Raw genomic sequence first — 56,592 nt, 5'->3', positions numbered from 1 at the left:
CAAGTACTAGGCGTGATTACCGGCCTCCGTCCATTCGGCGACCCGATTGGTGGGAATCAACGTGCCCCCTCAATCGTCACGTAGGGCAGATGATCGTCCTGTGTCTTGGCCAGAGCCTCGTGCAGCTCGGCAGCCTGGGCGGCCGCCTTCACCCAGCAGGATGTCACCAACCACGACCGCGCCGGCGCGTGTAAACGCCCATGAAAAACCCCGCGCCCACCTGGTCAGCGGTGACGCGGGGGGCCCGCTCCCGGACCCGTACGCCCGGTAGTGGGAGTCTCAGTTCCCGTCGGCGGGGGACGGTGTGGCGGATCCCGTGGGGGATGCCATGGCCGCATCCGTTGCACGGTCAATGGGCTGCTTCGACTCCGTCGCCCGCTCGGAAGACCGAGGCGCCTCCCCGTACTCGCGGGCCACCTCGTCCCACCCCTGGCTCCACTCCCGCATGTAGGAGTAGTCATTGACGCCCACCGGCGTACCCGACACGAACAAGCACGGCTGGCCCTCGGGGGCTGCGGCGCACACCGTGTCCGCGCTGACCTCGGACGGCCGCGCGGCGTCGTCGCCCGTATAGTCCGGAGAGGTGGGCGCACCCGAGGAACGAGCCCCACCCGGCCGTTCGTTGGACCCCGGCGTCGTGGTCACGGGGTGCCGCGGGTCCGCGACGTCGCGCTGGCTGTCCTGCGGGTACCAGTAGTCGGCAGCGGGCATCGAGATCCCGTAAACCCCGCTGGTCGCGGTGACCGAGGTGCGCTGAGGAGCCGTGCCCCGCACGTTCACGAGCGCCCCGCCCTGGTTGGCGTGCGCGTCCAGCCGGTTCTTCACGCTGACCCCGTCCAGGAGCACCTGACCCGTGGTGGCGTGGGCGTCGAACACAGCGGCCTCCACGTCCGTGGCGCTGATGGACCCCAGATCGGTCCTCGCCCGCACGTCCCGGTACGTGCCGTTCACGTGCACCGCTCCCGTGCCGCTCTTGAGGTCGAGCGAGGTGCGCGGGCCGTCCTGAGGAACGGTGATGCTGACGCTTTGCACGCCGGAACCCCATTGAGAGGGCCGGCCGGGCATATCCAGCTGCAGCACGCCGTCGCGAACGGAAGGGATGACGCCGCGCTCGGACAAGGACCATCCGGAGTCGTGCCACTGCACTTGGACACGATCAACGGTCGGGCTCGTGTTCACGCTGACCATGCCCGAGGGGGTGTCGATCCGGATCCGTTCCACGTCCGACGACGCCGTCCACGAACCGTCCCGCTCCTGCGTCATGGCCACCGCGGTGGCGGTTCCGGCCCCGCCGAGCAGCAGGGCGAGGGCACCCACACCGCCCACCACGGCGGTCGCGGTGTTCCAGGCGCGGCGCTCACCGCGCCCCACGGGACGGTCGTTCCGAGGATCAGGCAGGTCCCGGGGGCCGGCTGCGTTGTGAGGATCGGGCGTGGGATGCGAGGGATTCTGATTGCTCATGAGATGTCCTAAAGAGAGTGGTCCGAATAGCCCAGGTACTTGAGAACGGCCAGAACCCTGCGGTTGCCGGTCTCGGAGGTGACGCCCAGCTTGGCGAAGATCGAGCCGATGTGTTTCTCCACGGCCGATTCGGTGAGGTAGAGGTTCGTGGCAATGGATGCGTTGGACAGTCCCTGCGCCATGAGCGCCAGGACCTCACGTTCGCGCGGTGACAGCAGTTCCATGTCCTCCCGGCGCCGCGAGCGCACCAGGATCTGGGTGAGCACCTCCGGGTCCAGCACGGTCCCGCCCGAGCCCACGGTCTGCACGGATTCCAGGAACTGGTCCACGTCCGCCACGCGGTCCTTGAGCAGGTAGCCCAGCCCCTCCCGGCGGGACGCGATGAGCTCGGACGCGTAGCGCTCCTCCACGTACTGGGACAGCACCAGCACGGCCACGCCGGGGTGGCTCGAGCGGATGAGCACCGCGGCGCGGATCCCCTCGTCGGTGAAGGTGGGTGGCAGTCGTACGTCCACAAGCGCGAAGTCCGGCCGGTGTTCCTCCACGGCCCGCACGAGTCCCTCGGCGGTATCCGTCTCGGCCACGATCTCGTGCCCCGCATCCGTGAGCAGGCGGACCAGTCCGGCGCGCAGCAGCACGGCGTCCTCGGCAATCACGATGCGCATCTCAGTTCCCCCGTCCGTGCTGCCCGGCGGACGACGACGCCGCTCCGCCCGTTCCCGCCCCCGCCGCACCGTGCGCGGTCGGACCGGTTCCGGTCGCGGCGTGGACCCCGTCGGCGTGGCCGGGGTGAGGGGTGTATGCGGTGCCGGACGCGCGCGAGGCGCTGTGCGTCGTCGTCGGAGGGACACCCGTGAGGGGCAGCTCCACGATGACCTCGGTGGGCCCACCTGCGGGCGAGTTCACGAAGAACCTGCCCCCGGCCGAGCGGATCCGGTCCTGGATCCCGGAGAGCCCGCCCCCGGGGACCACACGGGCGCCGCCGCGGCCGAAGTCGCGCACACCGGCGACCACGATGTTCGTGCCCGGTGCGGCGCCGTCCTGGATGGACACTGCGACGTCCGCAGAGCGCGCCCCCGAGTACTTGATCGCGTTGCTGAGGCTCTCGGAGACCGCGAAGTAGATGGCCGCCTCCGTGCGCGGCTGCAACCGGGGGACGTTCACGGAGACGTCCACGGGGAAGGGTGCCTGGGCGGCGACGGCGGACAGAGCGGCGTCGAGCCCCCGATCCTCCAGCACGGCGGGGTGGAACCCGCGGGCGAGCCGGCGCAGCTCGGTGATCGCGGCCTTGGTGGTGCCGTGCGCCTCCGCCACGAGCTCCTTGGCCGCGGCGGGATCCGTGTCGATGCGTGAACCGGCCATCGAGAGGTTCATGGCGACCGAGACCAACTGGGGCTGGACGCCGTCGTGCAGATCGCGTTCGATGCGCGAGCGCTCGGTCTCCGCACCGCGTACCGCGGACTCCTTGGCGGCGGTCTCGTACTCGGCGAGGCGCTGCAGCTCGTCCGCTTCACGGCGCAGACGCGCGGCCTCGCTCAGCCGCAACAGCCCCGCGGACAGACCGCGGTGAGCCAAGGTGAGCAGCACCGCGAGCATGATGCTCAGCAGCACGCCTGCGACACCCAGCATCGGGGGCGTCCAGCGCGGGGTGTTCTGCAGCGCGGGCCACAGCACCGAGGATTCGGGGGCGAACCACGGCGCGAAGGTCAGCACGAGGGCCGCGCTACCCACCACGAAGGGCAACAGCATGAGCCAGCCCAGCGCGCACGTGAGCGCCACGTGGAGCATGCCGAGCCACAGGGACCCGTCGCTCGCGTCCAGCCACCACTGGTGCGGGACCCGCACCCAGTCGGTATGCGGGCTGCGGCGGCGCTGGGGGTCCCGGATGTCCAGGCCGAACGACGAAGCCGAACGCCTGCGTTCCAGCCACACCGCCCCCATCATCACGTACACGGTCGCGGCGAGGATCAACACGCCCAGGCCCAGCGCCGGAACGGTTGCGGCTCCCACCGCGAGGAACGTGAGGATCACGACGAGCAGCACGGTGTTGAGCACCGAGTCCACCACGAGGTCCAGGGTCCCGAAGAACAGGGTCTTGAGGGAGAAGGTCCGCCACTCGCGGGGAGCGATGTGCGGCCCTTCCGGTGCCGGGCGTGCCACGGAGGCGGCCCGCGGGGGTTCCGGGTGCCCGGGAGGCGGCAGGGTCCGGGTGGTCTCAGCGTCTGCGGGTGAGGAACCGGCCGAGGGCATCGGCCGGGTGCGTTCGATGTCCGAGGAGATGGGCTCTGTGGCGTCCCACGGTGGCGTGGGATTCGAGGCTGTGGTGCTCATGGCCTCCACGCTACGGACACCCCCGTGGATCCAGCGCCAGAGCTGGCCACCGAGTCGGGGTGGGGTTTTCCGCACCCCCGGGTTGCGGGATGTGGTCTGCGGGGCGCCTGCTACGTGGTGCGGGGTGCGTGCTGCGGGGTGCGGCGTCCGCTCCACGAGCGCGCGTCTCGTGAGGCGCCAGGTGCGTCCCATCCGGGTGCCGCGGCGGCGCGGATGATCCACATGTGCGCGCCCGCCCGGGGTTCCGTGTTCGCGCGCCCTACAGTGTGTGCCATGAACGACGACGTCCGCGCCCTCGGGCGGCCCACTGCTGTTTCCGTCCCCGCGGGGGACTTCGAACGCGACCCCGCCGTGGACGTCGCCCGCGTGGGGTGCGTGATCACCGTGGTGTGCAGTCACATCCTCATGGTCACCCTCACGGCGGATCCCGCCACCGGGGAGATCCGCTCTGTCCTGGTCCCGACTCAGCAGCCCTGGTACTGGTGGGCCACGTGGCTCCTGCAGATCATGCCCCTGTTCTTCGTGGTGGGTGGGACGGCCACGGCGGGGGCGTGGCGGCGTCGTCGGGCCCGGGGAATGGCGCGGGGCGAGTACGTGCGGGAACGCACGCTGCGGCTGATCCAACCCGCGGCGGTGCTGTGGTGTGTGCTCGCCCTCGGTGCGGGGATCGCGGTGGTGGCGGGAGCCGGGATCGAACTCGTGACGTTCGCGCTGTCCGGTGTGGGGATGGCGTTGTGGTTCCTGGCGGCCTACCTCGTCTGCCAGGGATTGGCACCGCTGTTCGTGGACCTGCACGAACGCATGGGGTGGGTGTGGTGCTGGTTCCTGTTCTCGTGCGCGGTGGCCGTGGACCTGCTGCGCCTGACCACCGGCTGGCAGTGGTGGGGGCTGCTCAACATGGTGTTCGTGTGGCCGCTCATCCAGCAGTTCGGCTTCTTCCGGGCGGACGGGTGGTTCGGGGCGCGGCGTCGACCGGTGCTCGTGGCGCTTGCCGCGGGATGCTACGCCGTGTCCGGGGTGTGCGTGGCCTCCGGGTCCTACGCCCCGGACATGCTCACCAACCTCAATCCGCCCACCGTGTGCATGGTGCTGCTGGGCTTCGCTCAGGCGTGTCTGCTGGAGGTGTTCTCCCCGCTGTTGCGGCGGGCCATGCACTCCCGGGTGGTCCGGGCGGTGGTGTATGTGGTGGGTACTCGTGCGTTGACCATCTACCTGTGGCACCTGCCCGTGGTGGTGGCGGTCATGGCGGTGTGGTTCTTCGCCGTGGGCTACGACCCCGTCCCCGGTTCCGCCGCCTGGTGGTGGCTGCGGATCCCCTTGACCGTCCTGTGTTGGGCGGTGGTGCTCGTGGTGGCCACGGTATTGCGGCGGCTCGAGTCCTCATCCACGGCACCGTGGGGCGCCCGCCCCATCCGGTTGTCCAATGCCGCCGTGGTCGTGGCACTCGTGTGTGCCGTGGTGCCGCCGTTGTGGGAGATCGTCACACTGCTCACGGTGCCGTTGACGGTGGCGGGCGCAGTGGGAGCGGTGGCCGCGGTGGTGCTGCTGCGCAGTGGCCGCGTCCCCTCGCGGGCCGAGCGGGCCGAGACAGCGCCCACTTCCCAGGCTCGCTGAGGCCACACGGCTTTAGCGCTGGACACTTTGAGGCACGCTGAGGCCACGCGGCGAATTGTGGGCACGCGGAGGCCACATGGGGTGGGGTGAAGTGGCCTCCACGCGACCAGAAATTACGCCATGGCCTCGGAGTGCCTGAGAGTTACGCCTCGGCACGGGAGCCCCGCCGGAAGAGGCTCACCCCTCCCGCGGGTCCCCCAGGTGGTCGATGACCAGTTCGAACAACCGCGGGACCACCATGGGGTGTACCTGGTGGCCCATCCCGGGGATCCGGACGAAGCGCGCATGGGGGATGACCTCGGCCGTGGCGGGGCCGCCGTCCGGGCGCACGATCTTGTCCTTGTCCCCGTGGATCACCAGCGTGGGGGCGGTGATCCGGGACAGCACCTCCGTGCGGTCCCCGGATGAGCGGATCGCCCCGATCTGACGGCGCATCGCCTCAGCCTCACCTCGCGGATCCAGGCTGCGGTCCCAGTGGGTTGCGGCGAGTTGACGTTCGTACGCCACGTCCACGGGGAACCCCGGACCGGCCAGGTGGTGGGACATGACCAGTCGCCCCCGGATGTACATGTCCCGGGTCTTCGCCCCGGGGAACATGAGCAACGCCGCGGTGGAGGTCGCGGCCGTCCCCACGGACGGATCGCCCGTGGTGGAGCACAGGGAAATGAGTCGCCGCACCAGCTCGGGGTGGTGGCCCGCCAACGACTGGGCGATCATCCCACCGAGTGAGAACCCCATGACATCCGCTTGCTCGACCCCCAGCGTCCGCAGGGTGTCCGCGACGTCCTCGGACATGTCCTCCACGGAGTACTGCCCCTCCGGCAGGGGCCCGCGCAGCAACCGGCGGGCCGAAGGGGGCGTGGAGGTCACCCGGAAGGAACGGCCCACGTCCCGGTTGTCCAGGCGGATCACCCGGTACCCGCGATCCGCGAGGGCATGGACGAAGGACATGGGCCACGTGGCCAGGTCGAACGCGAGCCCGGTGATCAACACGAGCGGCGCCCCGTCGGACGGCCCGTCCAGGCGCACGCAGATGAAATGGTCATCATCCAACTGCACCGTGCGTTCCTCACCGCTCTCACCGGGGCCCGTGAGCAGGGCGGGCAGCTGCTCGGGAACGGGAGCGGCGGCGTCGTCGAACCGCAGGAATCGATCCACGACCGGCTTACGCAACAACTGACGCCGGTCATCGAAGTAGTTCATGGCCATCCGCCACGGCGCCGTGTCCCCCTGGCGGGGCAGCTGGTCGAGGGAGCGTTGGACGTAGCCGGCGTCGAAGTCCAGCAACGGGCGCGTGCGCAGACCCTCGGGTGCGACCGGGCGCACTGACGCCGCGCCCACGGAATCCGTGTGCGCGATCAACCGGGACAGCCAGTCCACCACGAGTCCGATCTTCAGCGTCCACGACCCGTTCGTGTACCCAATCGCGAAGGCCAGGTTGGGCACGTCGCTCAGCATGGCGCCGCGGTAGGCGATCCGCTCGGGGAGGTTCACGGGTCGCCCGTCCACGCTCAAGCGCGCGCCGCCGAACATGAGCAGGTCGAAGCCCGTGGCGCTCACGACGACGTCCGCCGCCACCCGCCGCCCGTCCGTCAGGACGAGGCCGTCCGCGTCGAAACGGTCGATGCCCGCGGTCACGATATGGGCGTTGGGTTCGTGCAACGCTGCGAAGAAATCCCCGTTGGGCGCCACGCACAGCCGTTGGTCCCACGGGTCGTACGGCGGGGTGAAGTGCTCCCGGACGGAGACGTCCGCAGGGAGGCGACGGCGGTTCACGGCCGCGATTCCCGCCCGCACCACGCGCGGCGCGGCCTTGCTCGCCACCCACAGTGCTCTCTGCCCCGCGGCCATGAGCGGGCGCAGCACTCGCGCCGCCCGTGCCCTGCCGAGCACCATGAACAGCACCTTCTCGGCCACGCCGGGGGAGGGTAGGGGCAGGATGTACGACGGCGTCCGCTGCACCATCGTGGTCTCGGCACCCCGCGTGACGAGCTCGGGCAGCAGGGTCACCGCGGTGGCCCCGCTACCGATCACGGCGACCTTCTTGCCCCGGACGTCCAGGTCCTCGGGCCAGAACTGGGGATGCACGAGCTGGCCCCTGAACCCCTCGACCCCCGCGAAGTCCGGGATGTGGGGGCGGTCGTAGCCGTAGTACCCGGTGGCCATGAACACCCACGTGGCGGTGATCGGCTGGGTCTCGCCGGTGCCGATGGGTTCGGGCCGCGCGGCGCCGTCGACCGCGGCGTGGGCGGATCGATCGGAAGTTGCGGGGCGTTCGGCGTTGCCCGGCACGGTGTCATTACGGGGGCAGCGACCGGACGGTGCGGCGTCGTCGGGCTGCGGGCCATCAGCCGAGTGCCCGGGTGCGCCGCCGCCGACGTCGCTCGGAGCCGCCCCCGCGCGGGGTTCGGGTGGCGCGGTGCGCTCGACCGTCACGGTCCAGTGGCTGGCCCCGGAGGACCAATCCGCGGCGGTGACGCGCCGATGGTAGTGGATGAGCTTGTCAACCCCGGAGGCGCGAGCGGTGTCGCGGATGTAGTCCAGGATCGCGGAGCCCTCCGCGATGGGGTTCTGTCGGGTCCATGGGCGGAAGTCGTAGCCGTAGGTGTAGAGGTCCGAGTCGGAGCGGACCCCCGGGTAGCGGAAGAGATCCCACGTGCCACCGGAGTTCCCGCGGGACTCGAGCACCGTGATGCTCTTGCCGGGATGTTCGTAGCGGAGTTTGCAGGCCGCACCGATCCCGCTGAGGCCGGCCCCGATGATCAGGATGTCGGTGTGCTCGGGCAGCGCTGCGCTGGCGTGCTCGCTCATGGATTCATCGTATGGTCCTCGCGGGCACCGCACGCGCTACCCCGGGAAAGTGGCCGGATGGCCATTGTCCGTGGACCATGGGGTTCCTAGGCTGGGGTCCACATCATCGCCCACGCGAAAGAATCGACATGGATGCCGTAGGTGGGATGGTCCGCAGGACAGCGGGAATCACGCTCCTTGCCCTGCTGTTCCTCGCCCTGTTCGTGATGAATTCCTTCGCGTCGGAGCCGGTGTCCACGACGAGTGCGCAACCGGTGACCACGACAACGGCGGAATCGATGGGGATATCCGCATCCGAATACGCCCGGATCGTGCGAGCAGCCAACGCCGCGGGCATCAGCGAGACGCAGGTCGCCGCGGACATCGACTACGCGACCCGGACCACGACACCCCACCGTTTCCCCGGGGTGGTGAGCATGAGCGCCTCGGCCCAGGTCAACGGCTGTTCGAACCCCGTGCCCGGCCATGGCTACCAGAACGCGCTGTTCAACGCCGACTGCAACGCCCACGACGTGTGCTACGTGGCCGAGGGCGACGCTGGCCGCTCCCGCGCGCAATGCGACAGCGAATTCCGCAATGCCATGAATGCCACCTGCACACGCACCTACGTGAGCACGGACATCGAACACAAACGCTGCATCGGCACCGCCAGTTATTACTACTGGATGGTCAGGGCATTCGGCGCACCCTATTTCAAGGGATAGGACCATGAAGAAATTCAAGGGAGAAATCATCCTCGCCGTCAGTGGCGCAGTCTTGATTCTGTGTGCCTGGGTGTCCTACGTGAGCGCTTCCTGGTTCCCGGAGGCCACCCTGTCGGCCCCGGCCATCCCCTTCTTCCTGCTGATCCTGGCCGGCACCGTGTTCGTGTTGTGCGCCGCCAGCGGGATCGGAAAGCTCATCAACAAGGACTGAGGGCGAACCCCGCGCCTTGCGCCGACATGTGATCTGGGTTTCCTTGAGGGAAGCCTACGGCGGGTCCTGCATCGGACTATCTACCGGGCGAGCAACCAAGAAATGCACTGGTGCGACACCAGGGAGCTCCCGGAACAGCTGAGGATCCACACTCCACGTCGTGACCGGTAGCTTGTCACGAGGAGTTCAGTGCCATGATCGAGATCCAATTGACCATCCACGGTCGGCAATGTGGGTTCAACGACGTCAGCCCCCACACCCGACTGCTCGACTTCCTGCGGGAACGCGGACTGACCAGGGCCAAGGAAGGCTGCGCGAAGGGCGAGTGCGGGGCGTGCGCCGCCCGGACGAGATCATCCGCGCGATACGTTCGGGTGCCAGCCCCGCGGTCTGGCCGATGATGAGGGGGCGGCAACGATCGCGCCGTACATGGTGAGCACGTGTTGTGCTCCGAATGCGGTGGTGCAGTGGATGGATTCGGGTCAGTACGCGGTGCGGGAGGTGTTGGCCGCCCATGTGTCGAAGGGTTTGGTGCGGTTGTCGATGCCCACGTGGCGCACGGGCAGCAGTTCGTCCCGCTGGGCCCGGGTGGCGGTGAAGAAGTCGTAGAACACGGCGTCGTCGAAGCCGCCGTCCGCGGCGTCGTGGCGGTCCGCGGCGAAGTACACGGCGTCCAAGCGCGCCCACAGCGAGGACGACAGGCACATGGGGCACGGTTCGCAGCTCGAGTAGAGCACGGCGCCGCTGAGGTCGTACGTGCCCAGGGCGGCGCACGCGGCACGGATCGCGGAGACCTCGGCGTGGGCGGTGGGATCGTTGTCCGCGGTGACGCGGTTGACCGCCGTGAACTCGCGCCCGTCCGCGGTCACGACGACGGCGCCGAACGGGCCGCCGTCCTCGGAGGCGTTGCGCACGGCCACGTCGATCGCGCTGCGGAGGTGGCGTTGCACGGAGGCGTCGGCCGGGGCCGAGGTGGTGTGGTTGGGAGGGGTCATGGTGCTTCCTGTCATGGGTCTTAGATTGCGGTGGTGAGAATCAGGGGGAGTCGCTCTTGTAGACGCGATGGATCTGGCCGGTGTCCGTGAGCTCGCTGCTCTCCACGCGACGGCGCGTCTCCTCCACCAAGTGGTCATCCACGATGGCGGTCTCCTAGCTGTACAGCTAGGAGACCTCATGCCTCGCGACGGCCAGTGGGTGCCCACTCCTGGATCCAACGGATGACTCACCTGATTGCGGCGCGAGCGCTGGATGCGCCTTTGCTTTTACTCCGTTGAAGCAGATTTCTGCCGCCCTGCGTGCATTTGCTCCACTAGAAATGCCCAGGGAGGTGGAAGGGGCAACGTGACGGTCGAGCCGGTGAAGCATGCGCCTCCGTCCGGCCGCACGCCTCACCCGGCCGCGCCCCAGGCGGGCACACTCAGATCTTGAGGTGCACCAAACTCGTCCCCTTGGTCTCCAGCGCCGTGCGCACCGTGTCCGCGAGGGTGTCCATGGTCGCGGGGAGGCCAGTGGCGCCGAAGCCCTCGGCCAAGCGCACCCAGTCCGGCTGCACGAGGTCCACACCGAGCGGCTGGATGGAGCGGTCCACCATGTTCTGCCGGATCTCCCCGTAGCCGCCGTTGTCCACGCAGATCACGGGCAGGTCCAGGCCCAGTTCCACCGCGGTCATCAGTTCCTGGATGGAGAACATCAGGGCGCCGTCCCCCACGAGGCACACCACCGGGCGCTCGGGCGCGGCCAGCTTGGCGCCGATCGCCGCGGGCAGGCCGTAACCCAGCGTCGCGTACGTCCCCATGTAGAGCAGGGAGTGGGGAACGGGTGCGCGGAAGAACGTGGTGGATCCCATGTAGGTCACCTGGGACGAGTCGCCCGCCAGGATCGTGTCGTCCGGGACCACGTCCATGATGGTCTCGTTGAGCGCCGCGAGCTCGGGGGCCCACGTGCGGCCCTCCTCATCCATCGCATCGAAGACCTCGCGCAGGTCTGGTGCCGTCCGCGCGGAGGGCGCGACGTCGCCCGCCGCATCCGAGTCGGCGACGTCGGCCGAGCCGGCGGCGTGGCCGGGCCCCCCGGCGTCGGCCCGCGCCCGCAGACCAGCGAGCAACTGGGGGACCACCGCGGCGGAGTTGCCCGGGACCTCGACGTCCGGGGTGAGGTTGCACAGCATCTGGTCGCGCATGATGTCCACGCGCACCACGGGCCCCTGCGGGGTGATGTCGCCGCCCCACAGCTCGGCCTCGCCCACCTTGGAGCCGATCACGAGCAGGGCGTCCCGCGAGCGCAGGAACTCGTGGGCCGTGCTCAGCCGCAGGTCCGCGCCCAGGGAGAGCCGGTGTTTTTCGGGGATCGCTCCCTTGCCGTTGGTCGTGGTGATCACGGGTGCCTCGAGCAGTTCGGCCAGCTCGAGCAGGTGCTCCCCGGCGGCCAGGGAACCACCGCCGGCCAGGATGACCGGGCGCTCACTCGCGGCGAGCGCCTCGACGGCCGCGGCGACGTCGGCCTCCGGTGCCGGCGCGGGCTCGCCCAGGGGGCGGGGTGCGGTCGCGGACTCGGGGACGTCCGCGGGGGCCTCGAGGATGTCCAGGGGGATCTCGATGTGGATGGGCCGCGGCCGGGAGTGTGCGAAGTCGCGCATGGCGTCGTGGATCATGGTCACGGCCTCGGCGGCGGAGGTCACGCGCCGGGACACGCCCACGATCGCATTGACCGCGGCGGACGGGTTCTTGGTCTCGTGCAGCGAGCCGATGTCCCGGAAGTCGTGTCCCACGGGCCGCCCCGGGGAGAGCAGGATCATGGGCCGGGACTCGGCGTACGCGGTGGCCGCGCCGGACAGTGAGTTGAGCAGGCCGGGTCCGGAGGTCGTGATGACCACGCCGGGCAGCCCGCGCACCTGGGACCAACCGTCCGCGCCGTAGGACGCGCCCTGTTCGTGGCGCGTGGTGATCGGGCGGATCCCCAGCTCGCGCAGCGGCCGGTAGAACTCGAGCGAGTGCGTGCCCGGGATGCCGAAGACCGTGTCGATCCCGTAGCCGCGCAGCGTCTCCAGGACGGCACGGGCCGTGGTGCGCTCGGGGTGCGACGACGCCGCCCCCGCCGGGTTCTCGAACCCCCCGGGGGCGGCGGTGACCGTGTTCTCGTTGCTCATGCCTTGGACTCCTGAGTCCGTCGGTTCCATTCCTGACTGACGTCGGACGGGGTGGGCCTGCTCATGAGTGACACCGCCACGAACACCACTGCGGAGGCGATCAGCCCCATGTAGATGGGTGCGTTGGCGAGCACCCCGAAGACCATCATGCCCGCCACTGTGGCTACAACCCCCACCCCCATGGACCACATGGCGCCGGCCGCGGTGGCGCGCGGCCACAGCAGCCCGCGGCGATCGTGGCCCCGGAGGCGGTGGACATCATGGCCGCGACGCCCGCGGCGAGCACCACACCACCCAGGCCCACGGGGACGTGCTGCTGGGCCATGGCCGCGAAGGCCTCGTCCGGCATCTCGAGGGTGGGAAGAACGGCGGCCGCAGCGGTGCCGATCAGGGCGCCAGCCACGCCGTACAGGGCCACATACCCGGCGGAGATCACCCCGCCCCAGCGGGCGACCCCGGGGGAGCGGGCGGTGAACACGCGCTGCCAGATGTCCTGGCCGATCAGCATGCCGAATCCGTAGATCACGAACTGCGTGATGATCCCCTGCAGACCCATGGCGCCCAGGTCGAAGAAGGAGGAGTCCAGCCGCTCACGGATCCCGGACCACCCACCCCCGGCGGCCAGCGAGAACGGCAGGAGGATCGCGAAGATCCCCACGGTCATGAACACGAACTGCATGAGGTCCGTGAGGGTGATGGACCACATGCCACCGAGCACCGAGTATGCGATCACCACGGCGCCACCCAGGAGGATGGCCCACGGCCGGGAGATCGGGAACAGGACGGAGAAGATCGCCGCGTACGCCGCGGTGGAGGTCACCGCGATCATGATCGTGTACGCGAGCATCACGAAAGAGGACGCCGTGGCCCCGCCCTTGGCGCCGTAGCGCAACTGCAGCATCTGGGAGACGGTGAAGACCTTGAGCGACTGGATGCGCGCGGCGAAGAACAGACTCAGGACCCCCAGGCCCACGGCGATCGCCACCACGAGCCACATCCCGGAGATCCCGTACTGGTACCCGAGACCCACACCGCCCACGGTGGAGGCGCCGCCCAGGACCACGGCGGCCATCGTGGAGGTGTACAACCCCGTTCCCAGCCGGCGCCCGGCCACCCGGTAATCGGTGGCGGTGCGGGCGCGGCGTGCCGCCCACAGCCCGATCACCACCATGGCGATCAGGTACAGCACGATGACCAGGACGTTCACGGGGGTCTCCTCGACAGAACTCGGGGTGTCCGCGCGCGCGATCGGATGCGCTCGTGGGCGGGGTGGTTGGCACTAGGGTTCTATGCACCAGGTCACAAAAAGTATCACCGCGGTGGTGGTTCACGCCGCCGCGGGTGCCGTGTTCGTGGGAACCACGCCCCGAGAACCGCGGTGCACGTCCCCGGGTGATCCCCGGGAGGTAAGGAGTTCAGCTGTGGAACCGGAACGCGTCGTCGAAACCAATGCAGCGGGTGAGCAACGGGTGGGCCCCGTCAACGCGGCCCTGACACCGCGGTGGGCCGGGCCGGCCACGTTCGCGCGGTTGCCCCGCACGGATCAGGTGGAGCACACGGACATCGCCGTGGTGGGCGTGCCGTTCGACTCGGGCGTCTCCTACCGTTCCGGTGCGCGCTTCGGTCCGAATCACGTGCGCGAGTCCTCCCGGTTGCTGCGCCCCTACAACCCCGCGCAGAACCACTCGCCGTTCGCCCACCTGCAGGTCGCGGACGCCGGGGACATCGTGGGCAACCCGTTCGACATCCCCGAGGCCATCGCGTCCATCGAGACCGCCGCCAAGGAGCTCATGGGGGAGTCCACCAAGGTCGTGGCGATCGGCGGGGACCACACGATCGCGTTGCCGCTCATGCGCGCCGCCCACTCACGGCACGGCAAGATCGCGCTGTTGCACTTCGACGCCCACCTGGACACGTGGGACACCTACTTCGGTGCCGAGTACACCCACGGCACCCCGTTCCGCCGGGCGTTCGAGGAAGGCATCATCGACACGGACGCCGTGATGCACGTGGGCACCCGCGGGCCCCTCTACGGCACCCAGGACCTGGACGACGACGCTCGCTTCGGTTTCGAGATCGTCTCCTCCGCGGACGTCATGCGCTCCGGCGTGGACGCCGTGGTCGCGGCTCTGCGCGAGCGCGTGGGGGACCGCCCGCTGTATGTCTCCCTGGACATCGACGTCCTGGACCCCGCCCACGCCCCCGGCACCGGCACGCCCGAGGCCGGTGGCATCACGAGCCGCGAGGTCCTCGAGATCCTGCGCGGTCTGCGCGGTCTGGACGTCGTCGCGTGCGACGTCGTGGAGGTCGCCCCCGCCTACGACCACGCCGAACTGACCGGGATCGCCGCGGCCCACGTGGTCTACGAGCTGATCTCGCTCATCAGCCTGGGCGCCGGCGCGTCCGCGGACGGCCCCGCCTATGGCATTTCGGGTGCCCGTTACGGGGGCCAGCGATGAGCGCGTTCGCGTCCCGCGCGGGGGAGTTCCGGCCCTCCCCGGTGCGCGCGGTGTTCGAGACGGCCATGGACCCCTCGGTGGTGTCCCTGGCCGGGGGCAACCCGGATCTGTCCGTGCTGCCGGGCGGGACCGTGGGGGATCTGGCCGCGCAGCTGATCCGTGAGCGCGCCGGTGAGATCCTGCAGTACGGTTCCGGCGCGGGGACCGCGGGCCTGCGCGAACTGAGCGTGCGGCTCATGGCGCGGGGCGGGTCCACGGTCACGGAGGCGGACGTCCTGCCGACCACCGGGTCCCAAGCCGGGTTGGACCTCGTGACCAAGCTGTTCTGCGATCCCGGGGACGTGATCCTGGCCGAGGGCCCCACCTACGTGGGTGCGCTGGGCGTGTTCGGCGCGTACGAGGTGGACGTGCGTCACGTCCCGGTGGACGAGCACGGCATGGACCCGAGCGCCGTCGCCGACGCGTTGGACGACGCCGCGGCGCAGGGTGAGCGCGTCCCGTTCGTGTACGTGATCCCCAGTTTCCAGAACCCCACGGGCGTGACCATGCCGGTGGAGCGGCGGCGCGAACTGGTGCGGGTGTGCGCCGATCGGGACGTGATGATCATCGAGGACGATCCCTACGCCCTGCTGTCCTTCGACCGCGCGCAGCCCCTGGCCTCGATGCACGGGATGGACCCGGAGCACGTGATCCACCTGGGCAGCTTCTCCAAGATCTTCGCCCCGGGGCTGCGGATCGGCTGGATCGCGGCTCCCCCGGAGGTCAGGGGCCGGTTGCAGATCGCCGCGGAGTCCGTGGTGATCCACCCGTCCAACCTGGCACAGTCCCTCGTCACGGCGTGGGTGGGTTCCGAGCACTGGGAGCCCGCGCTCGACAACGCTGTGACCCTGTACCGCGAGCGCTGGGAAGCCATGGACGCGGCGTTGACCGAGTTCATGCCGTCCTCCGCGCGGTGGACCACGCCCACGGGCGGGTTCTTCACGTGGGTCACGGCGGACGGGTTGGTGGGCAAGGACGTCCTCGCGGAGGCGATCGCCCATGGGGTGGTCCTGGTACCGGGCTCGGCGTGTTACATGGATGGCCGGGACTCGGACGCGGTGCGGCTCGCGTTCTCCGGTGTTGCTCCCGCGCGGATCCGGGAGGGCGTCAAGCGGTTCGCGCAGGTGCTGCGGGACCTCTGACGCCGTCGTGCTCGCACCGCGGTGCTTCCGCCGGAGGCCGAGCGCCGTGGACGCGGACCGGCGACGGGACGTACTCGAGCATCCCGTGGTCGGTGGGCGCGGTCAGGGTCGCGGGGGAGAGATGGGCGTCCTGCGCGGTCCGGAGAGTGCGCGCATCCAACAGGGCCCGCGCGGTGCGTTCGAGGGACACCCGTGCGTGGCCCGCGGTCCCCGTGGCGAGCAGCGCGCAGGCCGCGGCGGCCATGCCGTAGCCCGCGGTGTGGTCCAGGGCCTGGACCGGTAGGGCCCCGGGGCGCCACTTACCGTGCTCGTCCCGCGCACCGTAGTGTTGGGCGATCCCCGTGGCGGCCTGGACGATGCTGTCGAATCCACGCTGCCCGCCCCGAGGGCCGGAAGGCTCCCACGCGCTGAGTTCCACGTGGACCAGGTGGGGGAAGCGGTCGCGGATGCTCGCGGCGGCGAGACCGAGATCGGTCAGGGAGCCGGGCCGGTACCCCGTGAGCAGGACGTCCGCGGCGTCCAGGGCGTCGGCCAGATCCTCCGCCCGCGCGGGATCCGCCAGATCCCACGACACGCAGCGCACCCCCGAATCGGTGTCCAGGTGCTGGCCGAGCAGTTCGGGCAGGGCGGGAGGGTCGATGCGCAGCACGTCCGCGCCCAGGGCTGCCAGGAACTTGGTGGCCGTGGGGCCCGCGATCACCCGGGTCAGGGAGACCACGCGTACGCCCGCCAGGGGAGTGAGCGACGCCGTCCCCCGCGGTGCCGCGAACGGACCCTTCACGGAACTGGACGGACAGCCTGCGGAATCGGACGAACGGATCGACGCGCCGGAACCGTCACGGTCGAACACTCGGACGGGGATGTCCGCCGGGGTGAGCTCGAGCCACGGCCCCGACTCGGACGCCGCATCTGCGCGCCATTCCTGCTCCGTGGCCACGCGAGCGGCAATGCCGCCCTCGGCGACGATCCGGGACTCGGCCTGCTCCCCGGTGAGCTGGGCGAGGGCGGGTGCGAGGGCGTCGTCGTGCGTGATGTCCAGGGCGCGGAACAAACGCTCGCGGTGGTGCGGGTAATTGGCGTGCGTGCGCAGCCAGCCGTCCGACACGGGGAAGAAACCGGAACACGGGGCGAAGCCGGGCAGGGACTGCCCGTCGAGGCGGAGGTGGGAGACCGAGTCGAACGCCGCGATGACCTCCGGCAGCCGCGCCGTGATGACGCTGTCCCGATGGCCCATGGTGCGGGCGAGCTGCTGGGCGCCCGCCACTGCCAGCCCCACCCCCGAAACCGCCAGCCGCTGGACGTCCAACGGTCCGGACCAGTACCGACCACTACCGTGCACCGCGGTCGCCGCGTGCTCACTCGCGCGCGGGAGCAGCCCGTCGAGTGCCGAAAGGATCTCCTGCATGCCGCTGCCTCCCGGGGCCGGAACCGTGGGCCACGATTCAAGCACACGGGCGCGCTCCGCGGGGTTCACGCGGGAGGAGGCCGTACCGCGCATGCTTAGGATTGTGAGTCATGGACTCCTCGCACGCTCCGGCCGCCGACGACCGCCGAGCCCGCATGCTGCGCAGCGCCGCGCGACTGCGTGCGGTGCTGCGCCAAGGGGTGTACTTCCTACGCAGCATGGAGGGGGCGCGGGAGCTCACGAGTCAGCAGATCAGCTTGTTGACCATGCTCAAACCGGGCGGTGCCCGCATGACGAGCATCGCCTCGAACCTCGGGGTGCGCACCCCCACGGCCACGCAGAGCGTGGACCGGCTGAGCAAGGCCGGACTCGTGCAACGCGATCCGGACCCCACCGATGCGCGGGCCGTCCTGGTGTCGCTGACCCCGCAGGGGGAAGAGGTGCTCGCGCGTGAGGATCAGCACCGCAGTGAACGGGTCGCGGATGTGCTGTCCGAATTGAGTGCCGAGGAACTCGACCTCCTGGACGCCGCGCTGCCGGTGTTGGCCAAGCTCGCGCGGGCCCAGGAGTCGAGCGGGGACTGACCCGGGTCAGAGGGTCTCTGTGACGTCGTCCTCGAGGAAGCGGGGGCCGCGCTCGTAGGCGGGGGCCACGGGGTGCCCCAGGTTCACGACCACGATCGAGCGCTTGCCCGTCCCGGCGAAGAACTCCCGGTCCACGGCCTCGGCGTCGAAACCGGTCATGGGCCCGGCGGCCAGACCCGCGGCGCGCGCGGCCACGATGAAGTAGCCCACCTGGATGTGGGAGTTGGCCTTGCCACTGGTCAGGCGGAGATCATCGTTGTCGTCGTACATGCCCTGCAGCTGCGGGGCGGCGGGGAGGAACTCGGGGAAGCGGGTGTGCCAGTTCTCGTCGTAGGCCAGGATTGCGGTCAGCGGGGCCTTGCGGGTCTTCTCCTGGTTGCTGCCGCTCATGTGCTGGACCAGGCGCTCGCGGGCCTCGGGGGTCTCCAGCCACGTGATGCGCAGGGGCTGGGAGTTGAACGCGGTGGGGCCCATCTTGGTGATCTCGTAGATGGCGCGCTTCTCGTCCTCGGTCACGGGCTCGTCCGTGAAGTGGTTCGCGGTGCGGGCGTCGAAAAACAGACGGTCGGCATCCTCCTCGGTAATCGCAAGGGCCAAATGTTCAGCGGTCATGACGGTCATGGCACGTCCTTTCTACGGCGTCGGACACCCGGTTCATCGGGCGTCCGCAATAATTTCTTCAGAAACTATACGTGCTGTGCCGTGGCACCGTAAACCGAATGTCAGCAAGCTCACGTGGGCGGTAACTTGTTCGGGTGACTACAGCTTTCCTGCCCGGTGTCCTCACGGGCCTGGCCCTCATCGTGGCCATCGGGGCCCAGAACGCCTTCGTACTGCGACAGGGCATCCGCCGCCAACACCTGGGCGTCGTGGTGGCGATCTGCATCGCCTCGGACGTGGTGCTGATCGCCCTGGGAACCGCCGGCATCGGGTTCCTGATCGAACGCGCGCCCTGGTTGCTGGACATCTTCCGCTGGGCCGGGGTCCTCTACCTCGTGGGATTCGCCGTGCTCTCGTTCAAGTCGGCGCTGAAACCCCAGACCCTCGAGGCGGCTCAGGAGGGCGGTGGCTCACTGCGCACCGCGGTGCTCACCACCCTGGCCCTCACGTGGCTGAACCCCCACGTGTACCTGGACACCGTGCTCATGCTCGGGAACCTGGCCAATCAGCACGGTGACCACCGTTGGATCTTCGCCGCCGGTGCCATGACCGGTTCCGTGATCTGGTTCTCCGCGCTGGGCTGGGGTGCGCGCGCCCTGTCCCAGGTGCTCAACACCCCGCTGACCTGGCGGATCGTGGATGTGGGTGTGGGGCTGGTCATGCTGTTCATCGCCGTCAAGCTCGCGTTCATGCCAGGGGTCTGAGCCCTCATTGACGCGTGTGCTGGAATGGTGCCATGACGCCCACGTCCTCCTACACCAGCAGCGGAACCGGGCGTAGGTCCCAGGAATTCACCCCGGCCGCGGCACTGTGCGGTTTCCTGGAGCACTCCGGTCGCCGGGCCGCCGAACTGAGTCCCGGCTACGAGCACGTCTGGGAGTGCGTGGCCCGCGTGACCGGCCCCGGGGACGGGCTGCAACAGGGGCTCGTGATGGCCGCGGCGGAGTCCTATCCGGCCCGGCCCACCCGCCCGGTCCTCAACGCGGTGGCGGCCGCCTTCGAGTTGCTCCGCGCGTCCCTCGAGCTCCGCGACGGCGTGCAGACGACACCCGGCGGCGCAACGCCCAGTGACCTCTCGCCCCATGGCGCGACCATGGCGCGCTCGGCCCACACCGATGCCGCCGGGGAGGCCGACGACGCCCTCGCGAGCGACCTCGCCCTGTCCGGCGCCTACCGGATGATCGCGACGTCCCACGCGCCGGAGTCCCGCCTGCTCAAGCTCCTGGACATCCTCGACCACGCTGCGTTCCACGCCGCCGCCGGGGATCGGATGGCCGCCGAACACGCGCGGCGCACCGGGGCGGTTTCTCGCCAGGAGGTCCTCGACGCCCTGCGGATCGGCAGCGCCGTCCCGTGCTTCGAGGCGCCGCTGCGCGCCGGAGCAGTCCTCGGGGGTGCCCCGACCGCGCAGGTCACGGCCCTCGCGCAGGCCGGCCGCGCGCTCGGCGTCGCCCATGCACTCGCGGGGGAGTTGAGCGTGTGCGCGGGCTCGGAGGTCGACGACGCCCCGGCCCGGTTCCTGACCTCCGGGCGCCGCACCGTGCTGGGCTGCCTCGTGGAGTCCGGCCCGCACGGCCCCGCGTGGCGCGCGCTCCGTGAACGCTGCGTGCAGCGAACCGCTTCGTCCGACGACGTCGCCCACGCCCGCGATCTGCTGTCCCGCTCCGGCGCGGACGCGGCCGTGGCACGGATGGTCGAGATCGCCGTCGAGCGGGCGCGGGACGCCATGACCGCCGGGGACCTCCCCGCGCCCCTCACGGAACGACTCACGGGATGGGCGGAGCGGGAGCTGATCCGCTGACACCGACGCGGCACAAGCCGTGCCCCACACACGGCGACGGCGCGCGGACCGAGGTCCACGCGCCGTCGTCAGGAGAGCGGGGTGCACGCCGTGAGCGGCAGCGCACCCCGCGCCGGGACGATCAGATCCGCGCCAGCGCCCCCGCGGGGTTCTCGATGCAGTCGGCCACGAAGCGGATGAAGCCGCCCGCCGCGCCGCCGTCGCACACGCGGTGGTCGAAAGCGATCGACAGGGTCGCGACCTTGCGCACCGCGAGTTCACCGTTGACCACCCACGGCTTGTCGATGATCCGACCGATCCCCAGGATCGCGACCTCCGGGTGGTTGATGATGGGCGTGGCACCGTCCGTGCCGAACACCCCGTAGTTGTTCAGCGTGAACGTGGAACCACTCAGCTGCGCGGGGGAGGCCTTGCCGGAGCGGGCGACGTCGATGACCTCCCGCATGGCCACCGTGAGCTCCACGGCGCTGAGCCGGTCCGCGTTGCGCAGGTTGGGCACCATGAGCCCGCGCTCGGACTCCACGGCGAGCCCCAGGTTGATGCCCTGGAACCGGGTGATCGTGCGGGATCCGTCCGGCGCGGTGTCCATGCGCGCGTTCAACTGCGGGAACCGCTGCAGCCCGGCCAACGTGAACCGCGCGATCAGCGCGAGCAGGCTGGGCGTGGTCCGCGGGTCCGCGGCCTTGAGCTCGGCGCGCAAGCGCAGCAGCTCGGTGGCGTCCACGTCCACCCACACGGTGGCCTCGGGGATCTCGCCTCGCGAGCGCGTCATGGCGTCCGCAATGGTCTTGCGCACACCCTTGACGGGCTCCCGGACGGCCACGCCCAACCCCGTGCGGGGGTCCACGTCCTGACCCGTCCCACCGAGCTCCGGCGAGGACGACGGCGCCGCGGGCGGCTTCGGAGCCCCGGCCAGGCCCGCAGGTCCACCCTGAGCCCCCGGTCCACCCGGTGCCGGGGGCGGCGGAACGGGTGCACCGGTCGTGAGACCCGGGGCCGCGGGACCGGCCGTGGCCAGACCCGTGGGAGCCGGCCCGGCGGCGTCGGCCCGGGAACGCTGGTCCTCGACCTGGTCCAGCGCAATGAGGACGTCGCGGCGCATGATGAGACCGCCCGGGCCGGTGCCCGCGAGCGCGGTGATGTCCACGCCGTGTTCGCGCGCGAGCTTGCGCACGAGTGGCGAGACGACCGTGGGGGCCATCCGGGGTGCCGCGGTCAGCGCGTCGTGCGTGTGGGCAGCCGCGCCCGTGGGGGCAGCGCCGTCCGGAGCGGCAGGACCGCCGCGCTTGCGCCGCCGCCGCCGGGAGGACCCCGCGGCGGACGTCCCGTAACCGATCAACACGTTGCCGGAGGACTCGTCCTCGCCGGCCTCGGGGTCGGCCTCGTCCACGGAGAGCTCGGCCGACGGGCGGGTGCCCGCGAGCTCCTCCTCGCGGTACCCGGCCCCGTGGGTGGGCTCGGGAGCGTCGTCGTCGGATCCGGAACCCGCGGCGGACTCCGGGGCCTCGATGCCGTCGGAGACGGAGATCAGCGGTTGGCCCACCAGCAGCGTGTCGCCCTCGGCGCCGTGGAGTGTGTGCACCACGCCCTCGAACGGGGTGGGTACCTCCACGGCCGACTTGGCGGTCTCCACCTCCACGATCGGCTGGTCCATGGTGACGGTGTCACCCTCGGCCACGAGCCAGCGGAGGATGTCCGCCTCGGTGAGCCCTTCGCCCAGGTCGGGCAGGTTGAACACATTGATGCTCACGGGTCAGTCCTCCCATTGCAGGTCGTCCAGGGCATCCAGGACGCGCTCGGAGCTCGGGATGTGGTGGTGCTCGAAGGACGGCGAGGGGTAGGGGATGTCGAATCCCGTGACCCGCAGCACCGGTGCGGCGAGCGAGTGGAAGCAGCGTTCCTGGGTGCGCGCGGCGATCTCCGAGGCCACAGACGCGAAGCCCTGGGCCTCGGCCACGACCACGGCGCGCCCGGTCTTGCGCACCGAGGCGGCCACGGTCTTGTCGTCGTAGGGGACCACGGAGCCCAGGTCCACGACCTCCACGGACATCCCGTCCCGGGCGGCTTCCTCGGCTGCGGCCAGGCACACGGGCACGGACGGCCCGTAGCTGATCAGGGTCGCGTCACTGCCTTCGCGGGCGACGACGGCGTGGCCCTCCCGGCGCGGCAGCGTCCCGTTCTCGTACTGCGAGCGCAGCTCGTCCAGGTCCACCTGCGCGGTGGACCAGTACAGCCGCTTGGGCTCGAAGAACACCACGGGGTCCGGCGAGTCGATCGCCTCGCGCAGCATCACGTAGGCGTCCGTCACGGAGGCCGGGGTGAAGACCTTCAGCCCCGGGGTGTGCGCGTAGTAGGACTCGGAGGAGTCGCAGTGGTGTTCCACACCGCCCACGCCACCGCCGTAGGGGATGCGGATGACCAGGGGCATGGGCAGCTTGCCGCGGGTCCGGTTGTGCATCTTGGCCACGTGGGAGGCCACCTGCTCGAACGCGGGGTACGCGAACGCGTCGAACTGCATCTCCGCGACCGGGCGCATGCCGTTCATGGCCATGCCCACCGCGGTGCCGATGATCCCCGACTCCGCGAGCGGGGTGTCGAAGCAGCGCTCGCGGCCGAAGCGCGCGGTCAACCCGTCCGTGATGCGGAAGACCCCGCCCAGGGTCCCCACGTCCTCACCGAAGACCACGACCTCCCGGGACGCCTCCATGGCGTCCGCGAGTGCGGTGTTCAGCGCCTTGGCGAAACTGACTTTCGAAACGCTCATCACGCCTCCTCTCGGGAGAGCTCGTCGGCCAGCTGAGCGGCTTGTTCGCGCAACTGGGTCGTGGGTTCGTGGTAGACGAAGCGGAACAGGTCCTGGGGATCCAGTTCCGGCTTGGAGGCCATGGCCTCGCGCAGCCGCTTGGCCATGGCCTCGGCGTGCTCCGAGATCCGTTGGGACGCGGCGTCGTCCAGCGCACCCTGGTCGGAGAGGTAGCGCTGCATGCGGGTGATCGGGTCCTTGGCCACCCACTCGCTGACCTCGTCGCGCTCGCGGTAACGGGTGTCGTCGTCCGCGTTGGTGTGCGCTTGCATGCGGTAGGTCATGGCCTCCACGAGCAGCGGACCGCCGCCCTGGCGGCACAGCTCCACGCCGCGGCCCAGGACGGAGAGCAGCGCCGCGAGGTCGTTGCCATCCACGCGCTCGCTGGCCATCCCGTAGCCCACACCCTTGTGGGCCAGGGACGGCGCGCGCGTCTGCGAGGACAGCGGCACGGAGATCGCGTACCCGTTGTTCTGCACCAGGAACAGGACGGGCAGCTGGAAGACGGCCGCGAAGTTCAGGGCCTCGTGGAAGTCCCCCTCCGACGTCGCCCCGTCACCGCACATGGCCAACGTCACCGTGTTCTCGCCGCGCAGCTTGGCGGCGTGGGCCACACCCACGGCGTGCAGCAGCTGCGTGGTCAGCGGAGTGGCCTGGACGGAGACCTTGTACTTGCGGGGGTCGTAGCCGCCGTGCCAGTCCCCGCGGTAGGTGCTCATGACCTCCAGCGGATCCACACCGCGGGACATCACGGCCACGGAGTCACGGTAGGTGGGGAACAACCAATCGTCGTCCTCGAGGCACAGGGCAGCCGCCACCTGGCAGGCCTCCTGGCCGTGGCTGGACGGGTAGACCGCCATGCGGCCCTGTCGCACGAGCGCCATGTTCTGGTCGTTGATGCGCCGGCCCACCACGAGCTTCTCGTAGGCGTCCAGCAGGCGGGAGTTCTCCGGCATGGGGTACTCGTGGCCGGGCTCCTGACCCTGCTCGGACTCCGGGACCGCGCTGCCGTCGGGGTTCAGCAGCCGGATCTCGCTGCTCGCGGGCAGCATGTACTGCTCGGGGGTGATCCCGAAGTTTTTGGAGGCCTCCACCGCCGGATTCACGGACGGGGTGTGCTCCTGGGCGGCGGATTCGCCACCGGCGGGGGTGGGCTCGCTCATGGTGCGTCCCTTTCTTCTCTGTGTGGAAGTCGGTGGTGCCCGGCACCTCGTTCCGCGGCAGCGCGCAGCGAAGGGCGGGGTGGACACATCGTCCGCACAGTATGAAAAATTCGGCCGCCTCGTCTCCACACCGGGGGAAATTCGTGGACGAACGGTGATTCTGGGGCGCTCTCATGGACAATATGCTTGGTAGTGACGTGCGTCATGCTGCTTCGTCTACCGCGTCGCGTCCGGTGACGACGGCGCTCGGCGCGGCGTCGTCGTCACCCCCGAAGCGCGCGGGCCGTCGCGAAGGGGCGTGAGGCCCATGGTCATGGAGCGCGAGGCCCATGACGAGAGACCGCGGGGCACGATGACAGAGAAGGAGTACCGGATGGCGGAGCGGGAGCGCCCCGAACTGGACGACACGGATCGACGGATCCTGGAGGAACTCTCGGCGGACGCACGGCAATCGGTGACCGCGCTCGCGGCCAAGGTCCACATCTCCCGCGCGCACGCCTACGAGCGCATCCGCAGGCTGCACGAACAAGGCGTGGTGCTGCGCTACACCGCGGTGATCGATCCCGCGCGGGCGGGGCTTGAGGCCTCGGCATACGTGACAGTGCGGTTGAAGCAGAACACGTGGCCGTCCCTGTGCGTGAAGCTGCGCAAGATCCCCCAGGTGCAGCACATCGCACTGGTGGGTGGCACGTTCGACGTCATGCTCCTCGTGCGCGCCCGGGGCACGGCGGAACTGCGGGAGGTGATCTTCGACCGCATCCAGCCCATGCCGGAGGTCGTGGACACGCAGACGTTCCTGATCTTCGAGGACGTGGACGTCCGCGGGTGACGGAGCCCTGCCCGTGGGTGGCGTCGGATGCTCGGCATACGATCGACATGGATGGGGTGGCCGCCGCGGTCATCCACGGATCGTTCACGGTTGGGAGTTCGCATGACTGAGACCGCACGGCTCGCCCTGGTCACGGGAGCCACGGGATACATTGGCGGCCAGGTGGCCCAGGAACTGTTGCAGCGGGGGTGGCGGGTGCGCCTGCTCAGCCGCAGTGCGGAGAAGGTGCGCGACCTCCCCTGGGGGGACGCTGTCGTCCCCGATGGGCAGAGCGCAGAACCCGGCCGCGCGGAAGTGGTGGAGGGGGACGCCTCGGACGCGAGCGACGTCGCCCGCGCCCTGAAGGACGTGGACGTCGCGTGGTACCTGCTGCACTCCATGGGCGACTCCGAGAACTTCGTACAGGAAGAAGTGGAGATGGCGGAGACGTTCGCGCGGGCCGCTCACGACGCCCACGTGCAGCGGATCGTCTACCTGGGGGGACTGCACCCCACGGACGAACCGGTCGAGCAACTGTCCGATCACCTGCGTTCGCGCGTGGAGGTGGGGCAGGCGCTCATGGACTCCGGGGTGCCCACTGCGGCGCTGCAGACGGGTGTGGTGATCGGGGACGAGTCCTCGTCCTTCATCATGATCCGTCACCTCTCCGAGCGACTGCCGGGTGCAATCGCCCCCAAGTGGGTGCGCAACCGGATCCAGCCGATCGCCGTGGCGGATGTGGTGCACTACCTCGCGGGGGCGGCGGACCTGCCGTCGGACGTGAACCGCACGTTCGACGTGGGCGGTCCGGACGCCATCGAGTACGCGGACATGCTGGACCAGTACGCCCGGGCTGTGGGCAAGGGCGGGCGGTTCATGCTCACCGCGCCCGTGACCACCGCCGAGCTCGCGGCGTACTGGATCGGGCTGGCGACCCCCATCAGCTCCCGGCTCGCGCGGCCTCTGATCGGTAGCCTCCAGCACGACACCGTGCTGCACGAACGGGACCTGGACGATTACATCGGTGCCCCGGAGGGCGGGCACACGTCCTTCGCCGACGCGGTGCGCGCCGCCGTGAAGAACGAGGACCTCGGCCGGTGGCGCCGCGTCTTCCTGACCACCGCGGGGGCCGTGGCGGCCACGGCGGTGGCCGGTTCCCTGGCGACCGACCCCGGTTCGCGGTGGTACCGCACACTGCGCAAGCCCCGGTTCCAGCCCCCGGCCTGGCTGTTCCCCGTGGCATGGACGGCTCTGTACGCGGACATCGCCGCGGTGGGCGCGCTGTCCATCGCGGATCTCGGGGAGAAGAAGCAGGAGAAGGAGAAGCGCGCCTACATCGCCGCGCTCGGGACCAACCTGGTGCTCAACGCCGGGTGGAGCATCCTGTTCTTCCACCGCAAGCAGCTCACCGCGTCTTCCGTGGAGTCTGTCCTGTTGACACTCAGCAGCGCGGACCTGGTGCGCCGTAGCGCAAAGGTGTCCCCCGAGAAGGGCGCTGTGCTCAGCCCGTACGCGGGCTGGACCGCGTTCGCCGCCGTCCTGACCAACACCCTCCGAGCACTCAATCGGCGCAGGAAGTGATGATGTGAGCGAGTACCGGGTCAGCCCCTACGGGGACGCCACCCAGGCCACGCGCAAGCGCACCGTGTGGGTCGTGATCATCACGGGCCTCCTGGCCGCCGCAGGTCTCGCGTGGTCCCTGCGCATCCCCGCCGGGGACCCGTGGTTCACCCCCGCAACCTTCATCCTCGCGGGGGTATACATCATGGGCAGTTCGATCGCCGTGCGGATGACGGGGGAGCGCCTGCCCTGGAAGGTCACCCCCAAGGGCTTGCGGGACGCGGTGATCGGAGGTCTGCTGCTGGCGGCGCTTTTCATCGCGGGCGGTTTCATGGTGCGGCTCGTGCCGTTCCTGGCCGGGCCCGTCCACGAACTGCTCAACCACGCCCGCGTGGGGAGCTTGTTCATGGTGGCCCTGACCACCGCGGTCAACGGCGTCGCGGAGGAGACCTACTACCGCGGCGCGCTGTGGCGCGTGCTCCCGCGGGGCCGCCGGATCCTCGTGACCACGATCGCCTATACCGCGGCCACGTCCCTGGCCGGCATCCCCCTGCTTGCGCTCGCTGCCGCCGCACTCGGCGCGTTCGTGGGGTACCTGCGCGAGCGCACGCGCTCCCTGGTCCCCGGGATCGTGACCCACCTGATCTGGTCGCTCACCATGTTGTTCGTGTTGCCGTTCGTGGTGTGACCGGTCCGTCCGTCTCGCGTTCGCTCGCCCTCGGTCGTCCCGCTGCTGCGGAGCTTGCGGGGGCGACGTCGCTGCGGGGCTCTCGCGGTCGACGGCGCGTGCGCGGCAACCACGTGACGACGACGCTGCGGGCGTGCAGCGTCGTCGTCCGTCTCATAGCTCCAACTGCGCCCCGATCATCACCGTGCGCTCGCGCGGGAGGCGGTAGTAGTCGGCGGGGACCGCAGCGTTGTGGCTCATGGCCATGAACAGCAGCTTGAACGGTTTGCGCATGCCCCGGTAGCGGCCCGCGTCCAGGAGGGTGAGCTCGGAGACGAAGTAGCGGGCGGTGTCCGGGTCGATGTCCACCCCGTGATCGCGGGCGATCCGCGGGCCGGCGGGGACGTCCGGGTCGTCCAGGAATCCGTAGTGCAGGGTCAACTGGGTGATGTGATCGGAGTCCGCGCCCGTACGGTCCACCGTGACCGTGTCCTGCGGTGCCACGTGCGGGACGTTGGCGGGAACCGTGCGCACGATGAACACCTTTTCGTGGATGACCCGGTTGAACCGCGCGTTCTCGCTCAGCGCGAGGGGGGTGGGGACCGTGTTGGGGTGCAGGTAGACCGCGGTCCCGGGGACCTCGTTGAGGTGGCCGTTGCGGGCGCGGCGGATGAAGTCGGTGAGCGGGCCTTCCACGTCACTCTGGTAGGCCATCACGATCCGGCGGCCCTTGCGCCACGTGAGCATGCTCGCGCCCATGATCCCGGCGATCGCCAGGGGGAGCCAGCCGCCGTGGAAGAGCTTCACGGTGTTCGCCGCGAAGAACAGCCCCTCGACCACGTAGAGCACCGTGCCGAGCGCGATCAGCCGCCACAGGGGCCAGCGCAGTTTGATGTGTGCATAGACCAGGAACAGCGTGGTGGTCAGCAGGAACGTGCCCGTCACGCCCAATCCGTAGGCGATCGCAAGCCGCTCGGAACTGCGGAACACCACCAGCAGGACGAGCACCCCGATAAACAGGGCCCAGTTCACGCTGGGGATGTAGATCTGCCCCTCCTCGTGCTGACCCGTGTGACGCACGGTCATGTGGGGGAGGTAGCCCAGCCGCTCGGCCTGCCGTGCGGCGGAGAACGCCCCGGAGATCACGGACTGGGAGGCGATCACGGTGGCCATGGTGGCCAGTACGACCAGGGGCAGGCGCGCCCACCCCGGGTGGGGGCCAAGGGCGGCCGCGGCGTCGTCGTTTCCGAGTGGTCGCCGCGGGGCGGCCGAAGAACAGGGGTCGGGGATCAGGCGGGGCGCGTGAACGCGAGCCACATGGTGGGGATGATGTACCGGACGCCGCCTTCTGCGCCACCCACGGCCATGTGGTCCGTGAGTACACCGCTGTAGCTCGCGACCATGAGTCGGGCCACTTCCTGGGGCGGGACCACGAATTCGAGGTGCTGGCTCTCTGCCACGCGTGTGAGGGCCTGTTCGATGGCGCCGTGGACGAGATCCCGGATGGGCACCACGGCCCGGCGCACCTCGGGGGAGCGGAACGCCGCGAGGAACAGCTCCACCCGCACGGCCTGCTGATTGGGGTCGGAGACCCGGTCGGTGATGCCCTGGATGATTCGGGTGACCACGGTTTCCATGTCCAAGCCGGAATCGAGCCATTGGTCCAGTTGGGAATCGAGGGTCTCGGTGAGGTGCCGGGCCAGGTGCTCGAACACCGCGACGGCCAATTCCGTCTTGGTCTCGAAATTGGAGTAGAACGCACCGCGGGTGAAGTTCGCGGCGGCACACAGGTCACTCACGGATGCGCCCTCGATGCCGTGCTCGGCGAAGACCGCGGGGGCGCGTTCGATCAGCTTGAGCCGCGTGGCGCTGCGGGAACGTCTGTCCCGCGCGCCCTGCTGCGTGGCAGGGTCATTCGTGACGGGCCGCGGGCCCTCCGCGAGGTCCGCAGCGGGTGCACCGGGTGCGTCTGTATGGTTGCTCACGTATCCATCGCCTCGTCTTCACATCTCGATACATCAGTGTATCGTGATCAGGAACCCCCAGACACGTCGTGCATTCCTCGCGCCAGGAGAAACCTGTGACACCCAAACACGCTTCCGCCCACTCCCTCCGGGCCCGACTCGGACGGCCTTTCGGCCAGGTCGGGTTCTGGCTGCTGCCCATGCTCGCGATCATCGCCGTGGGCGTGATCGGCACCGCCCTCTACCTGGGAGGCCTGTCCAGCCCGGACAAGCACTTCAAGGAGTTCCCCATTGCCGTGGTCAACCAGGACAAGGGCGCGGAGGTGCCCCAGGCCGACGGCAAGGCCAGCCAGGAGAACCTGGGCAAGGACCTCGTCCAGAAGTTCGCGGACAAGGCCGCGGAGGAGGACAAGATCGACCTCCGGCAGCTCAGCATCGACGAGGTACGGGAACAGTTGGATCGCGGTGAGCTCTACGCCGCCGTGGTGGTGCCCGAGTCCTTCTCCGAGGACACCGTGAGTCTCATCGAGGGGTCCCTCACCCGGGATAACGCCGCGCGCCCCGAGGTCACGGTCTACACGGACCCCCAGGCCGGGTCCCTGGGCACCCGACTGGCCACGGGCGCCGTGGAACCCGGTGTGCGCGAGGCCAGCAAGAAGCTCGGCGAGCAGCTCACGGATTCCGTGGCACCCGCCGAGGACCAGGCCTACAACAAGGTGCTCCAGCAGCTGCAGCAGTCCCAGCAGCAGCAGTCCCAGCAGCTCCAGCGCCAGGCCGCGCAGGGCGGGCCCGAGGTCCAGCAGTTCGCGCAGCAGGTGCAGAAGTCCCAGGAGGGCTCCGCCGAGCAGATCGCCAAGGAGCTCTCACCCACCGTCAGCTCGGTGGCCAAGGACACCCTCAAGGACCCCGTGAATATGGTGTCCAAGGCATACAACGACCTCCCCGAGGGCACCGCCCTGGGCATGAGCGCGTTCTACTACTCGATCCTGCTGCTGGTGGTCGGCTTCTCCGGCTCCGTGGCGCTCAATCTGCTCATGGATGGGCGCATGGGCATGGCCCCGTTCGAGATGGGGCCGTTCTTCAAGGACTACGAGCGGGCCGTGCTGCCCCGCCCCGTGGGCTACCTCATGAAGTGGCTGACGTTCGTGGTCGCGGCCGCCCCGGCCTCCGCGCTCATGATGTGGGTGGCGTCCACGGTGGGCATGCCCGTGCCACACGGGTTCCTCGTGTTCCTGCTCGGGTGGCTCGCAATGTCCACGGTCTCGGCCATCGTCCTGGCGCTGATCTCCGTGGGCGGCAGCGTGGGGATGCTGCTGTGCCTGGTCTACCTCGTCTTCATGGGCCTGCCCTCCGCGGGCGCCGTGGTCCCGTTGGAGGCGGTTCCCGGATTCTTCCGTGCGATCGCCCCGATCGAGCCCTTGCATCACATCTTCACGTCCATCCGCTCCGCGCTGTTCTTCGACGCGATCCCGGAGGCCGGTCTGACCACCGGGCTGATCGGGCTGTTCGTCATGCTCGCCCTCGCCCTGCTCGTGGGTGTGCTGGGCGGTTGGGGCTACGACAAGTGGGTGGGTCTGCGCGGCTCCGCCGGCGGCGGCAAGCACAGCGCCCGTGCCGCGGCATCCGACGGGGAGAAACCTCTCCCTGAGACTGCGGATAACCCCTCCGTGCCGGACGGCGCCTCCGCCTAGGCTGGAGCCAGGACACGACCAGTGAGCTTTCCCGGCTCGGACACCACGGAGATGACATGAGCTACGAACCGCAGCAACCGCGTCCCGACTACCGCTCGCAGGGACCCACGGGCCCCGGCGGGCCCGACCCTCGCGGCCAGCAGTACGCCCAGGGCGGCCCGCACGCCCAGGGTCCCAACGGCTACCGCGCGGGTTCCTCCGGGCCCCGGGACGACGAGCGCACCGTGGCCGTGCTGACCCACCTCGCGGGCCCGATCGCCGCGATCGTCTCCGTGGGCTGGCTCGGCTTCCTGGGCCCGCTCATCGTGTGGTTCATCTACAAGGACAAGAGCCCGTTCCTGCGGTCGGCCGCCGCGGGCGCGTTCAACTTCAACGTGACCATGTGGCTCGTCAACCTGGTGGGCTGGGTCCTGCTGTTCACGGTGATCCTCTCGCCCGTGGGGTTGCTGCTGATCGCCGCGTACTGGGTCCTGTTGCTCGTGTGCCACATCATGGCCGCGGTCAGGGCCGGCCGGGGCGTGGTGTACCGCTATCCCATGCAGCTGCCGATCCTGCGCTGAGCGCGCCGCACCCGCGGAGGGTGAGCCGCTCCTCAACTGCTGAGGCAGCGCGAAGCCGTTAATGGAAATCGAGGCATCGAGAAGCCACTTCGGTCCGTCCGAAGTGGCTTTTCGCTACCCAGAATCTCGGGCATGGTCTGGGGATGCCTCGGACATTGCCGCCGCGCCGTCAGTTGTCCGACGGTTCGCTGGGCAGATTGTTGAACAACCTATAGGATGCCTTCATTGCACGAATGTGTCCCCGCTCACGTGACCCCTTGGATGGAAGCATGTCCTCTGTCAGTCCCAGCCCGCAGCCCGGCGAGTCCGTGACCGAGGGCGGGAAAACGCCCCAGCGCACCACCGGGCACCGCAGTGCCCTGTTGGGGGCCATGTTCCTCATGGCCACGAGTGCCATCGGGCCCGGTTTCATCACCCAGACCACCGTCTTCACGGTGCAGTTGGGCGCTGCCTTCGCGTTCGCCATCCTGATCTCGATCCTCGTGGACATCGCCGTGCAGCTGAACGTGTGGCGGGTCATCGGGATCTCGGGTCGCCGGGCGCAGGAACTGGCCGGGAGGGTGTTGCCCGGTGCCGGGGCGGTGCTCGCGGCGCTGGTCTTCCTGGGCGGTGCGGTCTTCAACATCGGCAACATCGCGGGAACCGGTCTGGGCCTCAACGCCATGTTGGGCCTGGATCCCAAGATCGGCGGGGGGATCTCCGCCGCGATCGCCGTGTTGATCTTCCTCTCGAAGCGCGCGGGACTCGCGCTGGACCGCATCGTGGTGCTGTTGGGCGCCGTCATGATCCTGCTCATGCTGTACGTGGCCATCGTGGCGGCTCCGCCCGTGGGGGAGGCGCTGAAGAACACGGTGTTGCCGGAGCGGATCGACTTTCTGGTGATCACCACGCTGATCGGCGGCACGGTGGGCGGGTACATCACGTACTCCGGCGCGCACCGCATGATCGACTCGGGAGTCACCGGTGTGGAGAGCGTCCGGGAGATCACGCGCAGTTCCGTGCTGGGCATCCTGGTCACGTGCGTGATGCGTGTGTTGTTGTTCCTCGCGATCTTCGGCGTGGTGGCCGGCGGCGTCTCCCTCACGAGCGACAACATGGCGGCGGAGGCCTTCGGTGCCGCGGCCGGTGAGATCGGTGTACGGATCTTCGGTGTGGTGCTGTGGGCCGCGGCGCTGACCTCGGTCATCGGGGCCGCGTTCACGTCCATCTCCTTCGTGACCTCGTCCCAGGGCAAGCCGCGCACCCGGAACCTGCTCACCGTGGCCTTCATCGCGGTGTGCGCGGTGGTCTACTTCTTCCTGGGCCAGGCACCGCAGACCCTGCTCATCTTCGCCGGTGCCTTCAACGCCCTGATCCTGCCCTTCGGTTTCGCCATCCTGTTGTGGGTCGCATGGCGTCGCAGGGATCTGCTGCACGGCTACCGCTACCCGGTGTGGTTGCTCGTGGTGGGTGTCCTCGCCTGGCTGCTCACGGTGTATCTCGCGTGGAACTCCCTGGCGGGCCTCGCGAAGCTCTGGTCCTGATCCCGCCCACCCGAACCGTCAGGTCAGGTGCGCGAGGATCTCGTTCCGTGCCGCGGTCAGGGACTCCCTGAGTAGGTGCATGGCCCGGTCACGGTCGCCGGACTCGAGGGATCGCAGCACCTGGGTATTGCGCACCGCGTAGCGCGCGTGGAACTGCGGATCCGTGGACATCGCGTGGAACACCAGCCGCATCCGCGCCGACAACAGATCCATGACCGCGACCAGCTCCGCCGAACCGGACGACGCCACGAGCTCCCGGTGGAAGCCCTGGTTCGCATCCGCCATGGCCGTCACGTCCCCGGCATCCCGGGCGGCGAGCGCCGAGGTGGTGAGCGCACTCAGCCGGGACAGCGACTGCGGATCGGGCGCACCCCACAGCACGGTGCCCGGCTCCAGGACGCAGCGGGCGGCGTAGAGGTCGCGGACGTCGTCGGCGTCGGGCTGTGCAACGAACACACCCCGGTGCGCGATCCGATCCACGAGGCGCTCCGCCGCCAACATGGTGAACGCCTCGCGCAAGGTGTTGCGCGAGACCCCCAGCTCTCGGGCCACGGCCTGTTCCGAGAGTTTCGCTCCCGGGGGCAGTTGGCCGTTCGAGATGCGGGCGCGCAACTGCCGGGCCGCGTGGGCGCTCGCCTGGGCGTTCTCACGCGGCTCGACGGCCGTCACGCGATCTCTCCCAGCGTCTGCCCCTTGCGCACTGCGGACCCCTCCGCCAGGTCCGCCCGGGTCAGCGTGCCGGAGCGATGAGCGCGGACGGGCGTCTCCATCTTCATCGCCTCCAGCGTGAGGACGGTGTCGCCCTCGGCCACCTCGGCGCCGTCCTGCATGGCCCACGTCACGACCGTCCCGTTCATGGGCGCCACCAGGCTCGTTCCTGCCGAGTCCTCATTGTGCGACGACGCCGCCCCGGTTTCTGCCCCCGCTCCCGCGGTCTCACCGGACCGCGGTTCAGCGCCCCCGGATGCCGAAGCGGACCCGGAACCTGCGACGGACCCGCCACCCAGGAGGGCGGCGGCAAGGTCTGCGGGCAGGCCCAGTTGATGGGCGCGCCCGTCGATCTCCACCGTGACCGTGGTGCGCGCGCCGACCCCTGGCGCCACGTACGGGGAGGCCTCCAGCTCTGGTGCGAACTCGTCCTCGATCCACGTGGTGTACACCTCCACCCCGTCCGGGGACGTGAACGCGGGCGCCTCCAGGACCGCGCGGTGGAACGGGACCACGGTGGGCACCCCGCGGATCACGAGTTCCCGCAGTGCGGCGCGCGAGCGCACGAGGGTCTGCTGCCGGTCCTCTCCCCACACGATGAGTTTGGCCAGGAGGGAGTCGTACTCGGCGGGCACCACGGATCCGGAACGCACTCCGGTGTCCATGCGCACCCCCGCGCCCGTGGGGGCCTCGAACGTCTCCACCGTGCCGGGCGTGGGGAGGAAGCCGAGGGCCGGGTCCTCCGCATTGAGTCGGAACTCGAACGCGTGCCCCCTCGGTTGCGGGTCCTCGGTGAGGCTCAGCGCCAGACCGTCGGCCACGCGGAACTGTTCCCGCACGAGGTCCACGCCCGCCGTCTGCTCCGTGACGGGGTGTTCCACCTGCAGCCGCGTGTTGACCTCCAGGAAGGAGATCAGCCCGTCCGGGGCCACGAGGTACTCGACCGTGCCCGCTCCGGTGTACCCGGCCTCCCGGCAGATGGCACGGGCGGATTCGTGGATGGTCGTGCGCTGCTCATCGGTCAGGAACGGCGCAGGGGCCTCCTCCACGAGCTTCTGGTTCCGCCGCTGCAGCGAGCAGTCCCGCGTGCCCACCACGATCACGGAACCGTGGGTGTCCGCGATGACCTGGGCCTCCACGTGGCGGGGCTTGTCCAGGAAACGCTCCACGAAACATTCACCCCGCCCGAACGCCGACGTCGCTTCGCGCACCGCCGCGTCGAACGCGGCGTCGATCTCGTCCATGGTCCTGGCCACGCGCATCCCACGACCACCACCGCCGAAGGCGGCCTTGATGGCGATGGGCAGTCCGTGCTCCTCGGCGAATGACCGGGCCGCAGCGGCGTCGTCCACGGGACCGTCCGTGCCGGGGACCAGGGGAGCGCCGGCGCGCACGGCGATGGCGCGGGCGGTGACCTTGTTGCCCAGTTCGCGGATGACCCGGGCGGACGGCCCGATCCACGTGAGGCCGGCATCCGCCACGGCCTGGGCGAAGTCCGCGTTCTCGGACAGGAACCCGTAGCCCGGGTGCACGGCGTCCGCGCCGGAACGGGAGGCCACGGCGAGCAGACGGTCGATATGCAGGTAGGTGTCCGCGGGGGCGGAACCGGGCAGGGCGTAGGCCTCGTCGGCCGTCTGCACGTGGAAGGCGTCGGCGTCGGGTTCGGAGTACACGGCCACCGAGGTCAGGCCGGCGTCCGCGCACGCCCGCGCGATCCGCACCGCGATCTCCCCGCGGTTGGCGATCAGGACCTTCTTCATGGTGTGTCTCCTGCGGTGTCGAATGCCGGGTGGCGCGGGTCGGTGAACGTGAAGCGGACCGTGCTGCCCGGGGGTAGTTGGGCGGAGAGGGGGAGGTCCTCCGGGAGCACGACCCCGATCACGGGATAGCCGCCCGTCACGGGATGGTCGGCCAGGAAGAGCACGGGAACCCCCGAGTGGGGAACCTGCAGGGAACCGGCCACCACACCCTCGCTCGACAGTTCGCCCTCGCGGGAACGCTCGAGCGGCGGGCCCTCGGTGGGTTCCTCGAAGCGCACCCCCACACGATTGGACTGCTCGCTCACGACCCAGTCCCGGGAGAGGAACGTCTCGATTGCCTCCGGGGTGAACCAGTCGTCGCGGGGACCCGGGCTCACACGCAGTGTGACGGTCTCGTCGGGAGCGGGGAGGGTGACCGCCGGTGGCTCCGGCAGGCCCACGGCTCTGCCCGCGGCAACTTCGAGGACCGGGAGTTCGTCACCGGCGCTCAACGGGTCTGGTCCGATCCCGGACAGCACGTCCGTGGAGCGGCTTCCCAGGACCTCGGGCACGTCGATCCCACCGCGGACTGCCAGATAAGTGCGCAGGCCTCTGCCCGGGGCGCCCAGGGTGAGGCGCTCGCCGTCGTACAGGGCGAACGGAGCGTGACACGTGACGGCGCGTCCGCCGAGGGGTCCCTCGATCCGGGCCGGAGTGGGCGCGCCACTGAGGGCCAGCACGTGGTGCCCGCGGGCCGTGACGGACAGCCCACCCAGCAGCGACTCGATCACGGCGGCCTCGGGCGAATTGCCCACCAGCCGGTTGGCCTGCTCGGCCGACGCGCGGTCCGCCGCGCCGGAGGCCACCACGCCCAGGTCGCCTCGGCCGGGTCTGCCGCCGTCCTGGGGCAGGGACTGCATCCCGGGATCCTCGATCACCAGGGCGTGTGTCCGCTCCCGGCGCGACGCTGGTAGTGCCGTCTCCGAGGACACCGTCACGAGTTCGCGCACCGCCCGGTAGCGCACGGTGTCACCCGGTCGGATCAGGGCGGGCTCCTCCCGGTCCACGTCCCACAGCGGCGCGTCCGTGTGACCGATCAGCTGCCAACCCCCGGGGGAACGCCGTGGGTAGACGGCCGAGAAGCGTCCCGCGAGCGCCACGGACCCGGCCGGCACCGCGGTGCGCGGCGAGTCCCTGCGCGGCACCTCGAGCGGATCGCCGTCGGCCACAAGGTACGCGAATCCCGGCGCGAACCCGCCGAACGCCGCCGTCCAGCCGGTTCCCGTGTGCGCCTCGATCACGCCGCGCTCGCCGAGCCCGGTCAGCTTTCCCACGGCGGCCAAATCCTCGCCGTCGTAGACCACGTCGATCGCCACGTCCTTACCCGCGGCCGGTTCGGTGGAATCGAGCCGGATGTCGACGACGTCGCTCACGGCCCTCCGCGCCGCGGCGGGAGTTGTGAAGGTCAGCAACACGGTCTCCGCGGCGGCCAGGACATCGAGCTGACCCGGGTACGGATGGGCACTCAGGTGGGCATGCAGCCGCATCACGTGCTCGAGCGAGGGGCACTCGATCAGGAAGGCCCGCGTGCCGGCCCAGCGCAGACCCGTCCGCGGCGGGGTGGCCGTGTCGGGTGCTGCCGATGAGGACGTGGCAGGCGCGGTGGCTCGGTCCCGGGGTGCGGTGCGCGGCGCGCCGGATCCGCTCTGCGTCACGTTGGCGGCTCGTGGAGTGGCCGGGGAGGGCACGCCCGCGCCGTCGTGGGCGGTGCCCGGACCGGGCGTCGTCGAATCGCGGCCGCTCACACGAACGACCGGATCGTGATGCCCGCGCGCTCCAGACCCGCGCGGACCTCGGCGGCCATGGCTGCGGACCCGGGGGTGTCCCCGTGCACGCAAATGCTCTCGGTGGCGAGGTGCACTGTGGAGCCGTCCACCGCGGTCAGCGTGCCGTGTTCGGCCAGGCGGATCATGCGCTCGGTGACCTGGGCGGCGTCGTGCAACACAGCGCCTGGCTCGCGGCGGGAGACCAGCGTGCCCTCGGGGGTGTACCCACGGTCGGCGAATGCCTCGGCCACCCCACGCAGTCCCGCTCGCTCGGCCTTGTCCAGGGCCACGGAACCGGGCAGCAGCAGCAACGGGAGGTCACCGCCGAACGCCTTGACCGCGTCCACGACCGCCTGCGCGTGTGCCTCGTGGTGGACGATCGTGTTGTACAGCGCCCCGTGGGGTTTGACGTATTTGATGGTCGTGCCGACCGAGCGCGCCATCGCCTCGAGTGCACCCATTTGGTAGAGCACGTCATCGGCGAGTTCGGTGGGGGAGCAGTCCAGGAACCGTCGGCCAAAACCGGCCAGGTCCCTGTACGCCACGTGGGCGCCCACGGTGACTCCTGCGGCCACCGCGTCCCGGCACGTCTGTGCCATGGTGCCCGGGTCCCCGGCGTGGAACCCGCAGGCCACGTTGGCGGAGGAGACGGAACGGAAGATGGCGGCGTCGTCGCCCATGTGCCAGTTGCCGAACGACTCGCCCACGTCGCTGTTCAGATCGATGACCGTCATGCGTGACCTCCGTCTCAGTACCGAGTTCCAGAATGCCGCACGCGGGAGGATTGTTCAACAATCTAGTGCGAATGACCTTCGAACTCCTCGGCCTCCAGGATCCGCGGAAGCGTGTTGACGGGGATGAGCACCACGTCGCGAATCTTCCAGTCCAGTGCCAGCAACTGCTTGCGGGCGGCGTCCAGCCGATCGGGAGTCGCGACATCCGGGGTGCGGGGAACCACGAATCCCTCGACCTGGAACACCTGACCCTCGTCGCGTACGCGTGCGGCACCCACGCGCGCCCACTCCAGCTGTCGGAGGAAGGCGTCCACGTCCGCGTTGAGCGGGTGAGGCTCCTTGTTGTCCACGGTGGTGGGACGGGCATCCGCGAGCCCGGCCACGGCGGCGCGGAGGTTCGTGATCCCGTCCCTGAGGATGGACACGGCGATCACGATGGCCGCCACGGCGTCCGCCCACCACCACCCCAGGCCGATCCCGATCACACCCGCGGTGGCCGCGGCGGAGGTCATCCAATCCGCCTTGTTCATGTCCGCGTCCGCGAAGAGCACCTTGTTGTGCAACGGTGTCGCGAGTTTCAACTTCATGCGCCCCAGGATCACCGGCGGGATGCCCGTGACAACCAGGACCCCGATCATCAACCAGCCGAGCCACACCGTGGTGCCGAACAGCTGGATCCCGCCGATGGACGGGTGCTCCGCCGTGATGAGTTTGCTGCCCGAGTCGACGATCAGATATGTCCCCATGACCAGCAGCGCGGTGGCCGAGACCAGGTGGGCCATCCCCACGGAGCGGTGATGGCCGAAAGGGTGCTTCGCGGTGGCCGGGCGGCGGGTGATCCGTACGCCGACCAGGAACGCAATGGGCGGGATGAAGGACAATAGGTCCTCGACCCATGCCGTCTTCATGGCCTGCGAGTTCCCCAGCACGAGGAACACGAGGGTCACCGTGACCGCGAGGGTCCCGAGGGTGATCCATTCCAGGCGCACGGCCCGGGTGAGGGCTCGGGTGATCTCCGGCGGGAGTTGCTCGCCGTCCACCGGGTGGTGTTGCGCGCTCATGACCTGCCTCCGTGGTCGGCGAGGAATGCTTCGAGGTCCAGGAGAAATGCGTTCTCCCCGTTGCGTACCGCCATGACGTGTTTCCGGGTGTCGCCGAACTCGTCGGTGGATTCGGCGTAACCGCGGGTGATGCCCACCTCCGTGTCCCACGGGCTGTCCTTCGTGAGTCCGCCGATGACCAGGTCCAGGTGGCCGTTCTTCAGCTGCTTGACGAGATCCTCCTCGCCACCGGGAGTCCAGGTGAGGTGGGCATTCACGGTCTCGGCGTACTGCCGCACGAGATCCACTTCGGTGCCCGTGGGTGGGTTGGGTCCGAGATCCGTCTCCGGAGGACTGTGTGAGACACCCACACGGAGTTCCCCGTCGGTCACGTGCTCGAGTGTCCCGTGCGGGTCCGCGGGATAGTGACCCGAACACCCGGCCAGCGCAAGAAGCAGGGCCAGGAGAGCAATCAGCCGCCCGATGGGTGATCTCATGGCACCACTGTAGGCCGGAGTACCGTTCGCCACACCCGGATATTTTCCCTGGAATAAATCTCCGCGGCGGCGCATTATATAGGTAATTCAAATTTGAAATATCTACGGAACGGAGCTGCGGCACTCGCGCTGCGGCGTCGTCGACCACAAGCCAAGGAGGCCGACATGCAACTCGGCATCTTCACCATCGGGGACGTGACCCAGGACCCCACCACCGGCAAGACCCCCACCGAGAACGAGCGGATCAAGGCCACCGTGGCCATCGCTCGCAAGGCGGAGGAGGTGGGTATGGACGTGTTCGCCATGGGCCAGCACCACAACCCGCCGTTCGTGGCGCCCGCAAACCCGCCGATCCTCATGGCCCACCTGGCGGCGCAGACCGAGAAGATCCAGCTGGGCACCGCCACCACGCTGATCACCACGACGGACCCCGTGCGCATCGCGGAGGACTACTCGTACGTCCAGCACCTAGCGGACGGGCGCGTGGACCTCACGCTGGGTCGCGGCAACACAGGGCCCGTGTACCCGTGGTTCGGCAAGGACATCCGGCAGGGCATCCCGCTGGCCGTGGAGAACTACCAGCTGCTGTACCGGCTGTGGCGCGAGCAGAGCGTGAACTACTCCGGTCGCTTCCGCACGCCCCTGCAGGGCTTCACAGCCACGCCGCGCCCGCTGGACGACGTCCCGCCGTTCGTGTGGCACGGTTCCATCCGCTCCCCGGAGATCCCGGAGCAGGCCGCATTCTACGGTGACGGGTTCTTCCACAACAACATCTTCTGGAACAAGGAGCACACCGAGCGCATGGTGGACTTCTACCGCCAGCGCTACGAGTACTACGGCCATGGCTCCTACGATCAGGCGATCGTGGGTCTGGGTGGTCAGGTGTTCATGGCCAAGAACTCGCAGGACGCCATGCGTACGTTCCGCCCGTACTTCGACAACGCGCCGGTCTACGGTCACGGCCCGTCGCTCGAGGACTTCACCGAGCAGACCCCGCTGACCGTGGGATCCCCGCAGCAGGTCATCGAGCGCACGTTGTCCTTCCGCGGGTACGCGGGTGACTACCAGCGTCAGCTGTTCCTGGTGGACCACGCCGGCCTGCCGCTCAAGACCGTCCTCGAGCAGATGGACATCCTGGGCGAGGAGGTCGTCCCGGTGCTGCGCAAGGAGTTCGACGCCGCTCGCCCGGCCCACGTGCCCGAGGCCCCCACCCACGAGTCCCTCGTGGCGCGCCACGCCGCGGGCAAGGACCCGATCCCCGGCGGTGGCCCGGATTCGCAGGCCGCGAAGGATCGCGCACAGCAGGCGGAGGCCGCGCAGCGCGACCACGAGAACGCCAAGTAAGTTCACGTACCACGTCAGAGAGAAGGACACCATGACCGATCGGTTGACCCTCGCGGTGGTGACCGCGGGACTGTCGGAGGACTCCACGACCACGCGCCTGGGCGAGGCGATCGCCCAGGCCGCGAGCACCACGGTCGAGAACGCCGGGCAGCACGTGCACATCAAGGTGATCCAGCTGCGAGATCTGGCCCACGGGCTGACCGACATGATGATCACCCATGTGGCCTCGCGCGCCGTGCAGGACGCGATCGACACCGTGCTCACCTCGGACGGCCTGATCGCCGCGTCGCCCACGTACAAGGCGTCCTACTCGGGGCTGTTCAAGCAGTTCTTCGACGTGATCGACGAGTCCGCGCTCGAGAACCTGCCCACCGTGGTCGCCGCTACGGGCGGGTCCCCGCGGCACTCGCTCGTGCTGGACACCGCCATGCGGCCGCTGCTGAGCTACCTCAAGGCCCTCGTGCTGCCCCTGGGCATCTACGCGGCGTCCGAGGACTGGGGTCACAACGACCTGCAGCGCCGGATCGATCGCGTGGGCGCCTCGCTCGGCGCCATGCTGCTCGCGGGTTCGCGGGGCAGTGCCGGTTCCACGGACGGCGCCTCCCATGGCGACGCCGCTCGGCCGGGTCTGCGCCGCGAGGTCAAGGACGAGTTCAGTGACGTCCCCGACTTCGCGAGCCTGCTGGCCTCGGTGGGATCGTGAGCGACACGGCCACCAGCGCCGTTGCTTTGTCCAAGGCTGCGCCGTCCGGGTCCGCGCACGCCGAGACCGCGCCGTCCGAGCCCGTGACGGGTTCAGACGGCGCGGACACCACCGGCGCGGCATGCATCGGTGGCGCGGAATCTCTCGATGATGCGGCGCGTGCGGGTATCTCGGACGCGTCCCGGCAGGACTGGGACGCGTGGCAGGTCTACTTCGAGACCACCGCGCTGCTCACCGCCCGGATCGAGGAGCGGCTCAAGCAGCACGGTTGCTCGCTCATGGACTACCAGTTGCTCCTGCTGCTCTACAGCGCGCCCGAGCACCGGATGCGCATGGGTGAGCTGGCGCACCGCCTGATCTTCTCGCCGTCGCGGTTGAGCTACCAGATCGGTGTGCTGGGCAAGCGCGGCTGGGTGGTACGCCGCCGCGTGGAGTGCGACGGCCGCGGCTTCGAGGCGGTGCTCACAGCCGAGGGCCTGCGCGCCTTCCGCGAACTGCGCCCCGCCCATGCGCGGGACGTCCAGGAGCTCTTCTTCCCCGCACTCCAGGACGACGACGCCGCTCGACTGGCCGACCTCATGCGCCGGGTGGGTGGGCTGCTGGGTTAGTCCCGGCCACCTCGGGATCGCCCTGGTGGCGGCCGTGATCCCGAAGTCGCCCATGAAGGATGCCGCCCCGCTGTGCAGGAGTTGATCCTGTTATGCAGTGGGGCGGCATCACGCCGTTCCGGGGTCAGGAGCCGAACGTCCTGCGCCCGGCCCGTTCGACGAAGATCCGGGGGACCACCGTGGCGGCAAAGTCCCCCGTGTTCCGGATCCGCGCGCGATGGGATGCCATGGGATCGCGGTGGACCCAGCGGTGGCTCTCGTGGCCGATCGCGGGCCAGTTGGAGGTGGCCATGGTGCTCCTTGATGGAACTGCTGATCCTGATTGTCTCAGTAGGAGTCTTATTGAGACAATCCATCGATCCGGTCTCAATAAGCGGCGCTGGCAGACTGGATTCATGACGGCTTCACCCGGAACCCTGCCCCTGCGCGGTCGAACGGCGCTGGTCACCGGGGTGTCACGACGCCGCGGCATCGGCTTCGCCGTTGCCCGCACCTTCGCGCGGCTGGGCGCGAGTGTATTCATCCACCACTACGGCCCGCACGACGAGGACCAGCCATGGGGCGCGGACGATCTGAGCGACGTCGTGAACGCATTGCGGGCCGAACTCACCGGGGGTGCGCGGCTGGGGGAGATGAGCGCGGATCTGCGGGACCCCGGACGGATCCGACCGCTCATCGATGCCGCGAGCGAGCTCACCGGGTCGCTGGACATCCTCGTGTGCAACCACGCCAGGAGCGGTGGGGACGGCTCCATCCTGGACATGACCCCCGAGGCGCTGGACGCGTTCTGGCAGACCAACACCCGCTCCACGCTGCTGCTGACCCGGGCGTTCGCGCTCCTCAAGGCCGACGCCCCGACCGCTCCGGCGCGGCCGGGAGAACGCATCCGGGGCGACCGCGAGCGGAGGTTCACCGCACCGACGGGGCGGGTTTTCTGGATGACCTCGGGACAGGGGCACGGGCCCATGCGCGGCGAGGTCGCGTACGCCACGAGCAAAGCCGCGCTCGCCGGGGTCACCGCTACCGTGGCCGCGGAGCTGCTCGAACTCGGCATCGTGCTCAACACCGTGAACCCCGGACCGGTGGACACCGGGTACCTGTCCCCCGATGCCACGGACCGTCCACTCGGTCAGATCCAGGAGTTGATCGACGGCACCCCGTTCGGCCGCTTCGGCGCGCCGAGCGATCCCGCGAACCTCATCGGCTGGCTCGCCACGGACGACGGCGCATGGATCGTCGGCCAGGTCCTCACTTCGGACGGTGGGTTCTACCTGGCGTGAGCCCGGTGGGGGCGGGGCTTCGCCCCGGATATTCATGAATCGAGTAATGGACGTCTTCGGTCCGTCGCGTGGCACGCTGCTGCTTGCCGGGGATCCACGGCGACAGGTGACAGCGCAGGAAGAGAACCATGACCAACACGACCCGGACTGCGGCGTCGTCCGCGGAGAACGCGACGAACGTGACGGACGCGCAGAACGAGAACGGCGCGGAGACCGCCGAGAACCTGGCCACGATCGATGGCGCGAACACCCAGTCCGGGCTCCCCGGCGGCGTCGTCCACGAGTTGCCCGCGGACGTCGCCGAAGCGCTCGCGCTGGACCCCGTGACCGCCGAGCTGTGGCGCGGACTCACTCCGCTCGGGCGCAACGAGTTCGTGTGCTGGGTGGAGGATGCCCAGAAGCCGGAGACCCGGCAGCGGCGGATCCGGCGCACCGAGGAGGAAATGCACGAGGGCAAGCGCCGCCCGTGCTGCTGGCCCGGGTGCAAACATCGGGAGCGCACCGGTCGCTGAGACCCGATGCACCCCCTGGCGTGAAACCACGGCCGACGTGGTACAACGGTCGGCGCGGTACTACGGCCTGCTCGGCACTACAACCGCAGCGAGCCCGCGCCACCGGAGGCCGGCCCCTTGCCGGAAGCCGGTGTGGTCGGGGCGCTCGCCGGGCACGTGGCACGGAAGCCCGCGATGAGCGCGGCGTTCATGGCCGCATCCGGGTCCGGACCCTCCTCCACGTAGGAGCGGCCCGTGTAGGCCAGGGCCATCCGTCGGGAGGCGTCCCGCGTGGTGAAGGACACCGCACGGGTGCCGAAGCCGGCGCCGTCGTGACCGATGAGCACCTCGGGGGTGCCCGCCGCGGTGCGGCAGGGACCGTTGATGAGGTAGAGGCCGTAGCCGTAGCGCGCCTGCTGAGCCGCGCCCACGGGAGTGACCATGGCGTCCACGAGGTCCTTGCGCAGCAACCGTCCGGTCATGAGGGCGCCGGTGAAGTCGGTGATGTCCTCCGCGGTCGCGTACACCCCGCCCGCGCCGGAGAAGATGGACGGGTTGACCAGGGGCAGCGGCGCCAGCCCGGCCTGGAACTTGCCGTACAGCAGGAGGTAGCGGCCTCGGACCAGCGTGGACTCCTCGAGCCGTGACTGCTGCATCTTGGCGGGCTTGAACACCCGGTCCCGCACGACGTCCTGGATGCGCGACCCCGTGGCGGCCTCGAGCATCATGGACAGCCCCACGTACCCGACGTTGGAGTAGGACCAGCCGGTCCCGGGCTCGAACTCCCACGGCAGCCTGCGGCTGAGTTCCACAAGTTCCTGCTCGGGGTGGTACGGGACCACCGCGGCCTCCAGGTCCTGCACGGTCCACGTGTACCACTCCCGGTCCGGGAGCAAGGAGTAGATCCCGTCCGGCATGCCCGAGGTGTGGTTCATCAGTTGCGCCACGGTCACGCCGCCGTGGCCCGGGTAGAGCCCCGGGGTGACCTGGTCGATGGTCGTGCGCAGAGTTCATTGCCCCGCCTCGATGCGCTGCATCACGAGCACCGCGATCATCGCCTTGGTGATCGAGGCGATCCGTGCGCGGTCCTGGGGCCGGGCGCTGTCCTTCTGCAGGTGCCGCTTGCCGGCGGCGCTCAGATAGGTCCCGCCCGGGCCCACGACCGAGGTGGTCATGCCCACGGCGCCGTCGCGCACGAGGTTGGCCAGGGCGGCGTCGATCCCGGCGGTGTTGAACGCGGTCTTCGACGGCGCTGCCGCGGCACCGGTCGTGAACGCCGGGGTGGCGAGCGCCGTGGCGGCGCGACCGAGTTTGTCCGCGAGCCAGCCGAAGACGGGGGAAAGGGCATACATCCCCGCCACGTGCAGGGAGATGGTCAGCCCCACCACGGACAGCGTGGCCCCGTGGGTCGTGAGGTGCACGGGCGTCATGGACATGAGACCCACCATCACCGCGTGGGACAGGGCCACCACGAGCACCGCGCGCCGAGCCGCGGGGACGGTGCGCAACAGGGTAAACCCGCCGGCCGGGCTGGGTGTGGAGGCCACCGATTCACCGCGGGACAGGGCGACCTTGAGCGGGTCCGGGCGCAATCCGATGAAGTACACGATGGCCCCCAGCACCTGGGCACACAGTGCGATCACGAACCCGCCGGTGAACTGGGGCAGCCCCAGCGCCCGCCCCTGCGACCGCCACGAGGGCGCCGGTGGTCAGGGAGATCCGCCGACCACGACGTTGCGCCAACCGCGCCAGGGGGATGGCCAGAATGGCGGCACCCAGGGTGTTCATGGTGGCCGCCAACCCGGACACCGCACTGCTCCCGGAGACCTCCGTGACGAGCAGGGCACCCAACGCGAGGGTCGCACCCGTTCCCAGCCCACCCAGGATCTGGCCCAGCGCCAGCACGGTCAGCACTTTGCGCTGGAACTCTGGCCCGGGGTCGGGTGTCTGCGCGGTGGAGGCCGTGGAGGTTTCGGTCATGCACGCATCATGACGGACGAACGCACCGGCGCACCATCATCACCGGCTTGCGTCCCGCTCTCAGTCGCCGCGCGGGCGGGTCAGTTCCGCCTGCCGGTGCGCCTTCACCGGCTCGGGGGTGGTGCGGTTGTCCTCGCGGGTCTGTTTCGTCTGCTCATCGCCGCCCACGACCTCGTCCACGTCATTGAGCAATGCTTCGAAGCCCTGCTGGGCCACGAGGACCTTGTCGTTCTTGGTGGCGCCCGGCCCGAGCGCCGTGTTGTCCATGCCGGCGTTGGAGTGGAAGTCGCTGTCCGTGGCACCGGGTAAGAGCGCCGTGACCGTCACGCCGGTGTCACGCAACTCTTCGCGCAATGATTCCGCGAAGGAGAAACCGAATGCCTTGGAGGGGCCGTAGACGGTCTCGTAGGGAGTGGGCGTCGTGGCGGAGGTGGAGGACACGATGAGGATGCGCCCGTGGCCGTTGGGGACCATGTGCTGCACGACGCGCTTGGCCATGTGCACCGTGCCCTTGACGTTGATGTCGATGAGCCGGAACTCGTCCTGGAGGTCGGTGTCCATGAACGCTCCGCCCAGTCCGATACCGACGTTCAGGGCCGCGGCATCCAGGGGACGACCCAGCTCGGCCACGAAGTTCCAGAAGTCCTCGACACCGTCGTAGGTGGCGGCGTTCGCCTGGAACGGGTAGGCCTGTGCGCCGAGCTCCTCGATGCTCCTGGCCGCCTCATGGACGCGGTCACTCGAACCGGACAGAGCGACGTCGTAGCCGTGCCGGGCGAACTGCTTGGCCAGTTCGAACCCGATGCCGGAGGAACCACCGGTGACCATGGCAAGGGGGCGTTGATCGGACATGAGGATTTCCTTCCACACCGGGAGCGCCGCGCGAACGGGTGAGGATCGCGAAGCCGGGGCCCATGACGGATGCCGCTGACACGTGACGGTTGGACCAGTGTGCATCACCGATGCAGTGACCACAACGCCGTGACCGCTTGCTAGGGTGACGCATATCACTCAGGGGACTTGCGGGGTGTCCGTGCCCATGTCAGGAGCCGCCATGAGCCACCCCGTGAACATCAACCCCGTGCGAGGTCTGCTCTACCAGGCGCGCTACAGCCCCGAGCACCCCGCGGTGATCTACGAGGACGAGACGGTGGACTACGCCCACTTCACCGAGAGCGTGCGGCGTCTCGCGGGCGCGTTCGCGCGTTCCGGGGTGGGCGCCGGGGACCGGGTCGCCTCACTGGGGTTGAACTCCGAGGTCTTCCTGCGCACCATGTTCGCCGCGTGGTGGCTCGGCGTGGTTTTCGAGCCCCTGAACTTCCGACTCGCCCCGCGCGAGGTCGCGGGCCTGCACACTCGATCGACCCCCGCGGTGACCATCGTGGAGCCCGGTCACGTCCCCGTCCTGGAGGCGGCGCTGCCGCTCGCGGAGGGTTACGAGGGCGGCAGCGTCGTCATGGACACGGACCCCGCCGTGCCCTGGATCCCGGACGGTTCGCGGGGCGGGGAGGCTTCGGGGGGCGACGGCGCTGCTGTTCCACATCGGTGCATTGAACTCGTTCACCGTGCGCGCGCTTGTGCGGGGCAACACGACCCTGGTGCGCAGGACATTCGTGCCCTCGCAAGTGCTCGCGGACATCGAGCACTACGGGGTGGACACCACGTTCCTGGTCCCCGCCAGCTGGGCCGTTCGCTGCCCGGTGTCCAGGCGGTCCCCTAGGCTGGGGGCATGCAGCACCACGGTGACATCTCGTTCCGCACCCGCAAATGGGTCAAGCCGGAAGACCTCAACGCCAACGGCACCCTGTTCGGGGGATCGCTGCTGCGCTGGATCGACGAGGAAGCGGCGATCTACGCGATCGTGCAATTGGGTAATCAGCGGGCGGTCACCAAGTACATGTCCGAGATCGAGTTCGTCTCCTCCGCGGTGCAGGGGGACATCATCGAGATGGGCCTCACTGCCACTACGTTCGGACGCACCTCGTTGACCATGCGGGCGCAGGTGCGCAACATGATCACCCGCGAGTTGATCCTGAGCATCGACAAGATCGTGTTCGTGAACCTCGGGGAGGACGGCAAGCCCGCCCCGCACGGGTACACGCAGATCACGTACGACCGCGACAGGATTCCCAGCATGTCGCTCCCCGCCCACAACAGCCCCAGGAGGTCGCAGTCGTGAAGCAGCTCACCGCCCAGAGGATCACCCCGTCGTGGATGTACCACGGTGAGGGGCCGTGCTGGAGCAAGGAATGGAACGGGCTGGCCTGGGTGGACATGCTCGCCGGGGACGTCATGACGTTCACCCCGGCCGACCAGCCGCGCCGCCAGCACGTGGACGCCGTGGCCGCGTGTGTGCGTCCGCGCCGTTCGGGTGGGCAGATCATTGCGGTGGAACGGGGAGTGGTCCTGACCGATCCCACGGGCGCAGTGGAGCGGGAGATCCCCATGTGGGGGGACCCCGAGATCCGCATGAACGAGGGCGGTGTGGCCCCCGACGGCTCCTTCTACGTGGGGTCCATGGCGTACGAGCAGACCGAGGGCGCGGCCACGCTGTACCGGGTCGCGCCGGATCTGTCGTGGCAGCCCGTCCTCGAGAACGTGAGCATCTCCAACGGGATCGCGTGGTCCCCGGACGGCAACCTCGCGTACTACAACGACACCCCCACCCACGAGGTCTCGGTCTTCGACTGGAGCCCCGAGGCCGGCCTGCAGAACCGCCGCACGTTCGTCGCGCCCGTCCTGGACGACCACGCCGCCGCGGCCGCCACGGACCCGGAGGAGAGTTACGAACCGGGCCGCGTCTCGGTGAGCCCGGACGGGTTGACCGTGGACTCCGAGGGCGCGGTGTGGGTTGCCCTCAACGGCGCGGGGCAGGTCCACCGCTACCTCCCGGACGGGACCCTGGACAGCGTCGTCACCGTGGGCGCCAAGCAGACCACCGCGTGCACGCTGGGTGGTGAGGATCTGCGGACGCTCTACATCACGACGTCGCGCGAGGACCTCCCGGACGACGTCCAGCCCACCGCCGGTTCCCTCTACGCGGTGCGCGTGTCCGTCCCGGGCCAGGTCACGCAGCCCTTCGGGGGCTGAGCGCGTCGGCGGGCCGGCTCCCGGACCGGCGCGGCCCGCGGACGTGGTCGCCGCACCGCGGCGGCCTCGCCGCACGGTTACCATCACCGCAGGAGGCCAGATGAGTACCGCACCTGGGGTGAGCGGCGACGCCGTCACCACAGCCATCCGCCTGTTGGCCGCGCAGGGTTACGACGCCACCACCGTGGACCAGCTCGCGCACGCCACGGGGGTCAGTCGCGCCACGTTCTTCCGCAAGTACGGGTCCAAGGAGGACATCGTGTTCGCGGATCACGCGTCCAACCTGGAGCGGCTGGAGCAGTTGCTCAACCGCCCGCACCTCACCGCCCAGGCGGGGGTGAGTGAGGGCGTGCAGCTCGTGTTCCGGTACAACCTGGACCACGCGGACCGTGCGCTCGCACGACACCGACTGCTGCAGCGGGTCGAGGCGTTGCGGGACCGGGAGCTCGCCACGTCCCACCGGTACGAGCGGGTGTTCCGGGAGTTCCTGCGCCGCGTCCTGCCAGACGGCCCCGACCGGCGGGTCACGGCGATCTCGTTGGCCTCCGCCATCGTCGCCGTGCACAACGCCTACCTGCGCACGTGGTTGCACGATCCCCAGGCCGCGGACGGCGAGCGGCTGGCCGCGGGACTCAATCGGCGCATCGCGTGGTTGTGCACCCTTTTCGGGCTCTCGTTCGTTCCCGGGCGCCCGGTTCAGCAACTTCGCTCCGCGGACGACGGTGCGGGCCCGGCGCCCGTGGTCGTCATCGTCCCCGAGGGGGTCGACGCGCGGGACGTCGCCGAGCGGACGGCGCGCTCGGTGTACGAGGCCCTGGCCCCGGGCGGCACGCAGCTCGCGCGGGATGCCCGGCCCGGTGGGGAGCAGGACGCCTCCGAGGGCGGCGGGTTCGCCGGGGCGCGACCTTCCGGCGAGGTGCGTGTCCCCGCGGCGGATCAGTCCGCGCGTCGCTCAGACACGAGCACCGCGTAGACGAGTTCGTCGCGCCACTCGCCCAACTGGTAGTGGCTTTCCCGCAGGGTCGCCTCCTGGCGCATGCCCACGCGCTCGCAGACCTTCGCGGACGCCACGTTGAGACTGTCCAGGCGCGCGAAGACGCGGTGCGCGCCGAGGTGCTCGAACGCGGCGTCGACGGCGGTGCGCGCGGCCTCCGCGGCGTACCCCTTGCCCGTGTGGTCCGGGTGCAACGCCCAGCCGATCTCCACCTGCGCGGCCTCCGCGTCCACGAGGGTCAGCACGATCTCGCCCACGAGCTCGTCGGAGTCGTGAGGGGAGATCGCGACCCGCAGGCTGTCACCGTCGGAGGACCAGGACCCGGGTTCGCGATTGGCCTCGACCGTCCTGATCACGTGGTCCATGTCGCGGGGTTCCCGCCATGCATGCATGGCGTAGTCCTCGCGGGACTGGTAGGAGTGCATGGGTTCGATGTCCGCATCGGTGGGCCAGCGGAAGCGCAAGCGGTCCGAGTACAGCGGCAGCTGGAGAGTCATCGGGGTCAGCCTATCCAGGACGTACCGGGCATCCGGGGGCCGGGTGACACTGAATGTCTTGACGTGAGACGCAGTCTCACGTCAGACTGTTCTCGCGATACTGTGGGCCACACCACCTTTCGCCCAGACACAGGAGCCAAGCGTGAGCGAACAGACCTTCCCGTCCACCGTGACCATCGACGTGACCCGTCCCGTCCTGCCCGGGCGGGAACGACCGATCGCCCTGGTGTCCCTGGGGTCCACGGAGCCCAACGGGCTCGTGATCTGGGGTTCGGAGGCCATGCGCGAGTTGCGCCGGGAGCTCTCGGCCATTGACACCTCGCAGGTCGAGGCCGTGGTGGTCACGGGCAACGAGAAGTCGTTCGGTGCAGGCGCCAATCTCAAGGAGATCCGCGCCGCACAGTTCGACGGGGGTTCGGAGGACTACGTCGGCTCCGGGCACGAGGCCTTCGGCGTCCTGGCGGAGATGCCCGTTCCCACGTTCTCGCTCATCACGGGGGTGGCCCTCGGCGGCGGTCTGGAAATCGCGCTGCACACCGACTACCGCTTGGCCACGTCCGGCAAGGCACCCATGGGTCTGCCCGAGTGCCGGCTGGGCTTCTTTCCGGGCTGGGGTGGCGTCTACCTGCTGCCGCACCTGGTAGGCGCTGAGGCGGCACTGAACATCATCGTCACGGACTCCATGCGCGGGCGGAACCTCAAGCCCGCCAAGGCCGCGGAGATCGGTCTCGTGGACGCCGTCCTGGATGCCGCCCCCGGCACGGACGAGTGGGAGACGGCGTGGCAGCGCTGGGTCGTGGAGGCCCTCGAGGGCAAGCACGAACCGCGCCGCGCCGACGACGACGAACAGACCTGGCAGGCCGCCGTGGACAAGGCCGCCGCCAAGGCCCACGCCGCGTGGCACGGTGCCGCTCCCGGCCCGGTGGCCGCGATCGACCTCGTGGGCCGTGCGCGCACGGACACCCGCCAGGCCAACGGTGCCGCCGCGGTCCAGCTCTTCAGTTCGATCGTGCAGTCCGACGCCGCCCGCGCGTCCCTGTACGCGTTCGAACTCGTGAGCGCCCGCAGCAAACAGGCCGCGAACGTCCCGGACGCTGCCGTGCGCCCGATCAAGAAGGCGGCGGTGATCGGCGCGGGACTCATGGCGGGTCAGCTCGCGTCCCTCCTCGCCCAGGGCGCCCGGGTCCCCGTGGTGATGACCGACCTCGACGACGAGCGCCTCGCCACAGGCGTGCAGCGCACCCGCGACCGCTTCACGGCCCAGGCCGAGAAGGGTCGCATGAGCGCGGAGCAGGCGGAGCAGCTCGGTTCCCTGATCTCGGGGGCCGAGAGCCCGCAGGACCTCGCGGACGCGGACTTCGTGATCGAGGCCGTCTTCGAGGAGCTCGAGGTGAAGCGGCAGGTCTTCGCGCAGTGGGAGCCCGTGATCCGCGAGGACGCGATCCTCGCGACTAACACCTCGTCCCTGTCCGTCACGGCCATGGGCCGGGACCTCAAGCACCCCGAGCGGCTCGTGGGCTTCCACGTGTTCAACCCGGTGGAGGTCACCCCGCTGCTCGAGATCATCTCCGCGCAGCAGACGGACGACTCCACCCTGGCCACCGCGTTCGACCTCGCCGCCAAGCTGCGGCGCATCGCGGTGCGCGTGGAGGACGCCCCGAGCTTCGTGGTCAACCGCGTGCTGACCCGCATGTTCGACGAGATTGGCCGCGCCATGGACGCCGGTGGCGATCCGGAGACCGTGGACCACGCCCTCGCCCCCATGGGGCTGCCCATGACACCGCTGCAGCTGCTCGACTTCGTGGGCCCGGCCGTGCTCGTGCACATCACGCACACCATGAACGACGCCTACCCGGACCGGTTCACCCTCTCTCCGTGGCTCGACGCCGTCGCGGACGCCGGTCTGACCCACACGCTGCCCGCGCGCGGCGAGACCTCGCAGACCTACCTCTCGCCCGAGGCTCACGACGCACTCGAGCGCACGCGGCAGAAGAGCGGCGTTGCGGCGTCGTCGGACGACGGCGCCGGGGGAGAGCTGCTCACGCGCGTCCAGGACGCGCTCGCGGACGAGATCGGGCACATGCTCGACGAGGGCGTGGTCGCCTCCGCACGGGACGTGGACCTGTGCATGATCCTGGGCGCCAACTACCCGTTCCACCTGGGCGGCATCACACCCTACCTGGACCGCACCGGCGCCGCCGAGCGCGTCCGCGGCCGGCGTTTCGACGCCGCCCAGCAGTAACCCCTGATCGCGAAGGACCAGTCATGACCACTGAGAACACGGCACCCACCTCGGAGAACTTCCCCGCGGGCACGCTGGAACCGGAATACACGCTCACCGAGGCCCTGGGAACGGACGAGGCGGGGGTCTTCACGGACGTCTCGGACGAGGACCGCGCCCACTGGATGCGCGCCCGGTCCTTCGTGCAGGAAGACGTCCTGCCCGTGATCGCCCGGTACTGGGACGAGAGCGAGTACAACCTGGATCTCGTGACCCGGATGGGCGAGCTGGACCTGCTGCGTGACGGCGTGGCGGTCCCGGGCATGGACAACATGTCCAAGCTCGCCGCGGGTCTCGTGACCATGGAACTGGCCCGCGGGGACGGATCGGTGTCCACCGTGGCCGGTGTGCAGGGTGGCCTGGCCATGCGCTCGATCGCCATGTGCGGCAGCGACGAGCAGAAGGACCGGTGGCTCCCGGACATGGCCGCGGGCAAGCTGCTCGGTTCCTTCGCGCTCACCGAGCCGGCCCACGGTTCGGACTCGATCGGCCTGGAGACCCGAGCGACCCCCGTGGATGGCGGCCACGTCCTCAACGGTGAGAAGAAGTGGATCGGCAACGGGTCCATGGGCGGGATCACCGTGGTGTGGGCCCGCAGCGACGAGGACGGCGCGGTCCACGGTTTCGTGGTGCCCCAGGACTCCGAGGGCTACACGGGTACCACCATGCGCGGGAAGCTCTCCCTGCGGGCCATCCACCAGGCCCAGATCCGTATGGAGAACGTGTTCGTCCCCACCGAGAACGTCCTGCCGAACGCCCGCTCCTTCCGGGACACGGCCTCGGTCCTCTTCGCGACCCGCATCGGCGTGGGGTGGGCCGCGGTGGGTCACGCGCAGGCGTGTTACGAGACCGCGGTCCAGTACGCGGCGCAGCGCGTGCAGTTCGGCCGTCCGCTCGCGGCGTCGCAGATCGTGCAGGAGCGCCTGGCCCGCATGCTGAGCGAGCTCACCTCCATCCAGACGCTCGTAATGGCGATGACCCGCAAGGAGGAGGCCGGGACCCTGACCGGGCACCAGGCCTCGCTGGCCAAGTACACGGCCACCCGCACGGCACGCCAGGTCGCGGCCAACGCTCGCGATCTGCTCGGCGGAAATGGCATCCTGTTGGAGAACCGTGTTGCACGTCACTTCGCGGACGTGGAAGCCGTGCACACCTACGAGGGGACCGAGACGGTGCAGGCCCTGATCATCGGCAAGTCGATCACGGGCTTCTCCGCCTACAACTGATCCGCTCGTGCCCACACGGCCCGGTTCGCGCCCGTCCGGCGCGTGACGGGCCATGACCGTTCAGGAGCACCATGTTCGCGAACACCGAGCCGCTGACCCCGTTGCGCTTCCTCGAGCGCAGCGCCGAGGTCTTCCCCGACCGCCCGGCGATCGTGCACGGCTCGCGGGTGTGGAGCTACGAGCAGTTCGAACGGGACGTGCGCCGGTTCGCCACGGCGCTGTTGCCGCTGCTGTCCGGTTCCGACGGCTCGGCGGGCGCTGCTTCCCGGGGGTCCGCTGGATCGGACGACGCCGCTGGGTCGCCCGAGTCCGCGGGGTCGCGTGAGTCCGCCGGGTCACCGGTCACGGGCGGTTTGCCCGGAACTGCCGAGTCGGGCGACACTGCCGGGTCCGAGCGATCCGCGGGGGCCTCGGGTGAGGGGAACGAATCGTTCCAGGGCGCGGAGTTGCTGGAGTGCTCGTGGCCCACGGTCGCGGTGATCGCGCCCAATCTTCCCGCGACACTCATGGCGCACTACGCCGTGCCGGCGGCCGGGGCGGTGTTGGTGCCGCTCAACCCGCGACTGAGCGCGCGGGAACTGAGCTACATCCTCGAGCACTGCGAAGCCCGCGTGGTGCTCGCGGACACCTCGGTGCTCGAGACCGTCGCACAGGCCCTCGGTGACGGGTCAGACGTGACGCTCGTGCAGATCGACGACCCGCAGGCGGGCGTGCACCCCGTTCGCGACGGCGCGGGGTCGGGAGTGCCCACGTTCGAGGAGTTCATCGACGTCGAGCCCGCCCAGCCGGCAGGACCGGGTGCGTCGGGCGGCGTCGGCTACGGCGTCGCGGACGAGAACGCGCCCATCACCCTGAACTACACCTCCGGCACCACGGGGCGCCCCAAGGGGGTGCTGTACGGCCACCGCGGGGCGTACCTGAACAGCCTCGGGGAGGTGTTCCACAATGGGTTCACCGGCGCCACGCGGTACCTGTGGACCCTGCCCATGTTCCACTGCAACGGGTGGTGCACCACGTGGGCCGTGACCGCCGCGGGCGGCACGCACGTGTGCTTGCGGGCCGTGCGCGCGGACGAGATCTGGCGCGCGTTCGACGAGCAGGGCATCACCCACCTGTGCGGCGCGCCGGCCGTGTGCTCGATCATCGTGGACGGTCCGGAGGCCCACCCACTCGAACACACCATCAGGATCACGACCGCCGGGGCCCCGCCCGCGCCGAGCATCATCGAGCGGCTGGAGAGCGCGGGCTTCGACATCGTCCACGTGTACGGGCTCACCGAGGTCTTCGGCCCCATCACCATTTGCGAACCCCAGGAACAGTGGCGTGAGCTCTCGCCCCGGGAGCGGGCGCAGCAGATGTCCCGGCAGGGGGTGGCCATGATCCAGGCGGAATCCGCCCGCGTGGTGGACGACTCCCTCGAGGACGTGCCGGCGGACGGTACAACCGTGGGGGAAGTGGTGCTGCGGGGCAACAACGTGATGATCGGCTACTACAAGGACGTACCCGCCACGCGGAAGGCATTCGAGGGCGGGTGGTTCCACACGGGTGACCTGGGGGTCATGCACCCCAACAACTACATCCAGCTGCGGGACCGCGCCAAGGACATCATCATCTCCGGCGGGGAGAACATCTCGTCCATTGAGGTGGAGCAGGCCCTCTACTCCCATCCGGACGTCGCGGACGTCGCCGTCGTGGGGGTAGCTCACGAGAAGTGGGGCGAACGCCCGGTCGCGCACGTGGTGCGGGTGAACGGGTCCACGGTCACGGAGGACGACCTGCGCGACCACGTCCGGAACCAGCTCAGCGGGTTCAAGGTGCCGGATTCGGTCGTGTTCAGTGACGAGCTGCCGCGCACGGCCACGGGCAAGGTGCGCAAGAACCTGCTGCGGGACTGAGGCAGCCACCCGGGTAACGCCACTGCGCGACCGCGGCCACGTGATTGTGCGGCCGTTGTCTGCGGGCGCCGCGTCGATGCCCGGCTCGGGGCGGGGCGACCACCCCGCGTCCGAACGCGGCCCGGAGGTGGCGGGCCCTCCCCAGGGCCGTTTTGCGCAGTCCCGCGGGCGTGTGTAATGTATTCCAAGTCGCCGCAAGGACGAACAGCGAACCGCTGGTCCGGCAGGCCGACGAGCTACCTCCCCCAACTTCCGAACGGCAACAGCGTGCGAACGCCGAGTTGCGAAGAAGACGGGGAACGGATAAGCTAGTCGAGTTGCCGCAAGGACAGCGAGAAGCGTTCCGAATCAACGGCAGCCAAAACTTCCAACTCATGGCTCTGGATAAGAGCTTAGGTGTGGTTTGTTGTTTGTCAACTCAATAGTGTGTCTAGTTTGTTGATACCAAAGTTTTTTTGTTTTTGGTTGATGGCCTGACAGTCCCCTGGGTGTTTTCCCGTTTCCTGGGGGTGTTGGGTGTCAGCTGGGATCCTGCCCTGGTTCTGCTGCGCTG

General features: G+C 69.6%; 50 protein-coding genes and 3 pseudogenes (1 of these 53 only partly in view). 27 read left to right on the top strand and 26 right to left on the bottom strand.

All coding sequences use genetic code 11. From position 1 onward, the window contains the following. The 4 genes from IE157_RS12190 to IE157_RS12175 form a co-directional block, all read right to left on the bottom strand. Window positions 1-3 carry the start of a transposase family protein gene (locus IE157_RS12190; protein ID WP_193520102.1) on the bottom strand. The gene continues 312 nt to the left of window position 1, outside the view, so 3 of the gene's 315 nt are visible here — the first part of the coding sequence; the start codon lies at window positions 1-3; its stop codon lies beyond the left edge, outside the window. A gap of 276 nt (window positions 4-279) precedes the next feature. Next, window positions 280-1,461, bottom strand: a complete 1,182-nt coding sequence (locus IE157_RS12185; RefSeq protein ID WP_318281476.1) for a DUF4097 family beta strand repeat-containing protein — start codon at window positions 1,459-1,461, stop codon at window positions 280-282. 8 nt (window positions 1,462-1,469) lie between these two features. Beyond that, window positions 1,470-2,126 carry a response regulator transcription factor gene (locus IE157_RS12180; RefSeq protein WP_098055273.1) on the bottom strand — a complete coding sequence of 219 codons (657 nt, stop codon included), beginning with the start codon at window positions 2,124-2,126 and terminating at the stop codon, window positions 1,470-1,472. Window position 2,127: 1 nt separating this feature from the next. Then, window positions 2,128-3,792 carry a sensor histidine kinase gene (locus IE157_RS12175; RefSeq protein WP_318281475.1) on the bottom strand — a complete coding sequence of 555 codons (1,665 nt, stop codon included), beginning with the start codon at window positions 3,790-3,792 and terminating at the stop codon, window positions 2,128-2,130. A gap of 273 nt (window positions 3,793-4,065) precedes the next feature. Here IE157_RS12175 and IE157_RS12170 point away from each other — a divergent pair, with 273 nt between their 5' ends. Then, complete coding sequence (locus IE157_RS12170) at window positions 4,066-5,406, top strand: acyltransferase family protein (RefSeq protein WP_193520101.1); 1,341 nt, start codon at window positions 4,066-4,068, stop codon at window positions 5,404-5,406. Between the two features lie 177 nt (window positions 5,407-5,583). Here IE157_RS12170 and IE157_RS13010 read toward each other — a convergent pair whose 3' ends face one another. Then, complete coding sequence (locus IE157_RS13010) at window positions 5,584-8,217, bottom strand: alpha/beta fold hydrolase (RefSeq protein WP_318281474.1); 2,634 nt, start codon at window positions 8,215-8,217, stop codon at window positions 5,584-5,586. A gap of 128 nt (window positions 8,218-8,345) precedes the next feature. Between IE157_RS13010 and IE157_RS12150 the strand changes: the two genes are divergently transcribed. The 3 genes and pseudogenes from IE157_RS12150 to IE157_RS12140 all read left to right on the top strand — a co-directional run. Then, window positions 8,346-8,921 (top strand): hypothetical protein, encoded by a 576-nt coding sequence (locus IE157_RS12150; RefSeq protein ID WP_193520100.1) that lies wholly within the window; start codon window positions 8,346-8,348, stop codon window positions 8,919-8,921. 4 nt (window positions 8,922-8,925) lie between these two features. Next, complete coding sequence (locus tag IE157_RS12145; protein ID WP_193520099.1) at window positions 8,926-9,132, top strand: hypothetical protein; 207 nt, start codon at window positions 8,926-8,928, stop codon at window positions 9,130-9,132. A 194-nt stretch (window positions 9,133-9,326) separates the two neighbouring features. Next, window positions 9,327-9,473, top strand: a pseudogene (locus IE157_RS12140) (2Fe-2S iron-sulfur cluster-binding protein); the annotation flags it as partial. 141 nt (window positions 9,474-9,614) lie between these two features. Here IE157_RS12140 and IE157_RS12135 read toward each other — a convergent pair. The 3 genes and pseudogenes from IE157_RS12135 to IE157_RS12125 all read right to left on the bottom strand — a co-directional run bounded on the left by IE157_RS12135 (window position 9,615) and on the right by IE157_RS12125 (window position 13,484). Further along, the gene (locus IE157_RS12135; protein WP_193520097.1) at window positions 9,615-10,127 is read right to left on the bottom strand and encodes a nucleoside deaminase; all 513 of its coding nucleotides are present in this window, start codon (window positions 10,125-10,127) and stop codon (window positions 9,615-9,617) included. 422 nt (window positions 10,128-10,549) lie between these two features. Further along, entirely contained in the window at window positions 10,550-12,277 is a 1,728-nt protein-coding gene (locus tag IE157_RS12130) for a thiamine pyrophosphate-binding protein (RefSeq protein ID WP_193520096.1), read from the bottom strand. Then, a pseudogene (locus tag IE157_RS12125) lies at window positions 12,274-13,484 on the bottom strand (sodium:solute symporter family transporter). The gene IE157_RS12130 and the pseudogene IE157_RS12125 overlap by 4 nt, the downstream one beginning before the upstream one ends. 214 nt (window positions 13,485-13,698) lie before the next feature. Here IE157_RS12125 and speB point away from each other — a divergent pair. Both speB and IE157_RS12115 read left to right on the top strand, forming a co-directional pair. Further along, on the top strand, window positions 13,699-14,736 hold the full coding sequence (speB, locus tag IE157_RS12120; RefSeq protein WP_193520095.1) for an agmatinase: 1,038 nt from the start codon (window positions 13,699-13,701) through the stop codon (window positions 14,734-14,736). Next, the gene (locus IE157_RS12115) at window positions 14,733-15,917 is read left to right on the top strand and encodes an aminotransferase-like domain-containing protein (protein ID WP_193520094.1); all 1,185 of its coding nucleotides are present in this window, start codon (window positions 14,733-14,735) and stop codon (window positions 15,915-15,917) included. Before speB ends, IE157_RS12115 begins: the two co-directional genes overlap by 4 nt. Here the strand turns inward: IE157_RS12115 and IE157_RS12110 are convergent. After that, entirely contained in the window at window positions 15,883-17,415 is a 1,533-nt protein-coding gene (locus tag IE157_RS12110) for a CoA transferase (protein ID WP_193520093.1), read from the bottom strand. The genes IE157_RS12115 and IE157_RS12110 overlap by 35 nt on opposite strands. Window positions 17,416-17,432: 17 nt before the next feature. On the opposite strand from IE157_RS12110, the gene IE157_RS12105 reads away from it, so the two are divergent. Continuing rightward, on the top strand, window positions 17,433-17,906 hold the full coding sequence (locus IE157_RS12105; RefSeq protein ID WP_064846851.1) for a MarR family winged helix-turn-helix transcriptional regulator: 474 nt from the start codon (window positions 17,433-17,435) through the stop codon (window positions 17,904-17,906). Between the two features lie 6 nt (window positions 17,907-17,912). On the opposite strand, the gene IE157_RS12100 is transcribed toward IE157_RS12105, so the two are convergent. Further along, window positions 17,913-18,527 carry a malonic semialdehyde reductase gene (locus IE157_RS12100; protein ID WP_193520092.1) on the bottom strand — a complete coding sequence of 205 codons (615 nt, stop codon included), beginning with the start codon at window positions 18,525-18,527 and terminating at the stop codon, window positions 17,913-17,915. A 134-nt stretch (window positions 18,528-18,661) separates the two neighbouring features. Between IE157_RS12100 and IE157_RS12095 the strand changes: the two genes are divergently transcribed. Both IE157_RS12095 and IE157_RS12090 read left to right on the top strand, forming a co-directional pair. Then, window positions 18,662-19,270 carry a LysE/ArgO family amino acid transporter gene (locus IE157_RS12095; RefSeq protein ID WP_193520091.1) on the top strand — a complete coding sequence of 203 codons (609 nt, stop codon included), beginning with the start codon at window positions 18,662-18,664 and terminating at the stop codon, window positions 19,268-19,270. A 32-nt stretch (window positions 19,271-19,302) separates the two neighbouring features. After that, on the top strand, window positions 19,303-20,367 hold the full coding sequence (locus IE157_RS12090; protein ID WP_193520090.1) for a polyprenyl synthetase family protein: 1,065 nt from the start codon (window positions 19,303-19,305) through the stop codon (window positions 20,365-20,367). Between the two features lie 121 nt (window positions 20,368-20,488). Here IE157_RS12090 and IE157_RS12085 read toward each other — a convergent pair whose 3' ends face one another. The 3 genes from IE157_RS12085 to IE157_RS12075 are packed head-to-tail and all read right to left on the bottom strand — an operon-like array spanning window position 20,489 to window position 24,333. Further along, a complete protein-coding gene (locus IE157_RS12085; RefSeq protein ID WP_193520089.1) occupies window positions 20,489-22,117 on the bottom strand; it encodes a dihydrolipoamide acetyltransferase family protein in 1,629 nt (542 codons plus the stop codon). A gap of 3 nt (window positions 22,118-22,120) precedes the next feature. Beyond that, complete coding sequence (locus IE157_RS12080; protein ID WP_064846846.1) at window positions 22,121-23,131, bottom strand: alpha-ketoacid dehydrogenase subunit beta; 1,011 nt, start codon at window positions 23,129-23,131, stop codon at window positions 22,121-22,123. Further along, on the bottom strand, window positions 23,131-24,333 hold the full coding sequence (locus IE157_RS12075) for a thiamine pyrophosphate-dependent dehydrogenase E1 component subunit alpha (RefSeq protein WP_064846845.1): 1,203 nt from the start codon (window positions 24,331-24,333) through the stop codon (window positions 23,131-23,133). The genes IE157_RS12080 and IE157_RS12075 overlap by 1 nt, the downstream gene beginning before the upstream one ends. Window positions 24,334-24,706: 373 nt before the next feature. Here IE157_RS12075 and IE157_RS12070 point away from each other — a divergent pair, with 373 nt between their 5' ends. The 3 genes from IE157_RS12070 to IE157_RS12060 all read left to right on the top strand — a co-directional run bounded on the left by IE157_RS12070 (window position 24,707) and on the right by IE157_RS12060 (window position 27,389). After that, on the top strand, window positions 24,707-25,162 hold the full coding sequence (locus IE157_RS12070) for an Lrp/AsnC family transcriptional regulator (protein ID WP_064846879.1): 456 nt from the start codon (window positions 24,707-24,709) through the stop codon (window positions 25,160-25,162). 102 nt (window positions 25,163-25,264) lie between these two features. Then, entirely contained in the window at window positions 25,265-26,722 is a 1,458-nt protein-coding gene (locus tag IE157_RS12065) for a tryptophan-rich sensory protein (protein WP_193520088.1), read from the top strand. 4 nt (window positions 26,723-26,726) lie between these two features. Beyond that, window positions 26,727-27,389, top strand: coding sequence for a CPBP family intramembrane glutamic endopeptidase (locus IE157_RS12060; protein ID WP_193520087.1), 663 nt, complete (start codon window positions 26,727-26,729; stop codon window positions 27,387-27,389). 153 nt (window positions 27,390-27,542) lie between these two features. Here IE157_RS12060 and IE157_RS12055 read toward each other — a convergent pair whose 3' ends face one another. Both IE157_RS12055 and IE157_RS12050 read right to left on the bottom strand, forming a co-directional pair. Next, window positions 27,543-28,685, bottom strand: a complete 1,143-nt coding sequence (locus tag IE157_RS12055; RefSeq protein WP_318281472.1) for a KUP/HAK/KT family potassium transporter — start codon at window positions 28,683-28,685, stop codon at window positions 27,543-27,545. Next, complete coding sequence (locus IE157_RS12050; protein WP_145007178.1) at window positions 28,658-29,353, bottom strand: TetR/AcrR family transcriptional regulator; 696 nt, start codon at window positions 29,351-29,353, stop codon at window positions 28,658-28,660. The genes IE157_RS12055 and IE157_RS12050 overlap by 28 nt, the downstream gene beginning before the upstream one ends. 95 nt (window positions 29,354-29,448) lie before the next feature. Between IE157_RS12050 and IE157_RS12045 the strand changes: the two genes are divergently transcribed. The 3 genes from IE157_RS12045 to IE157_RS12035 all read left to right on the top strand — a co-directional run bounded on the left by IE157_RS12045 (window position 29,449) and on the right by IE157_RS12035 (window position 33,106). Then, window positions 29,449-31,023 carry a DUF3533 domain-containing protein gene (locus IE157_RS12045; RefSeq protein ID WP_145007180.1) on the top strand — a complete coding sequence of 525 codons (1,575 nt, stop codon included), beginning with the start codon at window positions 29,449-29,451 and terminating at the stop codon, window positions 31,021-31,023. A 56-nt stretch (window positions 31,024-31,079) separates the two neighbouring features. Then, window positions 31,080-31,583, top strand: a complete 504-nt coding sequence (locus tag IE157_RS12040; protein WP_064846399.1) for a DUF4870 domain-containing protein — start codon at window positions 31,080-31,082, stop codon at window positions 31,581-31,583. Window positions 31,584-31,852: 269 nt separating this feature from the next. After that, the gene (locus tag IE157_RS12035) at window positions 31,853-33,106 is read left to right on the top strand and encodes an NRAMP family divalent metal transporter (protein ID WP_082943308.1); all 1,254 of its coding nucleotides are present in this window, start codon (window positions 31,853-31,855) and stop codon (window positions 33,104-33,106) included. Between the two features lie 18 nt (window positions 33,107-33,124). Here IE157_RS12035 and IE157_RS12030 read toward each other — a convergent pair whose 3' ends face one another. From IE157_RS12030 to IE157_RS12005, 6 genes are all read right to left on the bottom strand, one after another. After that, a complete protein-coding gene (locus IE157_RS12030; RefSeq protein ID WP_064846398.1) occupies window positions 33,125-33,775 on the bottom strand; it encodes a GntR family transcriptional regulator in 651 nt (216 codons plus the stop codon). Continuing rightward, window positions 33,772-35,574, bottom strand: a complete 1,803-nt coding sequence (locus IE157_RS12025; protein WP_145007183.1) for an acetyl/propionyl/methylcrotonyl-CoA carboxylase subunit alpha — start codon at window positions 35,572-35,574, stop codon at window positions 33,772-33,774. Before IE157_RS12025 ends, IE157_RS12030 begins: the two co-directional genes overlap by 4 nt. Further along, window positions 35,571-37,358, bottom strand: coding sequence for a 5-oxoprolinase subunit B/C family protein (locus IE157_RS12020; protein ID WP_318281471.1), 1,788 nt, complete (start codon window positions 37,356-37,358; stop codon window positions 35,571-35,573). The genes IE157_RS12025 and IE157_RS12020 overlap by 4 nt, the downstream gene beginning before the upstream one ends. Next, window positions 37,355-38,113: a LamB/YcsF family protein gene (locus IE157_RS12015; RefSeq protein ID WP_145007185.1), complete on the bottom strand. Its 759-nt coding sequence runs from the start codon at window positions 38,111-38,113 to the stop codon at window positions 37,355-37,357. The genes IE157_RS12020 and IE157_RS12015 overlap by 4 nt, the downstream gene beginning before the upstream one ends. A gap of 62 nt (window positions 38,114-38,175) precedes the next feature. Next, a complete protein-coding gene (locus tag IE157_RS12010) occupies window positions 38,176-39,174 on the bottom strand; it encodes a cation diffusion facilitator family transporter (protein WP_193520085.1) in 999 nt (332 codons plus the stop codon). Next, on the bottom strand, window positions 39,171-39,650 hold the full coding sequence (locus tag IE157_RS12005; protein WP_193520084.1) for a transporter substrate-binding domain-containing protein: 480 nt from the start codon (window positions 39,648-39,650) through the stop codon (window positions 39,171-39,173). The genes IE157_RS12010 and IE157_RS12005 overlap by 4 nt, the downstream gene beginning before the upstream one ends. A gap of 165 nt (window positions 39,651-39,815) precedes the next feature. Here IE157_RS12005 and IE157_RS12000 point away from each other — a divergent pair, with 165 nt between their 5' ends. From IE157_RS12000 to IE157_RS11990, 3 genes are read left to right on the top strand one after another with little or no spacing between them, the layout of a single operon-like run. Next, complete coding sequence (locus IE157_RS12000) at window positions 39,816-40,994, top strand: LLM class flavin-dependent oxidoreductase (RefSeq protein WP_098055323.1); 1,179 nt, start codon at window positions 39,816-39,818, stop codon at window positions 40,992-40,994. A gap of 31 nt (window positions 40,995-41,025) precedes the next feature. Then, a complete protein-coding gene (locus IE157_RS11995) occupies window positions 41,026-41,697 on the top strand; it encodes a CE1759 family FMN reductase (RefSeq protein WP_064846393.1) in 672 nt (223 codons plus the stop codon). Continuing rightward, on the top strand, window positions 41,694-42,305 hold the full coding sequence (locus IE157_RS11990) for a MarR family winged helix-turn-helix transcriptional regulator (protein ID WP_305143015.1): 612 nt from the start codon (window positions 41,694-41,696) through the stop codon (window positions 42,303-42,305). The genes IE157_RS11995 and IE157_RS11990 overlap by 4 nt, the downstream gene beginning before the upstream one ends. A gap of 124 nt (window positions 42,306-42,429) precedes the next feature. Here IE157_RS11990 and IE157_RS11985 read toward each other — a convergent pair whose 3' ends face one another. Beyond that, window positions 42,430-42,597, bottom strand: a complete 168-nt coding sequence (locus tag IE157_RS11985; RefSeq protein ID WP_179861296.1) for a hypothetical protein — start codon at window positions 42,595-42,597, stop codon at window positions 42,430-42,432. Window positions 42,598-42,700: 103 nt separating this feature from the next. Here IE157_RS11985 and IE157_RS11980 point away from each other — a divergent pair, with 103 nt between their 5' ends. Continuing rightward, window positions 42,701-43,585 carry an SDR family oxidoreductase gene (locus IE157_RS11980; protein WP_131333671.1) on the top strand — a complete coding sequence of 295 codons (885 nt, stop codon included), beginning with the start codon at window positions 42,701-42,703 and terminating at the stop codon, window positions 43,583-43,585. A gap of 128 nt (window positions 43,586-43,713) precedes the next feature. Then, a complete protein-coding gene (locus IE157_RS11975; RefSeq protein WP_231885553.1) occupies window positions 43,714-44,097 on the top strand; it encodes a YdeI/OmpD-associated family protein in 384 nt (127 codons plus the stop codon). Between the two features lie 77 nt (window positions 44,098-44,174). Here IE157_RS11975 and IE157_RS13140 read toward each other — a convergent pair. The 3 genes and pseudogenes from IE157_RS13140 to IE157_RS11955 form a co-directional block, all read right to left on the bottom strand. Continuing rightward, window positions 44,175-45,683, bottom strand: a pseudogene (locus tag IE157_RS13140) (serine hydrolase). Continuing rightward, entirely contained in the window at window positions 45,628-46,056 is a 429-nt protein-coding gene (locus IE157_RS11960; protein ID WP_179861298.1) for a hypothetical protein, read from the bottom strand. Before IE157_RS11960 ends, IE157_RS13140 begins: the two are co-directional and overlap by 56 nt. 60 nt (window positions 46,057-46,116) lie before the next feature. Next, a complete protein-coding gene (locus IE157_RS11955; RefSeq protein ID WP_193520081.1) occupies window positions 46,117-46,908 on the bottom strand; it encodes an SDR family NAD(P)-dependent oxidoreductase in 792 nt (263 codons plus the stop codon). Window positions 46,909-47,110: 202 nt separating this feature from the next. On the opposite strand from IE157_RS11955, the gene IE157_RS11950 reads away from it, so the two are divergent. The 4 genes from IE157_RS11950 (at window position 47,111) to IE157_RS11935 (ending at window position 50,119) form a co-directional block, all read left to right on the top strand. Beyond that, window positions 47,111-47,776, top strand: a complete 666-nt coding sequence (locus IE157_RS11950; RefSeq protein ID WP_064846389.1) for an AMP-binding protein — start codon at window positions 47,111-47,113, stop codon at window positions 47,774-47,776. A 9-nt stretch (window positions 47,777-47,785) separates the two neighbouring features. Next, the gene (locus IE157_RS11945) at window positions 47,786-48,235 is read left to right on the top strand and encodes an acyl-CoA thioesterase (protein ID WP_082943306.1); all 450 of its coding nucleotides are present in this window, start codon (window positions 47,786-47,788) and stop codon (window positions 48,233-48,235) included. After that, window positions 48,232-49,146: an SMP-30/gluconolactonase/LRE family protein gene (locus tag IE157_RS11940; protein ID WP_193520080.1), complete on the top strand. Its 915-nt coding sequence runs from the start codon at window positions 48,232-48,234 to the stop codon at window positions 49,144-49,146. The genes IE157_RS11945 and IE157_RS11940 overlap by 4 nt, the downstream gene beginning before the upstream one ends. Window positions 49,147-49,246: 100 nt before the next feature. Beyond that, window positions 49,247-50,119 carry a TetR/AcrR family transcriptional regulator gene (locus tag IE157_RS11935; protein WP_193520079.1) on the top strand — a complete coding sequence of 291 codons (873 nt, stop codon included), beginning with the start codon at window positions 49,247-49,249 and terminating at the stop codon, window positions 50,117-50,119. Here IE157_RS11935 and IE157_RS11930 read toward each other — a convergent pair. Continuing rightward, window positions 50,083-50,637: a GNAT family N-acetyltransferase gene (locus IE157_RS11930; RefSeq protein ID WP_193520078.1), complete on the bottom strand. Its 555-nt coding sequence runs from the start codon at window positions 50,635-50,637 to the stop codon at window positions 50,083-50,085. The genes IE157_RS11935 and IE157_RS11930 overlap by 37 nt on opposite strands. A 142-nt stretch (window positions 50,638-50,779) precedes the next feature. On the opposite strand from IE157_RS11930, the gene IE157_RS11925 reads away from it, so the two are divergent. The 3 genes from IE157_RS11925 (at window position 50,780) to IE157_RS11915 (ending at window position 56,039) form a co-directional block, all read left to right on the top strand. Beyond that, a complete protein-coding gene (locus IE157_RS11925; protein ID WP_193520077.1) occupies window positions 50,780-52,879 on the top strand; it encodes a 3-hydroxyacyl-CoA dehydrogenase NAD-binding domain-containing protein in 2,100 nt (699 codons plus the stop codon). Window positions 52,880-52,902: 23 nt separating this feature from the next. After that, window positions 52,903-54,144: an acyl-CoA dehydrogenase family protein gene (locus tag IE157_RS11920; RefSeq protein ID WP_098055340.1), complete on the top strand. Its 1,242-nt coding sequence runs from the start codon at window positions 52,903-52,905 to the stop codon at window positions 54,142-54,144. 71 nt (window positions 54,145-54,215) lie between these two features. Then, on the top strand, window positions 54,216-56,039 hold the full coding sequence (locus IE157_RS11915; protein ID WP_098055343.1) for an AMP-binding protein: 1,824 nt from the start codon (window positions 54,216-54,218) through the stop codon (window positions 56,037-56,039). Window positions 56,040-56,592: the final 553 nt, after the last annotated feature.

The organism is Kocuria marina (assembly GCA_014652975.1).
Lineage (GTDB): Bacteria > Actinomycetota > Actinomycetes > Actinomycetales > Micrococcaceae > Kocuria > Kocuria marina.
This window is presented reverse-complemented; position numbering and strand designations above follow the sequence as displayed.

Bases quoted from the DNA above. Each gene is read 5' to 3' on its own strand.
- IE157_RS12080 (WP_064846846.1), bottom strand. From the start codon at position 23,131: ATGAGCGTTTCGAAAGTCAGTTTCGCCAAGGCGCTGAACACCGCACTC.
- IE157_RS12035 (WP_082943308.1), top strand. From the start codon at position 31,853: ATGTCCTCTGTCAGTCCCAGCCCGCAGCCCGGCGAGTCCGTGACCGAG.
- IE157_RS12025 (WP_145007183.1), bottom strand. From the start codon at position 35,574: ATGAAGAAGGTCCTGATCGCCAACCGCGGGGAGATCGCGGTGCGGATC.
- IE157_RS12100 (WP_193520092.1), bottom strand. From the start codon at position 18,527: ATGACCGTCATGACCGCTGAACATTTGGCCCTTGCGATTACCGAGGAG.
- IE157_RS12040 (WP_064846399.1), top strand. From the start codon at position 31,080: ATGAGCTACGAACCGCAGCAACCGCGTCCCGACTACCGCTCGCAGGGA.
- IE157_RS11945 (WP_082943306.1), top strand. From the start codon at position 47,786: ATGCAGCACCACGGTGACATCTCGTTCCGCACCCGCAAATGGGTCAAG.
- IE157_RS12185 (WP_318281476.1), bottom strand. From the start codon at position 1,461: ATGAGCAATCAGAATCCCTCGCATCCCACGCCCGATCCTCACAACGCA.
- IE157_RS12170 (WP_193520101.1), top strand. From the start codon at position 4,066: ATGAACGACGACGTCCGCGCCCTCGGGCGGCCCACTGCTGTTTCCGTC.
- IE157_RS11980 (WP_131333671.1), top strand. From the start codon at position 42,701: ATGACGGCTTCACCCGGAACCCTGCCCCTGCGCGGTCGAACGGCGCTG.
- IE157_RS12135 (WP_193520097.1), bottom strand. From the start codon at position 10,127: ATGACCCCTCCCAACCACACCACCTCGGCCCCGGCCGACGCCTCCGTG.
- IE157_RS11920 (WP_098055340.1), top strand. From the start codon at position 52,903: ATGACCACTGAGAACACGGCACCCACCTCGGAGAACTTCCCCGCGGGC.
- IE157_RS11985 (WP_179861296.1), bottom strand. From the start codon at position 42,597: ATGGCCACCTCCAACTGGCCCGCGATCGGCCACGAGAGCCACCGCTGG.
- IE157_RS11915 (WP_098055343.1), top strand. From the start codon at position 54,216: ATGTTCGCGAACACCGAGCCGCTGACCCCGTTGCGCTTCCTCGAGCGC.
- IE157_RS12105 (WP_064846851.1), top strand. From the start codon at position 17,433: ATGGACTCCTCGCACGCTCCGGCCGCCGACGACCGCCGAGCCCGCATG.
- IE157_RS12110 (WP_193520093.1), bottom strand. From the start codon at position 17,415: ATGCGCGGTACGGCCTCCTCCCGCGTGAACCCCGCGGAGCGCGCCCGT.
- IE157_RS12145 (WP_193520099.1), top strand. From the start codon at position 8,926: ATGAAGAAATTCAAGGGAGAAATCATCCTCGCCGTCAGTGGCGCAGTC.
- IE157_RS11960 (WP_179861298.1), bottom strand. From the start codon at position 46,056: ATGACCGAAACCTCCACGGCCTCCACCGCGCAGACACCCGACCCCGGG.
- IE157_RS12070 (WP_064846879.1), top strand. From the start codon at position 24,707: ATGGCGGAGCGGGAGCGCCCCGAACTGGACGACACGGATCGACGGATC.
- IE157_RS12065 (WP_193520088.1), top strand. From the start codon at position 25,265: ATGACTGAGACCGCACGGCTCGCCCTGGTCACGGGAGCCACGGGATAC.
- IE157_RS12090 (WP_193520090.1), top strand. From the start codon at position 19,303: ATGACGCCCACGTCCTCCTACACCAGCAGCGGAACCGGGCGTAGGTCC.
- IE157_RS12015 (WP_145007185.1), bottom strand. From the start codon at position 38,113: ATGACGGTCATCGATCTGAACAGCGACGTGGGCGAGTCGTTCGGCAAC.
- IE157_RS12115 (WP_193520094.1), top strand. From the start codon at position 14,733: ATGAGCGCGTTCGCGTCCCGCGCGGGGGAGTTCCGGCCCTCCCCGGTG.
- IE157_RS12010 (WP_193520085.1), bottom strand. From the start codon at position 39,174: ATGAGCGCGCAACACCACCCGGTGGACGGCGAGCAACTCCCGCCGGAG.
- IE157_RS12150 (WP_193520100.1), top strand. From the start codon at position 8,346: ATGGATGCCGTAGGTGGGATGGTCCGCAGGACAGCGGGAATCACGCTC.
- IE157_RS11935 (WP_193520079.1), top strand. From the start codon at position 49,247: ATGAGTACCGCACCTGGGGTGAGCGGCGACGCCGTCACCACAGCCATC.
- IE157_RS12075 (WP_064846845.1), bottom strand. From the start codon at position 24,333: ATGAGCGAGCCCACCCCCGCCGGTGGCGAATCCGCCGCCCAGGAGCAC.
- IE157_RS12175 (WP_318281475.1), bottom strand. From the start codon at position 3,792: ATGAGCACCACAGCCTCGAATCCCACGCCACCGTGGGACGCCACAGAG.
- IE157_RS12000 (WP_098055323.1), top strand. From the start codon at position 39,816: ATGCAACTCGGCATCTTCACCATCGGGGACGTGACCCAGGACCCCACC.
- IE157_RS11950 (WP_064846389.1), top strand. From the start codon at position 47,111: ATGAGCCACCCCGTGAACATCAACCCCGTGCGAGGTCTGCTCTACCAG.
- IE157_RS11930 (WP_193520078.1), bottom strand. From the start codon at position 50,637: ATGACTCTCCAGCTGCCGCTGTACTCGGACCGCTTGCGCTTCCGCTGG.
- IE157_RS12130 (WP_193520096.1), bottom strand. From the start codon at position 12,277: ATGAGCAACGAGAACACGGTCACCGCCGCCCCCGGGGGGTTCGAGAAC.
- IE157_RS12005 (WP_193520084.1), bottom strand. From the start codon at position 39,650: ATGAGATCACCCATCGGGCGGCTGATTGCTCTCCTGGCCCTGCTTCTT.
- IE157_RS11975 (WP_231885553.1), top strand. From the start codon at position 43,714: ATGACCAACACGACCCGGACTGCGGCGTCGTCCGCGGAGAACGCGACG.
- IE157_RS12180 (WP_098055273.1), bottom strand. From the start codon at position 2,126: ATGCGCATCGTGATTGCCGAGGACGCCGTGCTGCTGCGCGCCGGACTG.
- IE157_RS11995 (WP_064846393.1), top strand. From the start codon at position 41,026: ATGACCGATCGGTTGACCCTCGCGGTGGTGACCGCGGGACTGTCGGAG.
- IE157_RS11955 (WP_193520081.1), bottom strand. From the start codon at position 46,908: ATGTCCGATCAACGCCCCCTTGCCATGGTCACCGGTGGTTCCTCCGGC.
- IE157_RS13010 (WP_318281474.1), bottom strand. From the start codon at position 8,217: ATGAGCGAGCACGCCAGCGCAGCGCTGCCCGAGCACACCGACATCCTG.